52 protein-coding genes, 2 tRNA genes and 1 pseudogene (2 of these 55 cut by a window edge) are annotated in these 56,280 nt (G+C 64.0%); 33 read left to right on the forward strand and 22 right to left on the reverse strand.

The features are described 5' to 3' along the window. The 7 genes from N7333_RS04845 to puuE all read right to left on the reverse strand — a co-directional run. Nucleotides 1–167, reverse strand: partial view of an NCS1 family nucleobase:cation symporter-1 gene (locus tag N7333_RS04845; RefSeq protein WP_273255408.1) — the 5' portion only. The gene continues 1,300 nt to the left of window position 1, outside the view; the window shows 167 of its 1,467 coding nt (coding positions 1–167); its start codon is at nt 165–167; the stop codon falls past the left edge of the window. Nucleotides 168–685: 518 nt separating this feature from the next. Beyond that, on the reverse strand, nt 686–1,546 hold the full coding sequence (locus tag N7333_RS04850; protein WP_003243308.1) for an outer membrane protein OmpK: 861 nt from the start codon (nt 1,544–1,546) through the stop codon (nt 686–688). Between the two features lie 77 nt (nt 1,547–1,623). Then, nucleotides 1,624–3,126: a nucleobase:cation symporter-2 family protein gene (locus N7333_RS04855; RefSeq protein ID WP_012018976.1), complete on the reverse strand. Its 1,503-nt coding sequence runs from the start codon at nt 3,124–3,126 to the stop codon at nt 1,624–1,626. Between the two features lie 300 nt (nt 3,127–3,426). After that, on the reverse strand, nt 3,427–4,719 hold the full coding sequence (locus N7333_RS04860; protein WP_003243312.1) for a urate hydroxylase PuuD: 1,293 nt from the start codon (nt 4,717–4,719) through the stop codon (nt 3,427–3,429). 47 nt (nt 4,720–4,766) lie between these two features. After that, nucleotides 4,767–5,270: an ureidoglycolate lyase gene (locus tag N7333_RS04865; protein ID WP_024307764.1), complete on the reverse strand. Its 504-nt coding sequence runs from the start codon at nt 5,268–5,270 to the stop codon at nt 4,767–4,769. Nucleotides 5,271–5,315: 45 nt separating this feature from the next. Continuing rightward, the gene (uraD, locus tag N7333_RS04870; protein ID WP_129482215.1) at nt 5,316–5,831 is read right to left on the reverse strand and encodes a 2-oxo-4-hydroxy-4-carboxy-5-ureidoimidazoline decarboxylase; all 516 of its coding nucleotides are present in this window, start codon (nt 5,829–5,831) and stop codon (nt 5,316–5,318) included. A gap of 11 nt (nt 5,832–5,842) precedes the next feature. Then, complete coding sequence (puuE, locus tag N7333_RS04875; protein ID WP_129482216.1) at nt 5,843–6,769, reverse strand: allantoinase PuuE; 927 nt, start codon at nt 6,767–6,769, stop codon at nt 5,843–5,845. Nucleotides 6,770–7,171: 402 nt separating this feature from the next. Here puuE and uraH point away from each other — a divergent pair, with 402 nt between their 5' ends. Continuing rightward, entirely contained in the window at nt 7,172–7,525 is a 354-nt protein-coding gene (gene uraH / locus N7333_RS04880; protein WP_003243320.1) for a hydroxyisourate hydrolase, read from the forward strand. Between the two features lie 304 nt (nt 7,526–7,829). Here uraH and N7333_RS04885 read toward each other — a convergent pair whose 3' ends face one another. Continuing rightward, nucleotides 7,830–9,170 carry an NCS2 family permease gene (locus tag N7333_RS04885; RefSeq protein WP_003243322.1) on the reverse strand — a complete coding sequence of 447 codons (1,341 nt, stop codon included), beginning with the start codon at nt 9,168–9,170 and terminating at the stop codon, nt 7,830–7,832. 582 nt (nt 9,171–9,752) lie between these two features. On the opposite strand from N7333_RS04885, the gene N7333_RS04890 reads away from it, so the two are divergent. Next, complete coding sequence (locus N7333_RS04890; protein WP_003243324.1) at nt 9,753–10,520, forward strand: GntR family transcriptional regulator; 768 nt, start codon at nt 9,753–9,755, stop codon at nt 10,518–10,520. A gap of 79 nt (nt 10,521–10,599) precedes the next feature. On the opposite strand, the gene N7333_RS04895 is transcribed toward N7333_RS04890, so the two are convergent. The 7 genes from N7333_RS04895 to N7333_RS04925 form a co-directional block, all read right to left on the reverse strand. Continuing rightward, nucleotides 10,600–11,019: a GNAT family acetyltransferase gene (locus tag N7333_RS04895; RefSeq protein ID WP_012018400.1), complete on the reverse strand. Its 420-nt coding sequence runs from the start codon at nt 11,017–11,019 to the stop codon at nt 10,600–10,602. 43 nt (nt 11,020–11,062) lie between these two features. Continuing rightward, a complete protein-coding gene (locus tag N7333_RS04900; protein ID WP_012018401.1) occupies nt 11,063–11,728 on the reverse strand; it encodes a response regulator transcription factor in 666 nt (221 codons plus the stop codon). A 23-nt stretch (nt 11,729–11,751) separates the two neighbouring features. Beyond that, the gene (locus N7333_RS04905; RefSeq protein ID WP_129482217.1) at nt 11,752–12,327 is read right to left on the reverse strand and encodes a PQQ-dependent catabolism-associated CXXCW motif protein; all 576 of its coding nucleotides are present in this window, start codon (nt 12,325–12,327) and stop codon (nt 11,752–11,754) included. A 128-nt stretch (nt 12,328–12,455) separates the two neighbouring features. Continuing rightward, complete coding sequence (locus tag N7333_RS04910; RefSeq protein WP_003243332.1) at nt 12,456–13,247, reverse strand: ABC transporter permease; 792 nt, start codon at nt 13,245–13,247, stop codon at nt 12,456–12,458. Continuing rightward, a complete protein-coding gene (locus N7333_RS04915; RefSeq protein ID WP_129482218.1) occupies nt 13,244–14,062 on the reverse strand; it encodes an ABC transporter ATP-binding protein in 819 nt (272 codons plus the stop codon). Before N7333_RS04915 ends, N7333_RS04910 begins: the two co-directional genes overlap by 4 nt. Further along, a complete protein-coding gene (locus tag N7333_RS04920) occupies nt 14,059–15,024 on the reverse strand; it encodes a YVTN family beta-propeller repeat protein (RefSeq protein WP_003243336.1) in 966 nt (321 codons plus the stop codon). The genes N7333_RS04915 and N7333_RS04920 overlap by 4 nt, the downstream gene beginning before the upstream one ends. A gap of 81 nt (nt 15,025–15,105) precedes the next feature. Then, entirely contained in the window at nt 15,106–16,281 is a 1,176-nt protein-coding gene (locus tag N7333_RS04925; RefSeq protein ID WP_279858556.1) for an ABC transporter substrate-binding protein, read from the reverse strand. A gap of 158 nt (nt 16,282–16,439) precedes the next feature. Here N7333_RS04925 and N7333_RS04930 point away from each other — a divergent pair, with 158 nt between their 5' ends. The 3 genes from N7333_RS04930 to N7333_RS04940 are packed head-to-tail and all read left to right on the forward strand — an operon-like array spanning nt 16,440 to nt 18,790. Beyond that, nucleotides 16,440–16,877, forward strand: a complete 438-nt coding sequence (locus tag N7333_RS04930) for a copper-binding protein (RefSeq protein WP_096826263.1) — start codon at nt 16,440–16,442, stop codon at nt 16,875–16,877. Then, on the forward strand, nt 16,878–18,143 hold the full coding sequence (locus tag N7333_RS04935) for a HAMP domain-containing sensor histidine kinase (RefSeq protein ID WP_129482220.1): 1,266 nt from the start codon (nt 16,878–16,880) through the stop codon (nt 18,141–18,143). Further along, nucleotides 18,140–18,790 carry a response regulator transcription factor gene (locus N7333_RS04940; protein WP_129482221.1) on the forward strand — a complete coding sequence of 217 codons (651 nt, stop codon included), beginning with the start codon at nt 18,140–18,142 and terminating at the stop codon, nt 18,788–18,790. Before N7333_RS04935 ends, N7333_RS04940 begins: the two co-directional genes overlap by 4 nt. Before the next feature lie 141 nt (nt 18,791–18,931). Here N7333_RS04940 and N7333_RS04945 read toward each other — a convergent pair whose 3' ends face one another. The 4 genes from N7333_RS04945 to exaA all read right to left on the reverse strand — a co-directional run bounded on the left by N7333_RS04945 (nt 18,932) and on the right by exaA (nt 23,569). After that, nucleotides 18,932–20,233 (reverse strand): sorbosone dehydrogenase family protein, encoded by a 1,302-nt coding sequence (locus N7333_RS04945; RefSeq protein WP_129482222.1) that lies wholly within the window; start codon nt 20,231–20,233, stop codon nt 18,932–18,934. Next, the gene (locus N7333_RS04950) at nt 20,230–20,658 is read right to left on the reverse strand and encodes a DUF2231 domain-containing protein (RefSeq protein ID WP_003243346.1); all 429 of its coding nucleotides are present in this window, start codon (nt 20,656–20,658) and stop codon (nt 20,230–20,232) included. The genes N7333_RS04945 and N7333_RS04950 overlap by 4 nt, the downstream gene beginning before the upstream one ends. 264 nt (nt 20,659–20,922) lie before the next feature. Next, complete coding sequence (locus tag N7333_RS04955; RefSeq protein ID WP_129482223.1) at nt 20,923–21,576, reverse strand: pentapeptide repeat-containing protein; 654 nt, start codon at nt 21,574–21,576, stop codon at nt 20,923–20,925. 181 nt (nt 21,577–21,757) lie between these two features. Then, the gene (gene exaA / locus N7333_RS04960) at nt 21,758–23,569 is read right to left on the reverse strand and encodes a quinoprotein ethanol dehydrogenase (RefSeq protein WP_252576786.1); all 1,812 of its coding nucleotides are present in this window, start codon (nt 23,567–23,569) and stop codon (nt 21,758–21,760) included. 340 nt (nt 23,570–23,909) lie between these two features. Here exaA and pedF point away from each other — a divergent pair, with 340 nt between their 5' ends. The 4 genes from pedF to N7333_RS04980 are packed head-to-tail and all read left to right on the forward strand — an operon-like array spanning nt 23,910 to nt 26,958. Next, on the forward strand, nt 23,910–24,329 hold the full coding sequence (gene pedF / locus N7333_RS04965; protein ID WP_003243351.1) for a cytochrome c-550 PedF: 420 nt from the start codon (nt 23,910–23,912) through the stop codon (nt 24,327–24,329). 3 nt (nt 24,330–24,332) lie between these two features. Further along, nucleotides 24,333–25,205 carry a transporter substrate-binding domain-containing protein gene (locus N7333_RS04970; protein ID WP_129482225.1) on the forward strand — a complete coding sequence of 291 codons (873 nt, stop codon included), beginning with the start codon at nt 24,333–24,335 and terminating at the stop codon, nt 25,203–25,205. Between the two features lie 21 nt (nt 25,206–25,226). After that, nucleotides 25,227–25,976 (forward strand): quinoprotein dehydrogenase-associated SoxYZ-like carrier, encoded by a 750-nt coding sequence (locus tag N7333_RS04975; protein ID WP_129482226.1) that lies wholly within the window; start codon nt 25,227–25,229, stop codon nt 25,974–25,976. A gap of 52 nt (nt 25,977–26,028) precedes the next feature. Next, nucleotides 26,029–26,958: a quinoprotein relay system zinc metallohydrolase 1 gene (locus N7333_RS04980; protein WP_129482227.1), complete on the forward strand. Its 930-nt coding sequence runs from the start codon at nt 26,029–26,031 to the stop codon at nt 26,956–26,958. Nucleotides 26,959–27,527: 569 nt separating this feature from the next. Here the strand turns inward: N7333_RS04980 and N7333_RS04985 are convergent. Beyond that, on the reverse strand, nt 27,528–27,914 hold the full coding sequence (locus N7333_RS04985) for a hypothetical protein (protein ID WP_129482228.1): 387 nt from the start codon (nt 27,912–27,914) through the stop codon (nt 27,528–27,530). Nucleotides 27,915–28,131: 217 nt separating this feature from the next. Between N7333_RS04985 and N7333_RS04990 the strand changes: the two genes are divergently transcribed. The 12 genes from N7333_RS04990 (at nt 28,132) to N7333_RS05045 (ending at nt 41,691) form a co-directional block, all read left to right on the forward strand. Next, on the forward strand, nt 28,132–29,907 hold the full coding sequence (locus N7333_RS04990) for a methanol/ethanol family PQQ-dependent dehydrogenase (protein WP_279858557.1): 1,776 nt from the start codon (nt 28,132–28,134) through the stop codon (nt 29,905–29,907). Between the two features lie 330 nt (nt 29,908–30,237). Further along, a complete protein-coding gene (locus tag N7333_RS04995) occupies nt 30,238–31,758 on the forward strand; it encodes an aldehyde dehydrogenase family protein (RefSeq protein ID WP_129482230.1) in 1,521 nt (506 codons plus the stop codon). Between the two features lie 326 nt (nt 31,759–32,084). Beyond that, complete coding sequence (gene pqqA, locus N7333_RS05000; RefSeq protein ID WP_003243383.1) at nt 32,085–32,156, forward strand: pyrroloquinoline quinone precursor peptide PqqA; 72 nt, start codon at nt 32,085–32,087, stop codon at nt 32,154–32,156. A gap of 47 nt (nt 32,157–32,203) precedes the next feature. Further along, nucleotides 32,204–33,118, forward strand: a complete 915-nt coding sequence (gene pqqB, locus N7333_RS05005) for a pyrroloquinoline quinone biosynthesis protein PqqB (protein WP_129482231.1) — start codon at nt 32,204–32,206, stop codon at nt 33,116–33,118. 87 nt (nt 33,119–33,205) lie between these two features. Further along, complete coding sequence (pqqC, locus tag N7333_RS05010) at nt 33,206–33,958, forward strand: pyrroloquinoline-quinone synthase PqqC (RefSeq protein WP_129482232.1); 753 nt, start codon at nt 33,206–33,208, stop codon at nt 33,956–33,958. A gap of 82 nt (nt 33,959–34,040) precedes the next feature. Next, nucleotides 34,041–34,319, forward strand: a complete 279-nt coding sequence (gene pqqD / locus N7333_RS05015; protein ID WP_107320898.1) for a pyrroloquinoline quinone biosynthesis peptide chaperone PqqD — start codon at nt 34,041–34,043, stop codon at nt 34,317–34,319. Next, a complete protein-coding gene (gene pqqE, locus N7333_RS05020) occupies nt 34,291–35,445 on the forward strand; it encodes a pyrroloquinoline quinone biosynthesis protein PqqE (protein ID WP_129482233.1) in 1,155 nt (384 codons plus the stop codon). The genes pqqD and pqqE overlap by 29 nt, the downstream gene beginning before the upstream one ends. Further along, nucleotides 35,433–37,316, forward strand: a complete 1,884-nt coding sequence (locus N7333_RS05025) for a S9 family peptidase (RefSeq protein WP_129482234.1) — start codon at nt 35,433–35,435, stop codon at nt 37,314–37,316. The genes pqqE and N7333_RS05025 overlap by 13 nt, the downstream gene beginning before the upstream one ends. A gap of 77 nt (nt 37,317–37,393) precedes the next feature. Then, nucleotides 37,394–38,557: an alcohol dehydrogenase-like regulatory protein ErcA gene (ercA, locus tag N7333_RS05030; protein WP_129482235.1), complete on the forward strand. Its 1,164-nt coding sequence runs from the start codon at nt 37,394–37,396 to the stop codon at nt 38,555–38,557. Next, the gene (locus N7333_RS05035) at nt 38,541–40,265 is read left to right on the forward strand and encodes a NahK/ErcS family hybrid sensor histidine kinase/response regulator (RefSeq protein ID WP_279858558.1); all 1,725 of its coding nucleotides are present in this window, start codon (nt 38,541–38,543) and stop codon (nt 40,263–40,265) included. The genes ercA and N7333_RS05035 overlap by 17 nt, the downstream gene beginning before the upstream one ends. 80 nt (nt 40,266–40,345) lie before the next feature. Next, a complete protein-coding gene (locus N7333_RS05040) occupies nt 40,346–40,753 on the forward strand; it encodes a PA2779 family protein (protein ID WP_012018428.1) in 408 nt (135 codons plus the stop codon). Next, entirely contained in the window at nt 40,738–41,691 is a 954-nt protein-coding gene (locus N7333_RS05045) for a PA2778 family cysteine peptidase (RefSeq protein ID WP_129482237.1), read from the forward strand. Before N7333_RS05040 ends, N7333_RS05045 begins: the two co-directional genes overlap by 16 nt. 53 nt (nt 41,692–41,744) lie before the next feature. Here N7333_RS05045 and N7333_RS05050 read toward each other — a convergent pair whose 3' ends face one another. Next, on the reverse strand, nt 41,745–43,028 hold the full coding sequence (locus N7333_RS05050; protein ID WP_129482238.1) for an FAD-binding oxidoreductase: 1,284 nt from the start codon (nt 43,026–43,028) through the stop codon (nt 41,745–41,747). A 184-nt stretch (nt 43,029–43,212) separates the two neighbouring features. On the opposite strand from N7333_RS05050, the gene N7333_RS05055 reads away from it, so the two are divergent. The 11 genes from N7333_RS05055 to N7333_RS05105 all read left to right on the forward strand — a co-directional run bounded on the left by N7333_RS05055 (nt 43,213) and on the right by N7333_RS05105 (nt 51,609). Further along, nucleotides 43,213–43,289: transfer RNA gene (locus N7333_RS05055), tRNA-Val, on the forward strand. A gap of 264 nt (nt 43,290–43,553) precedes the next feature. Then, entirely contained in the window at nt 43,554–45,476 is a 1,923-nt protein-coding gene (gene thrS, locus N7333_RS05060) for a threonine--tRNA ligase (protein WP_129482239.1), read from the forward strand. 17 nt (nt 45,477–45,493) lie between these two features. After that, a complete protein-coding gene (gene infC, locus N7333_RS05065) occupies nt 45,494–46,027 on the forward strand; it encodes a translation initiation factor IF-3 (protein WP_003243406.1) in 534 nt (177 codons plus the stop codon). Nucleotides 46,028–46,087: 60 nt separating this feature from the next. Then, on the forward strand, nt 46,088–46,282 hold the full coding sequence (rpmI, locus tag N7333_RS05070) for a 50S ribosomal protein L35 (RefSeq protein ID WP_003243407.1): 195 nt from the start codon (nt 46,088–46,090) through the stop codon (nt 46,280–46,282). A 29-nt stretch (nt 46,283–46,311) separates the two neighbouring features. Next, the gene (gene rplT / locus N7333_RS05075) at nt 46,312–46,668 is read left to right on the forward strand and encodes a 50S ribosomal protein L20 (RefSeq protein ID WP_003243409.1); all 357 of its coding nucleotides are present in this window, start codon (nt 46,312–46,314) and stop codon (nt 46,666–46,668) included. A gap of 96 nt (nt 46,669–46,764) precedes the next feature. Next, nucleotides 46,765–47,781 carry a phenylalanine--tRNA ligase subunit alpha gene (gene pheS, locus N7333_RS05080; RefSeq protein WP_003243410.1) on the forward strand — a complete coding sequence of 339 codons (1,017 nt, stop codon included), beginning with the start codon at nt 46,765–46,767 and terminating at the stop codon, nt 47,779–47,781. 44 nt (nt 47,782–47,825) lie between these two features. Continuing rightward, the gene (pheT, locus tag N7333_RS05085; RefSeq protein ID WP_129482240.1) at nt 47,826–50,204 is read left to right on the forward strand and encodes a phenylalanine--tRNA ligase subunit beta; all 2,379 of its coding nucleotides are present in this window, start codon (nt 47,826–47,828) and stop codon (nt 50,202–50,204) included. A gap of 3 nt (nt 50,205–50,207) precedes the next feature. Continuing rightward, entirely contained in the window at nt 50,208–50,510 is a 303-nt protein-coding gene (ihfA, locus tag N7333_RS05090) for an integration host factor subunit alpha (RefSeq protein WP_003243414.1), read from the forward strand. Further along, nucleotides 50,491–50,847 carry a MerR family transcriptional regulator gene (locus N7333_RS05095; protein ID WP_003243416.1) on the forward strand — a complete coding sequence of 119 codons (357 nt, stop codon included), beginning with the start codon at nt 50,491–50,493 and terminating at the stop codon, nt 50,845–50,847. The genes ihfA and N7333_RS05095 overlap by 20 nt, the downstream gene beginning before the upstream one ends. Nucleotides 50,848–50,922: 75 nt before the next feature. Beyond that, nucleotides 50,923–50,999 (forward strand) — tRNA-Pro (locus N7333_RS05100). A gap of 286 nt (nt 51,000–51,285) precedes the next feature. Further along, complete coding sequence (locus N7333_RS05105) at nt 51,286–51,609, forward strand: helix-hairpin-helix domain-containing protein (protein ID WP_279858559.1); 324 nt, start codon at nt 51,286–51,288, stop codon at nt 51,607–51,609. Nucleotides 51,610–51,656: 47 nt separating this feature from the next. Here N7333_RS05105 and N7333_RS05110 read toward each other — a convergent pair. Beyond that, nucleotides 51,657–52,987, reverse strand: a pseudogene (locus tag N7333_RS05110) (IS4 family transposase). A 217-nt stretch (nt 52,988–53,204) separates the two neighbouring features. Between N7333_RS05110 and recC the strand changes: the two are divergent. Next, nucleotides 53,205–56,280, forward strand: partial view of an exodeoxyribonuclease V subunit gamma gene (recC, locus tag N7333_RS05115; RefSeq protein ID WP_129482281.1) — the 5' portion only. The gene runs 338 nt beyond the window's last position; the window shows 3,076 of its 3,414 coding nt (coding positions 1–3,076); the start codon lies at nt 53,205–53,207; its stop codon lies beyond the right edge, outside the window.

Here is a 56,280-nt window from a genome sequence, read left to right on the forward strand (position 1 = left end):
AGCGTCGCCGCCAGGGTGTAGCCGAACAGACTCTGAATGTCGTTCGACCAGACGTTGAAGATCTCGAACCAGCCCCAGGTACGTTTCTCGGGAGCCAGGGGGGCGAGATCCTCGTTGTGCAGCGAGGTATCGATGTGCTTGATGCGGAAATCTTCGGCGTTGGACATGGACAGCTCCCAGTTTTGTTCTTGCGCCGCGACGGCGTATGAGGAGGTTTGTCTGCAGGTTTCGTTCCGATTTTGTATTCGTGTCATGACTGAATCTGTGTATACAGCCATTTCAACAGTGTTTCGGTAGGAACCTGTTTGTCTTGTACACAGAAAATCCGTTGCTGAATATGGCTTTCTGACAAATTGCACACAAAAAATAGAAATATTGTGATCAAAAACTTGACCTTGCGGTCAGTTGCATGCTTGCAAGTCGTTGATGAAAAAGCCAGATAGGCGGCCCGATTCTGCACCGATGCGGTGCCCGGCCTGATTGCGGAGCGCCGGGTTGGTGCGGCGATTCAAGCCGGTTTGATAAAGGCGGTGCGCACGGCGCACCCTACGACCCGAGGTAGATGGCCGTGTGCACCGCCCATCTTTCGGTGCAAAGAAAAAGGGGGAAGGGCGCGAACGCCCATCCCCCTTTTTACCCGGCCGCCGTCCCTACCCGACGTCGGCCAAGTTCGTTGCGGCAGTGGTCAGAAGTGGTACTTGACCAGTGCCTGCACGGCCGTCTGGTCGAAGCGATCGCCCGAACCATCCACCGGTTTCACGCCGTACTTGGCGCGCCACATGTTGATCTCGGTGCCGACGTAGAGCTGGCGCTCTTTGCCGAACAGGGCCTTGCCGGCGTCCCACTTTACCTGGATCGAGGAGCCCACCGAGGTCTGGGTGCCGGCATCGCGCGACGGCGAACGCCAGTCGACGAAGCCGTCGACGACGAAATCCTGATCGCCCAGGCTGAAGGGGTACGCGGCGCTGACGGTCAGCTGGGTGGCGTAGCCGTTGCTGTCGGCGTCCTTGAAGAAGGTGTGGTTGTTGATCTTGACCCGGTACAGATTGGTCTTGAAGTAGTTGAAGCCGGGGATCTCCCAGTCCAGGCCGACGCCGTACAGGTAGTTCTCCGGGCCGGGACCGCCTTCGCCTTTCTCGTAGGTGAAGGCGGCATAGACGTCCTTGATCGGACCGGCAGCCAGCTTCTGCCCGGTCAGCCAGCTCAGGCTGATGCGCGGGGAGAATTCCATGTAGTAGAAGGAATTCTTGTCATGCTGGCGGAAGGTGCCGTTGTCGAAGCTGCCGCGCGACTGCACGTTGTCGGCGCGGATGTAGTCGAGGAAATAGAAGACGTCGCCCCAGACCCAGCCGCTGGCGTGTTCGAAGGTGAAGGTGGTCTGGGTGCGCTGCTCCTCGCCATTGAAGTTCATGCGCTGGAAGTTCTCGCCATACAGGTAGGACAGGCTGTTGTCCTGCCAGTACAGCAGGTCGCCGGCGAGGGCCTGCTGGCCGGCGAGCAGGCCGGCAGAGAGCGCGAAGCAGTGAGGCAGATGCTTGAGTTTCATGGGTTTTCCTTATTGTTGGCGTGCAAGCGGACAACTCCCGGCGGCGCAGCACCGGGAGGGGTAAGGGTAAAAGGGGATCAGCCGGAGCGTGTGGTGGTGGCCAGGTCGCGGCTCAGGGTCTTCAGGCTGCTGTCGTCGATGTGATCGTCGTCCTCGCGGTTCTGCAGCACGGTGTGCAGGTGCGCTTCGGGATCGTAGTCGTCTTCCTCCACTTCGTGAGCTTCATCGGGCAGGAAGATGTTCAGCAGAATGGCACTGAAGGCGCCGATGGTGATGGGCGAGCCGAAGATGTTCTTCAGCACGTCGGGCATGTGCGACAGCACGTCCGGCACGCCGGCCACGCCCAGGCCCATGCCCAGCGAGATGGCCACGATCAGCACGTTGCGACGGTGCAGGCCGGCTTCGCTGAGGATCTTGATACCGGCCACGGCGACGGTGCCGAACATGATCAGGGTGGCGCCGCCCAGTACCGGCTTGGGCATCAGTTGCAGCACCGCGCCGACTGCCGGGAACAGGCCGAGCAGCACCAGGATGCCGGCGATGTAGAAGGCCACGTGACGGCTGGCCACGCCGGTGAGCTGGATCACCCCGTTGTTCTGGCTGAAGGTGGTCATCGGCAGGCTGTTGAACATGGCGGCGACCGCCGAGTTGCAGCCGTCGGCCAGCACCCCGGACTTGATCCGGCGCATGTACAGCGGTCCCTTGACCGGCTGTTTGGAGATGATCGAGTTGGCGGTCAGGTCGCCGGCGGTTTCCAGCGGGGTGATCAGGAAGATCACGGCGATGGGCACGAAGGCGATCCAGTCGAAGCCGAAACCGTACTTGAATGGCTGCGGCACGCTGATCAGCGGCACCTCGGCCATGTTGGCGAAGTCCACCCGACCGGTGAACCAGGCCACCGCGAAGCCCAGGGCCAGCCCGATGATCACCGCTGACAGGCGCAACACCTGCGAGGAGGCGCGGTTGAGCAGGACGATGGTGCCCAGTACCAGGCCGCCGAGCGCCAGGTGGTGCAGGGCGCCGAGATCCGCTGCGCCGTAGCCGCCGGCCAGATCGGTCATGCCCACCTTGATCAGCGACAGGCCCATCAGGCAGATGATGGTGCCGGTGACCACCGGGGTGATCACCTTGCGCAGCTTGTTGATGAACTGGCTGAAGACGATCTCGACGAAGGCGGCGCAGAAGCAGATGCCGAACAGCGTGGCGAGTATCTCCTCCTCGCTGGCACCGCGCCCCTTGACGATGAAGCCGGCGCTCAGGATCACGCTGAGAAAGCCGAAGCTGGTGCCCTGCAGGCACAGCAGGCCGGAGCCGATCGGGCCGATGCGCTTGGCCTGAACGAAGGTGCCGAGGCCGGAGACGAACAGCGCCATGCTCACCAGATACGGCACGTGGGCGCCGAGGCCCAGCGCGCTGCCGACGATCAGGGTGGGGGTGATGATGCCGACGAAGCTGGCCAGCACATGCTGCAGCGCCGCGAAGATGGCTGGGGCGAACGCTGGCGTGTCGTCCAGCTGGTAGATCAGGTCGCTATTGCCGGAGGGCGCAGCGGGGGCTTGGGTGTTGCTGTCTGTGGTCATGTCATAGCCTGCCAGTTGTTTTTATACGGTCATGGGCTTGCACGAGGCTTCACGGCACCTCTGAACTGATCGACCTGCAAAGCTGTCTGGTCGGTCAGAATATTTCGACTATAACAATTTGTGGACAGGGTTAAAAACAATTTATTTTTGGATTGTGCACAAAAAATGAACCGCCGGTCAGCTTTCGCTGCCGGCGGTTCATGGGGGGAGGTGTTGCAGGCGGCGCCTCGGTAGGAGGAGGCCGGGAGGGCGGGGATAAAAAGATGCCGCGCCCATTCGCGGGCGCGGCATGTGTGGCAATCAGTTGATCTGGGCGCCCTTGGCGATCCAGCTGCCGATCAGGTCGCGTTCGTCCTGGGTCATCTGGGTGATGTTGCCCAGCGGCATGATCTGCGTGGCCACGGTCTGCGCATGGATCTTCGCCGCCTGCGCCTTCATCTGCTCAGGGGTGTCGAGCATGAAACCGGCCGGTGCGGTGCTGAACATCGGGCTGGTGGGGCTGGCCGAGTGGCAAACGGTGCAGCGCTCGTGGATCACGCTCTCGACCTTGGCGAAGTCGACGCCCGAGCCGGCTGCCGGTGCTTCGCTCGGCGCTGCCTGCTCGGCGGTCGCCGGAGCCTCACCGACTTCCTCGACCTTGGCCAGGGTAGCGCTGGCCGGCTGTTCAACGGCGGCCACCGGCGCGGCGGTCGGCGAGCGGTGGATCGGCGCGGTGACGTAGGCCAGGCAGATCATGCCCAGTGCTGCGGCCGGCAGGGTCCAGACGTACTTGCTGCTGTCGTGGCGGGTGTTGAAGTAGTGGCGCACCAGCACGGCCAGGATCGCGATACCGGCCAGGATCAGCCAGTTGTACTGGCTGCCGTAGGTGCTCGGGAAGTGGTTGCTGATCATGATGAACAGCACCGGCAGGGTGAAGTAGTTGTTGTGGCGCGAGCGCAGCAGGCCCTTGGCCGGCAGTACCGGGTCGGGTTCGCGGTTCTCTTCGATGGCCTTAACCAGCGCACGCTGGGCCGGCATGATAGTGAAGAACACGTTGCCGACCATGATGGTGCCGATGATCGCGCCGACATGGATGTACGCCGCGCGGCCGCTGAAGATCTGGCTGAAGCCATAGGCGGCGGCGATGATCAGCACGAACAGCACGGCGCCGAGCAGGGCGGGGCGCTTGCCCAGGGGCGAGTCGCAGAGGAAGTGGTAGATCACATAGCTGATCGCCATGGAGCCGAGGCCGATGGCGATGCCCATCGCCGGGGACAGCTCGACGCCCGGCTTGACCAGGTACAGGCTGGGGTTGAGGTAGTACACCACCAGCAGCAGGGCGACGCCCGACAGCCAGGTAGCATAGGCCTCCCATTTGAACCAGTGCAGGTTCTCCGGCATTTTCGGCGGAGCCAGCTTGTACTTTTCCAGGTGGTAGATACCGCCGCCGTGAATCGCCCAGAGGTCGCCCGACAGGCCCTCGCGTGGGTTGCTCCGGTTGAGGTTGTTCTCCAGCCAGACGAAATAGAAGGATGCGCCGATCCAGGCGATACCGGTGATCATATGGATCCAGCGGATGCCCAGGTTTAGCCATTCGGTGAAATGTGCTTCCACGATCTGTACCTCTTTCCCGGGGGAGGCACGCCAGCCCCGGGCTTCTCTTATTGGTGGGGGTTGAGGAGAAGGAGTTCGTCCTCATTGAAGAAATGCTCATCGCAGTTGTTGCCGGAACCACTGCGATCAACCACCAGGAAGTCATCCCGCTTTTCGATCGTCAGCACCGGGTGGTGCCAGACGCCGCGATGGTAATTGACGCCCTGCCTGCCATTGCTGAGGAAGGCACGGACGGACCCTGATACAGGTACATCGCCAAGTGGCGCGACCACGATCAGAAAGGGGTTGCCGAGCAGCGGGATAAAGGCCTGGCTGCCCAGCGGATGGCGTTCCAGCATGCGGATGGTCAGCGGCATCTCCAGGGCTTCGGCGCTGAAGATGCTGATGATGGCCTTGTCCTCCGGCTGCGCGGTCTCCACGGTGGCCAGCTTGTGATAGCGGCGGGTGGAGCCGTTGTTGATCATGAAGAAGTCGCTGCCGTCGGTTTCGATCACGTCACCGAAGGGGGCGAAGGCTTCTTTGCTCAGGGGCTCGATGGTCAGGCTACGCATGGCTGTTCTACTTGTTCGATTCGGTTTGTTGGGCTGCGCCAGCCGTTACAGCTGCTGCAGACGGAAGAGGGCGATCTTGTTGATCTCGGCCAGGGCGGTGGCGAACTCCTGCTCCGGCGTGTTGTGAATGCGCTCCTCGAAGGCGGCCAGAATCTGGTGGCGGTTGCTGCCCTTGACGGCCTTGATGAAGGGGAAGCCGAACTTGGTCTTATAGGCGTCGTTGAGTTCGGTGAAACGGGCGAACTCCTCGGCGGTGCATTCGTGGATGCCGGCGCCGGACTGTTCGGCGGTGCTCGAAGCGGTCAGCTCGCCACGCACTGCAGCCTTACCGGCCAGGTCCGGGTGCGCGTTGATCAGCGCCAGCTGCGCCTCATGACTGGCGGACAGGAGGATGTCGGCCATGCGCTGCTGCAGGCCGTCGATCTCGTCTACCGACGCGTCCATGCCGAGGTCGTAAGCCTTCTCGGCCACCCAGGGCGAGTGCTCGTAGATGTCGGCGAAGGCTGCGACGAACTCCTCGCGGCTCAGCTTGGAAGGGGTCAGGGTCTGGAAACGGCTCATGGACGGCTCTCTCATTCGGTCGCGCGGAAGGGGTGGGTGGCGTGCCAGTGCCTGGCGATGTCGACGCGGCGGGCGCACCAGACCTTGTCATGGCTTTTCACGTAGTCGATGAAGCGCGCCAGCGAGGCCAGACGCGCCGGGCGGCCGAGCAGGCGGCAGTGCATGCCGATCGACAGCATCTTCGGCGCGCCGGCCTGGCCTTCGGCGTAGAGCACGTCGAAGGCATCCTTGAGGTACTCGAAGAAATCGTCGCCCTTGTTGAAGCCCTGCACCTGGGTGAAGCGCATGTCGTTGGTGTCCAGGGTGTAGGGGATTACCAGGTGCGGCTTCTCCGCGGTGCTGGCCGGGTCCCAGTAGGGCAGGTCGTCGTCGTAGGTGTCGGAGTCGTAGAGGAAGCCGCCTTCCTCGCGCACGATGCGCCGGGTGTTCGGCCCCAGGCGGCCGGTATACCAGCCCACTGGGCGCTCGCCGGTCAGCTCGGTGAGGATGCGGATGGCCTCGAGCATGTGCTCGCGCTCGGTGGTTTCGTCGACATTCTGATAGTCGATCCAGCGGTAACCGTGGCTGCAGATCTCGTGGCCGGCGGCGACCATCTGGCGAATCACCTCGGGGTGACGCTGGGCGGCCATGGCCACGGCGAAGATGGTCAGGGGAATGTCGTGCTTCTTGAACAGCTCGAGCAGGCGCCAGACACCGGCGCGGCTGCCGTATTCGTACAGCGACTCCATGCACAGGTTGCGCTGGCCCTGTAGCGGCTGGGCGGCGACCATCTCGGAGAGGAAGGCCTCGGACTCCTTGTCGCCGTGGAGGATGTTGCGCTCGCCGCCTTCCTCGTAGTTGAGCACGAAGGACAGGGCGATGCGGGCATCGCCCGGCCAGTGCGGATGGGGCGGGTTGGCGCCGTAGCCGATCAAATCGCGTGGGTAATCAGCATTCACTGCAGTCTTCCTATCTGGATCGTGGCGGTCACTGCGCGCCTGGCAATGGATGGCTGCGCGACCGGGATGGCTAATTGTATACAAAGTTAGTTGCAGTTTGTAAATCGACTTTTCATCATTTTCTTCGTTGCACGGCGTGCAGGGAAAATTGCCTGAGTGGTCAGCAACGAGTGCTGATCGCTGCGTAGCTGCTGGCTCGCGATCGAATAAGCAGTGAACCGCTTTGGTGCGTAGACGGCATCCTGATCGAATTTATTGTGTACAATTTTAGAGCAAACTGTTTTATATTAACTCTGCGTGCTATCCTGCCATTGCGTCGGAGCATTGCGACGAGCCGATTTCAACAGAGTAGAGGAGGTGTGGTGTTCGTAGGGCGCAGGTCGCCACGAGCATCCGAGACCCATGGGACGTTTGACTACGCATGTACTGGACGCCGCACACGGCTGCCCAGGGAGTGACATCAAGGTCGAGCTGTATCGCGTCGAAGGCGCGCAGCTGGAGCTGATCAACAGCGTGACCACCAACCACGACGGCCGTTGCGATGCGCCGGTGCTGCAGGGCGATGACTACCGCACGGGCGTGTATCAGCTGCACTTCCATGCCGGCGACTACTACCGTGCCCGTGGCGTGAAACTGCCCGAGCCGGCCTTCCTCGATGTGGTGGTACTGCGCTTCGGCATCGATGCCGGCCAGGAGCACTACCACGTGCCGCTCCTGATTTCCCCTTACAGCTACTCCACCTACCGCGGTAGCTGACTGACTGGCGGGCCAACAGCCTGCCAGACGAATGCTTGTCACCCTCAGACTCGTTCGAGTCCTTACGCCCGCTCACACTGCGGGCTTTTTTTCGTCTGCGTGTAGGGTGCGCCGTGCGCACCGGAACCCGCGTGGAGCCGTGCAGCGCCTTGAATCCGGTGCGCGTGGCGCACCCTGCGCGCGCCCCGTAGCCCGGATGAAGTCCGGGGTCGGCGATATGCTTGCGACGAGCGCGCCTTTCGTTGCGACCAAACGAAAAGCCCCGGCACAAGGCCGGGGCTTCGATCAGCACGGGGTGTTGCCCTCAGAGGAAGGCGAACTTGGCGATGAAGATCACGCACAGCACATACAGGCTCAGCGATACCTTGTCGCGCTGACCGGTCAGCAGCTTCAGCGTCGCGTAGGTAAGGAAGCCCAGGGCGATGCCGTTGGCGATGGAGAAGGTCAGCGGCATCATCACCACCGTGACGATGGCCGGAATGGTGTCGGTGTGATCCTTCCAGTCGATGTGCGCCATGCCGCTCATCATCAGCATCGCCACGTAGATCAGCGCACCGGCGGTGGCATAGGCAGGGATCATGCCGGCCAGCGGGGCGAAGAACATCGCGGCGAGGAACAGAATGCCGACGGTGACGGCGGTCAACCCGGTGCGGCCACCGGCGGCCACGCCCGAAGCGCTCTCGACGTAGCTGGTCACCGGCGGACAGCCGACCATGGCGCCCACCACGCTGGAGGTGGAGTCGGCTTTCAGCGCCTTGGACAGGTTGTGGATCTTGCCGTCCTCGTCCACCAGGTTGGCGCGGTGGGCAACGCCCATCAGGGTGCCGGCGGTGTCGAACATGTTCACGAAGAGGAAGGCCAGGATCACGCTGATCATCGCCACATTGAATGCGCCGGCGATATCCATGGCCAGGAAGGTCGGCGCCAGGCTCGGTGGCATCGACACCAGGCCGCCATATTCCACCAGGCCCAGGGCCCAACCCAGGGCAGTGACGCCGAGCATGCTGAAGAGGATGGCGCCGAACACGTTGCGGTGGCTGAGCACGGCGATCAACAGGAAGCACACGGCGGCGAGCAGCGCAGAAGGATTGCCGAACGAGCCCATGGTCAGCAGGGTAGCCGGGCTGTCGACGACGATGCCGGCGGTCTTCAGGCCGATCAGACCGAGGAACAGGCCGACCCCGGCGCCCATGGCGAAGCGCAGGCTCATCGGGATGCTGTTGAGCAGCCATTCGCGAATCTTCGACAGGCTCATGATCATGAACAGCACGCCGGAGATGAACACCGCGCCCAGTGCGATCTGCCAGCTGTAACCCATTTCACCGACGACGGTGTAGGTGAAGAAGGCGTTCAGGCCCATGCCCGGCGCCAGGCCCACCGGCCAGTTGGCATACAGGCCCATCAGGAAGCAGCCCAGGGCTGCGCCGATGCAGGTGGCGACGAAGGCGGCGCCATGGTCGATACCAGCGCCGGCCATGATGTTGGGGTTGACGAAGATGATGTAGGCCATGGTGACGAAGGTCGTCAGGCCCGCCAGCAGCTCGGTCTTTATGGTGGTGCGGTGCTCGGTCAGTTTGAAGAAGCGGTCGAGCAGGCCGCCCCTTGCCAGTTGATTCGCGTGTTGTTCTTGTTTGACGCTTTCCACAGCGGGTACTCCTCATCTCTCTTGTTGTGTACCGCCCAGAGCGTTGCGCAAGAACAATGCTCTCTGAGGCAGGCGGTGTTTCGGCGGTGCTTCCTGGCTAAGTTGTTGACCGAGCGGTCAAGAAGTCACTCAGGCGCGATTATGATGTTGTATACAAAAAATGCAATTAATGTTTTTAATGTTGCATTAATCGCACCAGTTGACGGGTCGGGCATGCGTGCGACCGGATTTGGCGACAATCCACCAGGCCTTGAAATTAAAAGTCTTTAAAAACAATTAGATAAGCTCATGGCTGGCAAGGAGTCTTTGGCTGCCTCGGCGGCCATCTGCCGGCCGTAGGACGCCCTTAGCTGCTAATGAACTGAGGCAGGGGTCTATATATAAAGAAAGGATTTGACGCGCTGCGCTCAGCCGAAGGCAGTCTGCGCCTTTGGGCAGCTATGACGTCAGGTGTAGTGGCTGATTGACCTGTGTACAATTGCTCGAATTTTTTTCTGATGTTTTTTCGCTCGGAGCTTGTCAGCTACCGGGTAGAACACAGTAGAGTCGCAGTGTCGCCGACTCTCATTGACGCGAGCCAGAATGAACGATCAATTGCAGCCACTGAAGAAGCAGCCGCGTGCGGGCAAAAGCAGCCGCAGCGGGACTCAGGACGATGTCGTATATGCCCACATTTTCGATGCCATTCTCGAGCAGCGCCTGGCGCCCGGCACCAAGCTGAGCGAAGAGGCGCTGGGCGAGATCTTCGGCGTCAGCCGCACCATCATTCGCCGCGCCCTGTCGCGCCTGGCCCACGAGGGTGTGGTACTGCTGCGCCCGAACCGCGGTGCGGTGGTGGCCAGTCCCAGTGTCGAAGAAGCCCGGCAGATCTTCTATGCGCGTCGCCTGGTCGAGCGGGCCATCACCGAGCTGGCCGTCGAGCATGCCACCGCCGAGCAGCTGGCCGAGCTTCGGCAGATGGTCAAGGACGAGCAGGACAGCTTCTCCCGCGGTGATCGTGGTGCCGGCATCCGTCTGTCCGGCGAGTTCCACCTGAAGCTGGCCGAGGCCGCGCGCAATGCGCCGCTGGTGAGTTTCCAGCGCAGCCTGGTGTCGCAGACCTCGCTGATCATCGCCCAGTATGAAAGCGGCAGCCGCTCGCATTGCTCCTACGACGAACACAATCAGTTGATCGACGCCATCGAGGCGCGCGATGCCGAGCGTGCGGTGCACCTGATGATGCACCACATGGATCACATCGACAGCAAGCTCAACCTGGACGAGGAAAGCGCCTCGGACGATCTGCACGCGGTGTTCTCGCACCTGCTGCAGACCAAGAAGAAGCCGGGCCGCAGCGCCGCCAATCGCTGATTGATCAGGTTGTAAAAAAGCCCCGAGGCGTAAGCGTCGGGGCTTTTTTCATTCCTGCGATTTGTGTCGGCCGCTGCCTTCAATCATCCGCAATCAGGCGCTTGCCCAGGCTTACCGAGGCGTCCACCTTGTAGCCGAGCCGCTCGTAGAAGGCCAGGGCCGCGGTGTTGCTGTCGCGTACCTGCAGGCTGAGCTTGGGGCAACCCATGGCCAGCAGCTGCTCTTCGATATGGGCCATCAACTGGCGCGCCAGGCCCCGCTGGCGCTGCTCCGGGCATACCGCCAGGTAGTTGACCCAGCCACGATGGCCTTCGTAACCGGCCATCGCCGAGGCCACCAGTTGGCCGTCGATTTCACCCACCAGAAACAGCTCGGGTTGCACCTTGAGCTTGCGCTGAATGTCCTTGTGCGGGTCGTTCCAGGGGCGGGTCAGGTCGCAGCGTTGCCAGAGCTCGACGACGGCAGCCTCATCGGCGGGCTGGAAGGGGCGGATAAGCATGCGGGCGACTCCGTGGCGCAAAGCCGCCGTTTTACCACGCGGCTCAGCGGCGCAGGTAGGCGGCGAAGTCGATATCGCCGGCCGAGAGAATGGCCTGTACGCGGTTGTGCACGTTGAGCTTGCGCAGGATGGCCGAGACGTGGGCCTTTACCGTGGTTTCGGCGATATCCAGGCTGTAGGCGATCTGCTTGTTGGACTCGCCCTTGGTCATGCGTTCGAGCACCAGCAGCTGCTTGCGCGTCAGCGCCTGCAGCAGCTCCGGCGGAATGCTGTGGGTGTCGTGGTGCGGGCGCGAGCTGCCGCTTTTCTGCGAGCGGATGATGTCGGGCGGCAGGTAGACGTTGCCGTCGAGTATCTGCGCGATGGCATCGGTCATCTGCGTCCGTGGCGAGGATTTGGTGATGAAGCCCACCGCCCCATAGGTGATGGCCTGCAGCACGATCTGCTTGTCCTGCTCGGCCGAGACGATCACCACCGGGATGGTCGGCGCTTCGTTGCGCAGGTTCATCAACCCGCCCAGGCCGTGCATGCCGGGCATGTTCAGGTCGAGCAGGATCAGGTCGAGATCGTCGTGCTGCTGGGTCAGCTCCAGGGCGCTGTCCAGGTCGGCGGTTTCCATGATCTCGCTGCCGGGGAAGCCGTCAGCGATGACGTTGTGGATGGCTTCGCGAAACAGCGGGTGGTCGTCGGCAATCAGAATCTTGTACATGGCCTTTCACCTCGTTGTTGTGATTATGGTGCGGCGTTGGGGGTGAGGAAAGCGCCAGGCAGTTCGGCTGGCTGAGCGGGCACCAACGGCAGGCCGGCCTGTTGCCAGGCGTCGATGCCGTCACGATACCAGTACAGCTGGCGATAACCCAGCGCATGGGCGCGGCGTGCGGCGTTCCAGCTCAGCCAGCAGTCGGAGCGGCAGTAGAAGACGAAGGGGTGGCGCAGGTCGCCGCCGCTGACCTGGTGCAGGTAATGAGCCAGGTAGCGTTGCCATGGCGCCGCGAGATTGCCGTTGCCGGTGTTGGCCAGCCACAGGCTGCCGGGCAGGTTGGCGTGGGGCTCGTCGTCGATGAATCGCTCGTTCAGCCAGGTGCGCCGGTAGACGTCGATCAGGCGTGTTTCCGGGCGCTCGGCCAGGAGCTGTTGCAGGGCGGGGGTGTCCAGGGTTTGCACGCCGTCCAGGCTGCTCGGCGTCGGGCTGCGGTATTGGCTGCTGCGATAGCCTTCGGCATCGAAAAGCTCTTCTGACTGCACGGCGCAGACCAGCAGCAGCGAGACGAACATCAGGCCTGCGCGCAGGGGCAGACGGTACTTCATGGCGAGGTCTCTACTTATTGTTGTAGCGGTATTACAGGCCATGGTCGCAGGCTTGGGAATTCTACGTTGGAGAGGAAAAGCAGTACCAAAGTAGTAGAAGTCGTAATGGCGAGCGGCCAGATGGCCGTTCAACCCGCCTTGCGCAGCGCCGCGTGCTGCGGGTTGAAGCTGACCACGGCGAGCACGGCGAAGAGCAGGGTCAGGCCGGCGCAGATCAGCAGCGCATCGAGGTGCAGGCGCAGGTACAGGGCGTTGCGCACCAGCTCCACCGCATGGGTGAAGGGGTTGAGCGCGCACAGCCAGTACAGCCATTCGCTGGACTCGCGCATCTTCCACAGCGGGTAGAGCGCGGACGAGAGGAAGAACAGCGGGAAGATGACGAAATTCATCACCCCGGCGAAGTTCTCCAACTGGCGGATGCCGTTGGACAGCAGCAGGCCCAGGGCACTGAGCAGCAGCGCCACCAGGAGCAGCGCCGGCAGCGCGGCGAGCAGGCCCCAGGCCGGCGGTTGCACGCCGTAAACCCAGGCGATGGCGAGGAAGGCATAGACCTGCAGCAGCGAGATCAGCGCGGTGGCCAGCAGCTTGGCGGCGAGCAGGAAGGCGCGTGGCAGCGGGCTGGTGAGCAGCACGCGCATGCTGCCCATCTCGCGGTCGTAGACCATCGACAGCGAGCCCTGCATGCCGTTGAACAGCAGGATCATGCAGGTCAGACCCGGCACGATATAGGTGTCGTAGGTGATGTAGGTGTCGTACGGCTCGATGATGGCGATGCCCAGTGCGGCGCGAAAGCCGGCAGCGAATACCAGCAGCCACAGCAGCGGCCGCACCAGAGCGCTGAGAAAGCGCGAGCGCTGCAGGACGAAGCGTAGCCATTCGCGCAGCACGATGCCGCGCAGGCAATACCAGTAGGCGCTCATGGGCGTGCCTCCCGCGTAGGGTGCGCCGCGCGCACCGAGACCGTATCGCTGCTGTCGTCGGCACGTTTCGGCCTGATCGCCTCGCGCACGTAGCCGCGGCCGAGGGCCTCGTCGCCGGTCAGGCGGGCGAAGCTGGTGGCCAGGTCGTCGCCGAAAGCGGCGGCCTTGCCGCGGGCCACGCGCTCGCCGCGATGCAGGATCAGCAGCTCGTCGCCAGGCTCGATCTCGTCCAGCAGATGGGTGGTCCACAGCACGCTCAGGCCCTGCTCGCGGCACAGGTTGCGTACATGCCGGCCCAGCGCCAGGCGACTGGCAGGGTCGAGCCCGGCGCTGGCCTCGTCGAGCAGCAGCAGGCGCGGCTGGTGCAGCAGGGCGCGGGCGATTTCCACGCGGCGGCGATGTCCGCCATTGAGCGTGCGTACCTTCTCGTGCCGGCGTTCACCGAGGTCCTGGCGCTCGAGTTCCTCGTCGATACGCGCCTGCGCCTCGCGACGCGGCATGCCATGCAGGGCGGCGTGGTAGGCGAGGTTCTGCTGCACCGAGAGGTCCAGATCCAGCGTGCTCTGCTGGAACACCACGCCGAGCTGGCGCAGCGCCTGGCGCGGCTCGCCGGCCAGGCTGTGGCCGAAGATGCGGATATCGCCCTGCTGCAGGTCATACAGGCGGGTGAGCAGGGCGATCAGGGTGGACTTGCCGGCGCCGTTGGGCCCGAGCAGGGCGGCGAAGCGCCCGGCGCTGAGCTCGAAGTCCAGACCGGTCAACGCCTGGCGCGCCCCGTAGGCGAAGCTGACGCCGCGTACCTCGAGGGCGTTCATGGCGTCACCACCACGCCCCAGGGGTAGCGGCCGACCTTGATCGACTTGGTCACCTTGAGCGCATCGACATCGATCACAGAGACATCGCCACTGACGCCGTTGGTGGTCAGCAGGCGCTTCTGATCCGGAGTGAAGGCCAGGTGCCAGACGCGCCGGCCCACCAGCAGGTAGTCGAGAATCTCGAAGGTCTTGGCGTTCACTACCGCCACATGGTTGGCCGGGCCGAGGGCGACGAAGGCGTACTTGCCGTCATCGCTGAGCTTGACCCCCACCGGCTGCACCTTGTCCGGGTGCACGCCCTTGATCTCGAAGCGCAGCACCTTGAGGATCTCGCGCGAGTCGACGTCCATCACCGTGACCGTGCCGCCGATCTCGGCCGAGGCCCACAGGCGCTTGCCGTCCTTGTCGAACTCCACATGGCGAGGGCGCTGGTCGACCAGGGTGTTGTCCACCAGTTGCTGGGTGCTGGTGTCGATCCAGTGCAGCATGTTGGTGGTTTCGCTGGTATTGACCGCCCACTTGCCGTCCGGGCTCACCGCCATGCCTTCGGGCTCGACCCCCACCTCGATCTGCGCCAGCACCTCGTCGCTCTGGGTGTCGACCACGGTGACCAGGGCATCGTCCTCGTTGGAGATGTACAGCCAGCGGTCGTTGGGGTGCAGGGCGAATTGCTCGGGGTCGGCGCCGGAGGGCAACTCCTTGATGATCTTGCGCGTGGCCAGGTCCATCACCTGTACGCGGTCCGAGTCGCTGGCGCAGATGTACAAGAGCGTGTTGTCGGAGGACAGCAGCAGGCCGCGCGGGCGCATGCCGACGGCCAGGGTGTCGGTGACCTCCAGCGTGTCCAGGTCGATCACGCTGATGCTGTCGTCCTTCTCGTTGGACACATAGGCAGTGGCGGCCAGGGCCGAGTGGCAGGCCAGGCCGAAGGCGACGGCGCAGGCGAGACGGGTAAGGCGCATGGGGTTGATCCTCTTGTTATGGTCGTTTGCAGCCGTGTTATGGCCGGTGCGCACGGCGCACCCTACGGTCGGGGCGCACTATCAATTCACGCTGCCCGCCAGATCGCACTTCACCTCAGGCCGGTCGTAGCCGAGGCTGTCCATTTCGTTACTGGGATGCAGAAAACCGTCCTGCGGCGAGGTGCTGACCAGGGCGCGCGGGTGTGCCAGCGGGATCGGTTGGCGCAGCTCGCCGTTCCACGGGCGGAAGCTCAGCTTGCGCCCCTTGAAACCATCCAGCGGCAGTTGTTCGTTCAGCAGCAGGTGGCGGATGGCCTGCGAGTCGGCGGCGCGTAGCTTGGTCACGGCAGTGGCGATGCTGCGTACGGCCATCCAGGCGGCGAAGTCGCGGTCGTTCATCCAGCGCCCGGCCAGCTCCTCGAAGCGCTTCTGCAACTGCGCGGCGCCGAAGGTTTCCACCGTCTTGTGCCAGGCGGTCGGGGTCAGGCCCTGGGTGCCGGCCACCGGGCGCGGGTACCAGGTGTTATAGGGCAGGTACTCGCCGAAGTCGCCGCGTTCGTCGGCCACCAGCACCACGTCGTACTCGGCGCTCTGGGTGAACAGCGGCATCTCCGCCTGGGCGCTGCGGCGCTGGTCGTTGTCGAAGCTCCAGGGTTTTTCCGCGACGATCTTGTGGCCGAAGCGCTTGGCCGCGCGCTTGAGCGCCTCGGCGTAGGCGAGGTCGTCCTCGGTGTTGCCGGTCACCAGCAGCCAGCGCGTCCATTTGCGCACGGCGAGAAACTGCGCCAGGGCGTCGGTCAGCATGGCGCGGCTGGGCAGGGTGTGCAGCACGTTGCCCAGGCATTGTTCGCGGCGCAGGCTGTCGTCGGCGCTGCCGGCGTTGAGCAGCAGGCTGTCGGGCAGGCGCTGGCTGAGCTGGCGCAGGGTAGCGGCGGGGGCGTTGATCACGAACAGGCGAATGCCCTGGACATGCAGGGCATCGGCGGCAGCAAGCACGGCTTCGGCGTCGTCGCTCTCGGCACTCTCCAGGCTGTAGCTCTGCTTGAGAAAACGCCCGGTGCTGTTGCTGTCGGCAATCGCCAGCTCGGCGCCGCGGCGGCCGGCGTCCAGCGGCTCGGGGATGACATTGGACAGCAGCGGCCCGCGCGGCGGCAGGTGGGCCAGGTAGCCGATGCGCACCTGCAGCTCGCTGGCACAGGCGACGCCGGCGCAGAGCAGGGCGAGAACTAGCAGGGCGGACTGGCGAATCTGGCGCATGGAGCGGCTCCCGTTCGGATGGCCCCAGCATAGGAACAGCCCCCGCCTTGGGAAATATGCCCAAAGTACCAGCGGGGCCGTACCAAGGTAGTAGACCGCAACGGTCGTCCGCTCCCTAGCATAGTCACCAGGCCAATAAGAACAAAAGGTGAACCCCCATGCGCATCATCAAAGCCCTGACCTTGCCGCTGCTGCTGATCCTCAGCCTGCTCGGCGTCGACAGCCTGCATGCCGCCGGTGACCTGACTCGCCGTCCGGTCGCCTTGCCCGATCTGGTGCTGGGCAGCGAGGAAAGCGACTACGCCATGTCGCAGCGCGAGTACCAGCTGGAGACCGGCCAGGCCTACCAGCTCAAGATCATCTCCACCGGGCAGAAGGAGTACGCCTTCCAGGCCCCGGAATTCGCCACCGCCATCTACCTGCGCAAGGTCGAGGCCGGCGGCGTGGAGATCAAGGCAGTGACCCTGACCGAGCTGGAGTTCGAGGATGCCGGCGAGGCGGAAATCTTCTTCCTGCCGGTCAAGCCGGGCAAGTTCCGCTTCTACGCCAAGGGCCTGGAAGGCAAGGGCATGCTCGGTCATTTCGTGGTCAAGTAGATGACTGCCCTCGGCCGCATCAACCTCGGCGTCAGCCTGCTGTTCGCGCTGGTGACCCTGCTCGGGCTGGCGCTGCTGCTGCGCCAGGCCAGCGAGGATGTGCGCCGTGAACTGCTGGCCGCCGAGGCGGTGGTCGAATACCTGGGGGAGGTGGCTCGTACCCGACCCGCCAGCCTGCGCCCGGAGCTGACCGACAACCTGCGACATATCCGCGTCAGTTGGCTGCGGCCCGGTGAAGACATCCACGCGCAGCCCGGCACCGGCCTGCAGCGCTGGATCGCCCGACAGCTGCTGGACCCGAGCCTGCTGGCGGCCGATGTCTGGCCGCTGGGTGACGGTCGCGAACTGCGCATCGCCCTCGATCCCTATGACGAGATCGAGGAGATCCAGGATTCGCTGCTGCAACTGTTGCTGCTCAGCGCCTTCGCCCTGGCCCTGAGCCTGTTGACCATTCGCTTCGCCGTGCGCCGCGGCCTGCGTGTGCTCGACGAGCTGCTGGCCGGCCTGCGCCAGGTCGGCGCCGGCCACTTCGATACGCGCCTGCCCAACCACGGCCTGGCCGAGGCGCAGCGCCTGGCCGGGCATTTCAACGCCATGGCCACCACCTTGCAGCAGGTGCAGGCGGACAACGCCGAGCTGACCCAGGCACTGCTGGAGTTGCAGGAGCGCGAGCGTGCGCGTCTCGGCCAGACCCTGCATGACGACCTCGGCCAGTACCTCAGCGGCATTCGCGCCCAGGCCTGCCTGCTCAGGGTAATCGCCGACCGGCCGCAGCAGGTGCAGGACACCGCGCGCCTGCTCGACGACAACTGCGAACGCCTGCAGCAGGGCTTTCGCAGCCTGATCCGTGACCTCTACCCGGTGGTGCTGGAGCGCCTGGAACTGGGCCCGGCCCTGCAGCAACTGACCGCTGACTGGCAGCAGGCGCAAGGCATTCGCTGCCGTCTGCAACTGGGCGAGCGATTGCCGGAGCTGCCGCTGGCGAGCAAGGCGCACCTCTATCGTCTGGTGCAGGAGGCGCTGACCAACGTGGCCCGTCATGCCGACGCCAGTGAAGTGCGCATTCGCCTGCAACGCCGCGGCCAGGGCCTGCGCCTGCTGGTGCGCGATAACGGTCAGGGCACCGCATTACCGCTGCGCCCCGGAATCGGCCTGCGCTCGATGCGCGAACGCAGCCGCAGCCTCGGCGGCGAGCTGCGCCTGCACAGCCGCCCGCAAGTGGGCTGGGTGCTGTGCCTGAACATTCCCCTGGAGGCGAAGTCATGAAGATTCTGCTGGTAGATGACCACGCCGTGGTGCGCCAGGGCTACGCCAGCCTGCTGCGCGCCCTGTTGCCGGAGGTGCAGCTGCGCGAGGCTTGCGACGGCGAACAGGCCCTGCAGCGGGTGCAGGAAGAGATACCCAACCTGGTAATCATGGATATCGGCCTGCCCGGCATCAGCGGTCTGGAAGCCACCCGCCGCCTGCGCCAGCGCCTGCCACAACTGCGCGTGATGTTCTTCAGCATGCACGACGAACTGCCCCTGGTACGCCAGGCGCTGGACGCCGGCGCCATTGGCTACCTGACCAAGAACTCGTCACCGGAAGTGCTGGTGGAGGCGGTCAAACGCACCGCCGCCGGCCGCGCCTATATCGAACAGCCACTGGCCACCCAGCTGGCCTGCAACCCCGCAGGCAGCGACGGCCTCGACCCACGCCTGCGCGAGCTGACCCAGCGCGAGTTCGAGATATTCGTCATGCTTGCCCGCGGCCTGCCACCTAGGCAGATCGCCGAGAAGCTATGCATCAGCGCCAAGACCCTGTCCAACTACCAGACCCTGGTGAAGAGCAAACTGCAGATCGCCTCGCAGGCGGAGTTGGTGCACCTGGCGATCGATAGTGGGGTGGTAAGGGTGGGGTTGGAGAGTGCCTGATCTGACGGAGTGCTTGATCGTCCCGCGCTCTGCGTGGGAGCGCAGCCCTCGATGCTCCGTGTCGCCGCTGTGTTTTGTTCGCTCGCGAAGCAGAGCGTCGCAGGCTGGCTCCCACGCAGAGCGTAGGAGCCACATACAGGCTTACTCGCCGCCTTCGCGCACCACCCGCCAAACCGTATTCGCCAGATCATCCGCCACGATCAGCGCGCCACGCGGATCGACCGTCACGCCCACCGGGCGGCCGCGGGTCTTGCCGTCCTCATTGCGAAAGCCGGTGACGAAATCGATGGGTTTGCCTGCAGGGCGGCCGTTCTCGAAGGGCACGAAGATCACCTTGTAGCCCACCGGGTTCTTGCGGTTCCAGCTGCCGTGCTCGCCGATAAATACGCCGTCGGCATATTGCTCGCCCATTACGTCGCTGGAGAAGTCCAGGCCCAGGGCGGCGACATGCGCGCCCAGGGCGTAGTCCGGTTCGATGGCGGCGGCGACCTTGTCCGGGTCCTGCGGTTTCACCCGCGGGTCGACGTGCTGGCCGAAGTAGCTGTAGGGCCAGCCGTAGAAGCCGCCTTCCTGCACCGAGGTCAGGTAGTCGGGCACCAGGTCTTCGCCCATCTCGTCGCGCTCGTTGACCACTGCCCACAGAGTGCCGGTGCCGGGCTGAATGGCCAGCGCGGTGGGGTTGCGCAGGCCGGTGGCGTAGGGCTTGTAGGCACCGGTTTCGGCGTCCACCTGCCAGACCAGGGCGCGGTCGACTTCCGCCTCCATGCCGCGCTCGGTGATGTTGCTGTTGGAGCCGATGCCGACGTACAGGTAGCGGCCGTCTTCGCTGATGGTCAGCGCCTTGGTCCAGTGGTGATTGATCTCCGATGGCAGGTCGGCGACCTTGCTCGGCGGGCCGCTGGCTTCGGTCTGACCTTCCTCGTAGTCGAAGCGCACCAGTTCGTCCTGATTGGCCACGTAGAGATTGCCCTCGTGCAGGGCCAGCCCGTAGGGGGCGTTGAGGTCTTCGGCGAATACCGTCTGCAGCTCGTAGCTGCCGTCGCCATCGGCATCGCGCAGCAGGGTCAGGCGATTGCCGCTTTCCACCGAGGTGGTGCCGCGCGCCTTGATCACATCAGCGATCACGTCCTTGGGCTTGAGCTTGGGAGCATTGCCGCCGCGGCCCTCGGCTACCAGGATGTCGCCGTTGGGCAGCACCAGGGTCTGCCGAGGAATCTTCAGGTCGGTGGCGATGGCGGTGATGCGAAAGCCTTGCGGCACCGTCGGTTGCTCGTCGCCCCAGGGGGTCGGTTCGGCGATGGTCATGCTCGGCAGCACGCCGCGTTCCGGCTCGGGCAGCGGGGGCTGGGGGCCGTAGAACTGTCCGTTCTGCTGCTCGTTGTCGCCACAGGCGGCCAGGCCCAGCGCCAGCGGCAGGGCAAGCAGTGCGTTTGTGCCTTTCATCGTGCACCTCCATGGCGGGGTTGGGCGAGACCGACCCAGGTGGCGGCGCAGGCCAGCACGGCCACGATCACCGACAGAGCCAGGCCCCAGGGCATGACGGCCCAGGCGTCCTTGGCATGCTCCAGCGCATTGACGAACGCCAGCACCCAGGTCGTCAGCAACAGCAGGAAGTAGGCTTGCGGATGGCGCCCCGCGGAGGCGCCGCGAAACAGCCCGGCCAGGGCGAACAGCAGGGCCAGGCCGCCGAACACCAGGCCGCCGACAATCAGCCAGGAGGCGAAGTTGCTCCACTGGATCTGGTAGCTGCGAAAGTAGGCGATGTCGCTCAGCAGGGCGCCGAGAAACAGCGGCACCTGTCCGGCGAGCAGGGTGGCATGCAAGGGGTTCGGGGTGTCTCGATAGGTGCTCTGAACTGCGGTGGTCACGGCAGATCCCTCTTGGGTCGGTGATCGGCGACAGTACGCCGCCCTCGATCTGACTGTTCCTAATCAGGGATCGCCCGTGCGGGGCATGGTTCAGACTGTTTTGCGCCACGGCGGGTGGTGGCAAGGTCAGGCGCGCCGAATGCAGCGCGGGCTTCGCGTGGGGCGGGGCGAGCCGCCAGGGTAGTGATGGCGACTAGCCGTGCCCGCTATTGGTGGGCTGAAGCCCACCCTACGCGCTGTGGTGTGCCAGGTGCTCGTGGAGAGTCAGTCCCAACCCTTGGGGCATTGCACACAGCCGGGCATGTTGGCGTCCTGAAAATTGCCGAAGCGGGTGCGGGCGCCGCTGAGGTTGGCGTTCTCCAGGTTGGAGCCGGCCAGCTTCACTTCCTGCAGGTTGGCATCCTCAAGATGTGCGCCCTTGAGGTCGGCCTTGCTCAGCCAGGTCATCTCCAGATTGGCCGCCTGCAGCTGCACGTTATGCAGCCTGGCCCCGGAGAGGCGGGCGAATTCCAGATTGGCGGCGCGCATGTCGGCGCCTTCGAACTCGGCGGCCTGGGCGAACAGGCCCCAGCCGCTGATGGCCACCAGGCTGGCGCCGGACAGATCGGCCAGGCGCAGGTTGCTCTGTTGCAGGCTGGCGCGGGTGAGGTTGGCGCCGCGCAGCTTGGCCTTCTCCAGATTGGCCAGATCGAGGTTGGTGTGGCGCAGGTCCGCGCCGGACAGATCGGCCCCGGACAGGTCCATGCGGCGCATGTCGAGGTTGCGCAGGTCGGCGCCACGCAGGTTGGCGTTGGGGCATTGGCTGTCGGGTTCGATGCGGCAACCGTCGATCTGCGGCACGCCGTCGTTCTCGGCGCCGATGGCATGGCTGCCGAGTACCAGCAGCACGACCGGGATAAGCAGGGGCAGGTAGTTCATGACGAGTCCTCGGGTTGATTGCCTGATGCGCTGCGCGGCCTAAGCGGAATGCCGCTCAGCCGCTTCTGCGGCAATGGGTAGGGTGCGCCGTGCGCACCAATAGAGCCGCGCAGACGGCGAGAAGGGAACGCGAAAAGCTGGTGCGCATGGCGCACCCTACGGTGCGCCATACGTTGAGCCTTCAGCGCTTGGCGCTGGCCTTGTCCCAGCTCGGCAGCTTGAACACCCAGAAGGAACCGCCCTGGGCCACCGGTTTGGTCAGGTCGGCCATGTCGCCGCCCCACAGCGGCACGGCGCCGCCGTAGCCGGCGGTCACGCCGATGTACTGCTCACCGTCCTGTTCCCAGGTAATGGGCGGAGAGATGATTCCGGTGCCGACCTGGAACTTCCACAGCTCCTTGCCGTTCTTGGCGTCGAAGGCCTTGAAGTAGCCGTCGCCGGTGCCGGTGAACACCAGATTGCCCTTGGTGGCCAGCACGCCGGCCCACAGCGGCAGACGCTCCTTGTGTTCCCAGGCGACCTTGCCGGTGGTGGGGTTCATGGCGCGCAGGATGCCGACGTGGTCGTCGTACAGGCGCTTGATGCGAAAGCCCATGCCCAAGTAGGCAGAGCCTTTCTTGTAATGCGCCTCTTCGGCCCAGTAGTCCTCCTTCCAGTGGTTGGCCGGTACGTAGAACAGGCCGGTGTCCTGGCTGTAGGCCATGGGGTTCCAGTTCTTGCCACCGAGGAAGGGCGGGGAGACCTCGACCACCTGGCCCTTGGTTTCGCCGGCCTTGGGTTTCGGCGGGCGCTGGCCTTCGTTCTCGACCGGGCGACCGGTTTCCAGATCGATATGGCTGGCCCAGGTGATCTTGTCGACGAAGGGGAAGGCGTTCTTCAGCTTGCCGTTGGCGCGGTCGACCACGTAGAAGAAGCCGTTGCGGTCAGCGTGGGCGGTGGCCTTGGTGACCTTGCCGTCCTTGTCCTTGTAGTCGAACAGCACCAGCTCGTTGTTGCCGGAGAAGTCCCAGGCATCGTTCGGGGTGTGCTGGTAGAACCACTTCACTTCGCCGGTGGTCGGGTCGACGCCAACCTGGCCGGAGGTGTACAGGCTGTCGTAGTCCTTGGGATCGCCGCCGTCGCTGGTGCGCGCCCAGCCATTCCAAGGGGCCGGGTTGCCGGCGCCGATGATGATGGTGTTGGTTTCGGCATCGAAACTGGCGCTCTGCCACGGCGCGCCGCCGCCCTGGCTCCAGGCTTCCTTTTTGCCGGTGGGGTGGTTGGGATCGTCCGGCCAACTCGGCGCTTTGACGTCGCCGGTCGGGGTGCTGTCCTTGCCGTTCAGGCGGCCCATGTGGCCCTCGACGAAGGGGCGCATCCAGACTTCCTCACCGCTATCCGGGGCGCGGGCGAACAGCTTGCCGACCACGCCGAACTCGTCACCGGAGCTGCCGTGGATCAGCAGCACCTTGCCGCTTTTCTGATCCTTCACGATGGTCGGCGCGCCGGTCATGGTGTAGCCGGCGGAGTGATCGCCGAATTTCTTGTTCCAGACCACCTTGCCGGTGTCCTTGTTCAGCGCCACGATGCGGGCGTCGAGGGTGCCGAAGTAGATCTTGTCGCCATAGATGGCGGCGCCGCGGTTGACCACGTCGCAGCACGGGCGGATGTCGTCGGGCAGGCGATGGCTGTAGGTCCACAGGCGCTTGCCGGTCTTGGCGTCGAGAGCGAACACGCGCGAGTAGGAGCCGGTCACGTAGACCACACCGTCGTGGATGATGGCCTGCGACTCCTGGCCACGCTGCTTCTCGTCGCCGAAGGAGTAGCTCCAGGCCGGGGCCAGCTTGAACACGTTGTCGGCGTTGACCTGAGCCAGCGGGCTCCAGCGCTGGGCGTTGGTACCCATGCCGTACTGCAGCACGTTGCTGGTGGTGGTGTGGTCGTTGGCAATGTCTTCCCAGGTGACCGGCTTGGCGAACGCGGCCTGGCTCAGCGCCAGGCCGCCGGCCAGCATCAGGGCGAGCGCCAGGGGGCGCGGGGTGCTGGGTAGGTTTCTTGTTGTCATGGTTGTGCTTCCCGTTGAAGAAAGTGATCGTCGCAGTGGCAAGCCGATGGTGGTACCCGGCCACCTTCGCGCCTACGGAAAAACTCCCGCCTTTGCCGGGAGGATTTCCCGGTCGGCCCATGACTTGGCCTTGCTGCCAAGGCATCACTCAAACCCCCACCCAAGCCCTACTACCAAGGGACTAGAACGCGACCACCAAAGCAGCATTCGGCACCTTGCGCGGCCTTTCTAAGATGGCCCCACAAGCTCCGTATGAGCTGTCTTGCGTGCATTCGATGAGGTCCTAGCCATGAACAAGAAACTCAACTCCACCCTGGCCCTGGTGCTGCTGGCCGCATCCACCCAGCTCTGGGCCCATGGCGACGTGGTGCCGCAGGCCGTCAACACCGATGGGCTGGAGCCGCTGGGCGAGGAATGGCTGGAAGAGAACCCCTACCGCGACAACCCGCGCGCCGTCGAGATCGGCGCCTCGGCCTACAACCAGAACTGCGCGGCCTGCCATGGCCTGGAAGCCAAATCCGGCGGCATCGCTCCGGATCTGCGTTTGCTGGAACTGGGCGCCAGTGGCGACGAATGGTTCAAGGAGCGGGTGATCAACGGCGCGGTGCGCGATGGCCGCGTGTATATGCCGAAGATGGCCGACTTCCTCAGCCAGGAAGCCCTGTGGGCGGTGCGCACCTACCTGGAGAGTGTGCACGTAGAGGAGTAATTCATGCGCCGGCTGATCCTCTTGTGTGGCCTGCTGCTGTTTCTGGGCACGGCGCAGGCGCAGGTGCGCGACTTCGACCGTATTGTCGAGTCGGGCACCTTGCGCGTGGCGTTGTACCAGAACTTCCCGCCCTACAGCTACGAGCAGGACGGCCAGCCCCGTGGTGTCGATTACGAGTTGGCCAAGGCACTGGCCGAAGGGCTCGGTCTCCAGCTGGAATTGATGTGGGCGCCGCCGGGGGAAAAGCTCGACGACGACCTGCGCGACTATATCTGGCGTGGCCGCGTCACGGCGCAGGGCGAGCTGGCCGATCTGATGCTGCGCGTGCCCTACGACCGCGAGTTCTCTTACAAACGCAACGAGCTGGGCGAGCTGATCAACGAACTGGTGGTGATGTTCGGCCCCTATCAGCGCGAGCGCTGGCAACTGGCCCATGACCGTCGCCGGCTGGCCGAGGTGCCGAGCATCGCTGCACTGCGCCAGCACCCGGTGGGCGTCGAGGTCGAGAGCGTGCCGTCTTTCTACCTCAGCTCGGTACAGGGCGGCATGCTCAGTCGGGAAACACGTCACTACCCGACGCCACAACTGGCCTTCGCTGCCATGCAGGCCGGCGAGGTGGACGCGGTGATGGCGCTACGTGGCGAGGTGGACTGGCTGCTGCACGAGGCGGGTGATGCGCAGCTGGCGCTGGCGGAGAACGCCTACCCGGACATGGGGCGGCAGATCTGGGAAATCGGCATGGCGGTGCACGAAAGCAATCGGCAACTGGCCTACGCGGTCGAGGAACAGCTGGAAAACCTTATTCTCGATGGCTCGCTCGAGCGCCTCTATGCGCGCTACGGGCTGCGCTTTGAGAAGCCTGAACAATACCAATAAGGCGTGAGCCGGAGGTGGGCGATGGATTGGCGGACCCTGGTGTTGCTGGCCCTGTTCGCCTGGGCCTGGGAGGCGCGGGCGCAAGGTACCGACCCGGTCACCTCGGTGATGTGGGACTACTACCACCAGCGCCTGCTGAACGGTGAGGCCTTCGTCTTCGACGACAGCATTCGCCTGGATGTGCCACCGTTCGCCGAGGATGCGCGCCAGGTGCCGATCCAGATCGACGCCAGGGCCTACAGTGGCCGGGTCAAGCGCATCCTGGCCTGGGCCGAGCTCAACCCCATCCCGCAGATCTTCGATTTTGCTCCCGGTGCGCAGCTCGAACCGAGCCTGGCCATTCGCATCCGCGTCGAGCAGGCCACACCGATCCGCGCCGCAGTGCTGACCGACGATGGCCTCTGGCACGTCGGCTCGGCACGTGTCGAGGCGGCGGGTGGTGGCTGCACCGCGCCCAGCGTGGTGCGTGCCGAGGCCGGCTGGGAGGAGCGCCTCGGGCAGGTGCTGAGCAAGCGCTTCGTGCGTGGCGAGCACAGCCGGTTGCGCCTGCAGGTGTCGCACCCCATGGACAATGGTCTGGTCGGCGGCATCCCCGAGTTCTACATCGAGCAGGCCGAACTGCGCGGCGAGGGCGGCCAGGTGCTGGGGCGCATCGAACTGTTCCCGGCGGTCAGCGAGAACCCCACGCTGAGCTTCGACCTGCGCGGCGAACAGCCTGCCGAGCTGTGGCTGCGCGACAACAATGGCAACGAATTCCAGGCCGCGTTCTGAACACGTTCAGTAGGGTGCGCCGCGCGCACCAACCCATTCAGGGAGGGCTTCCATGCGCTGGATGTTATTGCTGATCTGCCTGCTCGCCGGTCTGGCCCAGGCGCTCGACTACCAGCTGCAACCCCGGCAGCTCGCCGAGGGCGTCTGGCTGGTGGAGGGCAGCATCGACAACTTTGCGACCGACAATGGCGGCAATATCGTCAACGTTGGTTTTATCGAAACCGCCGACGGCGTGGTGGTGATCGACAGCGGCCCGTCGCGCCGCTATGGCGAGGCATTGCGCCAAAGCATCGAGAAGAGCACCGGCAAAGCGGTGGTGCGCGTACTGCTGACCCACCATCACCCGGACCATGCGCTGGGCAACCAGGCCTTCGCTGGCGTGCCCATCGCGGCGCTGGCGGAGACCACAAGGTTGTTGGCAGAGCAGGGCGATGCCATGGCGGAGAACATGTACCGTCTGGTGGGCGACTGGATGCGCGGCACCGAAGTGGTGTTGCCCAGCGAGGAGGTGCAGGAGGGCACGCTGGAAATCGGCGGCCGGCGCCTGCAACTGCTGGCGCTGCGCGGCCACACTGGCGCCGACCTGGCGATTCTCGACGAGCGCACGGGCGTGTTGTTTGCCGGCGATATCCTGTTCTACCAGCGCGCGCTGACCACACCGAACAGCCCCGGGCTGGATGTGTGGCAGGCCGATCTGGATCGGCTCGAAGCCTTGCCGTGGAGGCAGATCGTGCCCGGCCACGGTCCGGTGACCACCGACGCGGCGCCGTTCGTGCAGATGCGTGATTACCTGGACTGGCTCGATGGCTTGCTGCGTCAGGGAGCGGAGCAGGGCGCGGAAATGAACGAGCTGATCCGCGCGCCGATCCCCGAGCGCTTCGCCCAGGTCAACCTGTCGCGCTATGAGCTGATCCGCAGCGTCAGCCACCTCTACCCGCGCTACGAGCGCAGCGCCATGGGGCGGGTGGATCGCCAGGATTAGAGACCTGCGGCGTCCTCGGTGCGCACGGCGAGCGTGGTCAGTAGGGTGCGCCGCGCGCACCGAATATGAGGCGATGGACTGGCCTGATGCATCAGCCACCTTCACCGCGCTGCAAAGCAATGCCATGGCGCGGGTGCATCGCCAGTATCGGAAACCAGCGGCGCCCTCGGTGCGCATGGCGCACCCTACGAGAGTGTTGCCACGGATGTAGGGTGCGCCGCGCGCACCGAATATGACGCGGTGGATTGGCCTGATGCATCTGCCACCTTCACCGCGCTACGAGCGCAACGCCATGGCGCGGGTGCATCGCCAGAATCGGAAACCAGCGGCGCCCTCGGTGCGCACGGCGCACCCTACGCGAGTGTGGTCAGTAGGGTGCGCCGCGCGCACCGAATATGACGCGGTGAATTGGCCTGATGCATCTGCCACCTTCACCGCGCTACGAGCGCAACGCCATGGCGCGGGTGAATCGCCAGGATCAGTAACCAGCGGCGCTCTCGGTGCGCATGGCGCACCCTACGCGAGCGTGGCCGCGGATTCGTGGGCACGCCGCGCGCACCATTGGGCGGTCAAAGCTCTTCGTCGTCACGAATCAGCACGTAATGGCGGCCGTGCTCGGTCTCTTCGTGGTCGTAGACGTAATACATCACCACGTCGCCCTGGCCGGACTGGACGGCCACGTAATCACCGCTGTCGGCCATGAAGAAGTCCCGGGTGGCGGGCTTGGCCAGGCATTCGATATGGGCGGTGACGAAGTGCGTGGGATCTTCCTCGCCGAAATAGTCCTCGCGCTGGTGCGCATCCCACTCGGTGGGCGGCTCGAAGGCGCCGGTGATCAGCACCTTGCCATCGCCCAGGTCCTGCTCTTCGGCATCCGGGTCCTGCTCGTCGGGGCGATAGATCGTGCAATCCAGTGCATCGGGATGGTTGAGAATTTCCTGGCGAGGATGGGGCACGGGCGTCTCCGATCAGAATGTGCAGGCGGCCAAGTGTCCGGCAAAGCTGGGGCCGCCGCAATCGTCATGATCGCAGGCTGTGGAGCAGGTATTGCTACCAAGGAACGAGGAAAATCGGCTGGGGGTGCAATTGTTGGGTGGCCTGTGCGAGCCAAGAATTTGCGGCAGACCGGGAAAAATTCCCGGCAATAACAATGAACCCGCAGAGGTAGCCGCAATGAAACACGCCGGTCTTCGCCAGCCTTTCCTCCTCACCGCACTCTGTGCCGCCATGCTGTTGCCGTCCGCCGCCGCGCTGGCGGTCACCGACGCCGAGATTCTCAAGGACGCCACCACCACCAACGAGATCGTCACCAACGGCCTCGGTCTGCAGGGCCAGCGCTACAGCCCGCTGAACATCCTCAACGATCAGAACGTCAAGGAGCTGCGCCCGGTCTGGACCATGTCCTTCGGCGGTGAGAAGCAGCGCGGCCAGCAGGCGCAGCCGCTGATCAAGGACGGCGTGATGTACGTCACCGCCTCCTATTCGCGGGTGTTCGCCGTCGATGCGCGCACCGGGCGTGAGCTGTGGCAGTACGAAGCCCGCTTGCCGGACGACATTCGCCCTTGCTGCGACGTGATCAACCGTGGTGTCGCCCTGTACGACGATCTGGTGATCTTCGGCACCCTGGATGCCAAGCTGGTGGCGCTGAACAAGGACAGCGGCAAGGTGGTGTGGAGCAAGCGCGTGGCCGATCACAAGGCCGGTTATTCGATCACCACAGCGCCGCTGGTGGTGGGTGGCAAGCTGATCACCGGCGTCTCCGGTGGCGAATTCGGCGTGGTCGGCAAGATCGAAGCCTATGACCCGAAGAATGGCGACCTGCTGTGGAGTCGTCCGACCGTCGAAGGCCACATGGGCTACGTCTACAAGGACGGCAAGGCCGTGGAGAACGGTATCAGCGGCGGCGAGGCCGGCAAGACCTGGCCGGGCGACCTGTGGAAGACCGGCGGCGCCGCGCCCTGGCTGGGCGGCTACTACGACGCCGACACCAACCTGCTGTTCTTCGGCACCGGCAACCCGGCGCCGTGGAATTCGCACCTGCGTCCTGGCGACAACCTCTACTCGTCCTCGCGTCTGGCGCTGAACCCGGACGATGGCAGCATCAAGTGGCACTTCCAGACCACGCCGCACGACGGCTGGGACTTCGACGGCGTCAACGAGCTGGTGTCCTTCGACTACCAGGAAGGCGGCAAGACCGTGAAGGCCGCGGCCACCGCCGACCGTAACGGCTTCTTCTACGTGCTCGACCGGACCAACGGCAAGTTCATCCGCGGTTTCCCCTTCGTCGACAAGATCACCTGGGCCAAGGGTCTGGACAAGAATGGCCGGCCAATCTACGACGACAGCAACCGTCCGGGTTCGCCGAGCGCGGCGGAGAAGGGCAGCAGCGTGTTCGCCGCGCCGGCCTTCCTCGGTGCGAAGAACTGGATGCCCATGGCCTACAGCCAGGACACCGGCCTGTTCTACGTGCCGTCCAACGAATGGGGCATGGATATCTGGAACGAGGACATCGCCTACAAGAAGGGCGCGGCCTACCTGGGCGCCGGCTTCACTATCAAGCCGCTCAACGAGGAATACATCGGCGTGCTGCGCGCCATCGATCCGAAGACCGGCAAGGAAGTGTGGCGCCACAAGAACTACGCGCCGCTGTGGGGCGGGGTGCTGACCACCAAGGGCAACCTGGTGTTCACCGGCAACCCGGAAGGCTACCTGCAGGCGTTCAACGCCAAGACCGGCGAGAAGGTCTGGGAATTCCAGACCGGCTCGGGCGTGATCGGCTCGCCGGTAACCTGGGAGATGGACGGCGAGCAGTACGTCTCGGTGCTGTCCGGCTGGGGCGGCGCGGTGCCGCTGTGGGGCGGCGAGGTGGCCAAGCGCGTCAAGCACCTGAACCAGGGCGGCATGCTGTGGACCTTCAAGCTGCCGAAGGAGCTGGTCGCCAAGCGCTGATCGGTTGATGTGTCAGACGATGGCCGGACTCTGTCCGGCCATCGTCGTTTCCGGCTCCTGTCGGCCCGCTCTGGGCTGCGTCGAAATGCCAGGGGCGAATTTTCGGCCTCGGGAACGCAAGGCGAAGCGAACGGGTCTAGCCTTTAGCCTTCGCAGCCCTGCCACCTTGCTGCCAAAGTCCCGTGCCAGACCGCTCGCCGCTCTACTACCAAATGACGAGACGATCTGTGCCATGGGCGCATACCGAGGTCGCAGGGCCCTTCCTAAGATCGAAGCATGACTCGCTTCCCCGATTGGCAGCGGGCTCCGACAACAAGAGAGGTCAGCATCATGATTTACGCGAAACCGGGTACTCCAGGCGCCGTCGTCACCCTCAAGCCGCGCTATGGCAACTACATCAATGGCGAATTCGTCGCTCCGCTCAGTGGCCAGTACTTCAGCAACACCAGCCCGGTCGACGCCTCGGTGATCGCCGAATTTCCCCGTTCCAATGCCGCCGACATCGACAAGGCGCTGGACGCCGCCCATGCCGCCGCCGATGCCTGGGGCCGCACCAGCGTGCAGGAGCGCTCGCACATCCTGCTGAAGATCGCCGACCGCATCGAAGCCAACCTCGAGCTGCTGGCCGTGGCCGAGACCTGGGACAACGGCAAGGCCGTGCGTGAAACCCTCAACGCCGACGTGCCGCTGGCCGCCGATCACTTCCGCTACTTCGCTGGCTGCATCCGCGCCCAGGAAGGCAGCACCGCCGAGATCAACGACGGCACCGTGGCCTATCACTTCCACGAGCCGCTGGGTGTGGTCGGTCAGATCATCCCGTGGAACTTCCCGCTGCTGATGGCCGCCTGGAAACTCGCCCCGGCCCTGGCCGCCGGCAACGCCATCGTGCTCAAGCCCGCCGAGCAGACCCCGCTGTCGATCACCCTGCTGGCCGAAATCATCGGCGACCTGCTGCCGCCGGGCGTGCTCAACATCGTCCAGGGCTTCGGCCGCGAGGCCGGAGAGGCGCTGGCCACCAGCAAGCGCATCGCCAAGATCGCCTTCACCGGCTCCACGCCGGTGGGCTCGCACATTCTCAAGTGCGCGGCCGAGAACATCATTCCGTCCACCGTCGAGCTGGGCGGCAAGTCGCCGAACATCTTCTTCGCCGACATCATGAACGCCGAGCCGGCCTTCATCGAGAAGGCTGCCGAAGGTCTGGTGCTGGGCTTCTTCAACCAGGGCGAGGTGTGCACCTGCCCGTCGCGCGCGCTGGTGCAGGAGTCGATCTACGACGCCTTCATGGCCGAGGTGATGAAGAAGGTCAAGCAGATCAAGCGCGGCAACCCGCTGGACACCGAGACCATGGTCGGCGCCCAGGCCTCGCAGCAGCAGTTCGACAAGATCCTCAGCTACCTCGAGATCGCCCAGCAGGAAGGCGCGCAGGTGCTGACCGGCGGCGCCGCCGAGCGGCTGGACGGCGACCTGGCCAGCGGTTACTACATCCAGCCGACCCTGCTCAAGGGCACCAACCAGATGCGCGTGTTCCAGGAGGAGATCTTCGGCCCGGTGATCGGCGTGACCACCTTCAAGGACGAGGCCGAGGCCCTGGCGATTGCCAACGACACCGAGTTCGGCCTCGGCGCCGGCGTGTGGAGCCGCGACATGAACGTCGCCTACCGTATGGGCCGTGCGATCAAGGCCGGCCGCGTATGGACCAACTGCTACCACCTGTACCCGGCGCATGCCGCGTTCGGTGGTTACAAGAAGTCCGGCGTCGGCCGCGAAACCCACAAGATGATGCTCGACCACTACCAGCAGACCAAGAACCTGCTGGTGAGCTATGACATCAATCCCCTGGGCTTTTTCTGAGTCCTGATCAATCCATGACGCGGCGCGCTCGCTCCGGCGCGCCGCCCTTGTACGGCGAAGGACCCTACCCGGGTGGATCTGCAGGCAGCCATCAGCCTGTACGGCAGCAGACCCTTATCGCGACGCGGCTTCGGCCGCGTTTTTTATTGGCACATGTTTCAGGGCCGGCGATCACAGGAACCTTCGCGGTGCGATCCATGCCTATTGATAGCGTCACCTACCAATGCCAGTGCCGATTCATCCCAAAGTACCATTTGGCCTCTTGCCTGGCGGGGGCTTAATGAGGGTGCCGGAATGCCCCGGCGCCATAAAAAGAGGACCGCACCATGTGGACTAAACCCGCCTACACCGACCTGCGTATTGGCTTCGAAGTGACCATGTACTTCGCCAACCGCTGATCGCTCCTGGCCCCGGCCCGTCCGGGGCATCCCCCTGGTAATCCGCCATGCATATCCAGATTCTCGGTTCCGCCGCCGGCGGCGGTTTCCCCCAGTGGAACTGCAACTGCCGCAACTGCCGCGGCGTGCGCGCCGGTACCCTGCGCGCGCAGCCGCGCACCCAGTCGTCCATCGCCCTTTCCGATGACGGCGGCGAGTGGATCCTGTGCAACGCCTCGCCGGACATCCGCGCGCAGCTCGAAGCCTTCCCGGCGCTGCAACCGGCGCGCAAGCTGCGTGACACGGCGATCGCCGGCATCGTCCTGCTCGACAGCCAGATCGACCACTGCACCGGCCTGCTGACCCTGCGCGAAGGCTGCCCGCATCAGGTCTGGTGCACCGAGATGGTCCATCAGGACCTGACCACCGGCTTTCCCCTGTTCAACATGCTCAGCCACTGGAACGGCGGCCTGCAGCACCGGCTGATCGAACTGGACGCCAAGCCCTTCGCCATACCGGCCTGCCCGGGGCTGCGCCTCACCGCCATCGCCCTGCGCAGCAGCGCGCCGCCGTATTCGCCGCATCGCGGCAATCCGCATCCGGGCGACAACATCGGCCTGTTCATCGAGGACCTGCGCACGGGCGGGAGCTTGTTCTACGCCCCCGGCCTGGGCCAGGTGGACGAGCAACTGCTGGGCTGGATGCGCCGCGCCGACTGCCTGCTGGTGGACGGCACCCTGTGGCGCGACGACGAGATGCGCGTGTGTGAGGTGGGCGACAAGCTCGGCAGCGAGATGGGCCACCTGCCGCAGAGCGGCCCGGGCGGCATGCTCGAGGTGCTGGAGGGGCTGCCGGCGGCGCGCAAGATCCTGATCCATATCAACAACACCAACCCGATTCTCGACCTGGATTCGCCCGAGCGTGCCGAGCTGGACGCGCGCGGCATCGAGGTCGCGTTCGATGGCATGAGCATCGTTTTGTAGGGTGTGCGGGGCCGCCCAGGCTGTGCGCACTTCAAAGAATGCTGGTGCGCACGGCGCACCCTACGGCAACGCGTATCGGAGATCCTGATGAGCCAAACTGCCATGAGCCCTGCCGAATTCGAGCAGGCGCTGCGCGCCAAGGGCGCGCTGTACCACATCCATCATCCGTTTCATCGCGCCATGTACGAAGGGCGCGCCACCCGCGAGCAGATCCAGGGCTGGGTGGCCAACCGTTTCTACTATCAGGTCAATATTCCGCTCAAGGATGCGGCGATCCTCGCCAACTGTCCGGACCGGGAAACGCGGCGCGAGTGGATTCAGCGCATCCTCGACCACGATGGGGAGCCAGGCGAAGAAGGCGGCATCGAGGCCTGGCTGCGCCTGGCCGAGGCGGTCGGCCTCGACCGCGAGCAGGTGCTGTCGCAGGAGTTGGTGCTGCCCGGTGTGCGCTTCGCCGTCGACGCCTACGTCAACTTCGCCCGCCGCGCCAGTTGGCAGGAGGCGGCCAGCAGCTCGCTGACCGAGCTGTTCGCGCCGACCATCCACCAGTCGCGCCTGGACGCCTGGCCGCAGCACTACCCGTGGATCGACGCGGCCGGTTACGACTACTTTCGCAATCGCCTGAGCCAGGCGCGCCGCGATGTCGAGCATGGCCTGCGCATCACCCTCGAGCACTACCGCACCCGTGAGGCGCAGGAACGCATGCTGAACATCCTGCAGTTCAAGCTCGACGTGCTGTGGAGCATGCTCGACGCCATGAGCATGGCCTACGAGCTGGAGCGCCCGCCGTATCACACGGTGACGGCCGAGCGCGTCTGGCATCGGGGGATCGCTTTATGATCAAGACAGCGGTGCACATGGCGCACCCTACGGCCGCATTCCACGTAGGGTGCGCCGCACGCACCACGACGGAGTCGCAACCATGACCTCGACCATCCTGCCCACTGTCCCCGCCATCCGCCGCGGCTTCCGCCTGCAGTTCGAGCCGGCCCAGGGCTGCCACGTGTTGCTCTATCCCGAGGGCATGATCAAACTCAACGACAGCGCCGGCGAGATTCTCCAGCAGGTCGATGGCAAGCGTTCGGTGGCCGAGATCATCGACAGCCTGCACCAGCGCTTCCCCGACGTGCCCGGCATCGACGAGGACATCCTGGCCTTTATCGAGGTAGCCCATGCCCAGTTCTGGATCGAGCTTCGCTAAGCCGGGCGTGCAGGTCGGCCCGCCGCTCTGGCTGCTGGCCGAGCTGACCTATCGCTGCCCGCTGCAGTGCCCGTACTGCTCCAATCCGCTCGACTTCGCCAAGCAAGGCGCCGAGCTCAGCACCGCCGAGTGGATCGAGGTGTTTCGCCAGGCCCGTGAGCTGGGCGCGGCGCAGCTGGGCTTTTCCGGCGGCGAGCCGCTGGTGCGTCAGGACCTGGCCGAGCTGATCGCGGCGGCGCGCGGCCTGGGCTACTACACCAACCTGATCACCTCCGGCATCGGCCTGACCGAAGCGAGGATTGCCGAATTCGCCGAGGCGGGGCTGGACCATATCCAGATCAGCTTTCAGGCCGCCGACGAGGAGGTGAACAACCTGCTGGCCGGCTCGCACAAGGCCTTCGCGCAGAAGCTGGCCATGGCCCGAGCGGTCAAGGCCCATGGCTACCCGATGGTGCTGAACTTCGTCACCCATAGGCACAATATCGACAATATCGAGCGCATCATCGAGCTGTGCCTGGAGCTGGAGGCGGACTTCGTCGAACTCGCCACCTGCCAGTTCTACGGCTGGGCCGAGCTCAATCGCGCCGGCCTGCTGCCAACCCGTGCGCAGCTGGAGCGCGCCGAGCGCATCACCAACCAGTGGCGCGACAAGCTGGCGGCGGAGAACCACCCCTGCAAGCTGATCTTCGTCACTCCCGACTACTACGAGGAACGGCCCAAGGCCTGCATGAACGGCTGGGGCAACCTGTTTCTCGACATCACTCCGGACGGCACGGCGTTGCCGTGCCATAGCGCGCGCCAGCTGCCGGTGCAGTTTCCCAATGTGCGCGAGCACAGCGTCGAACATATCTGGCGGCATTCCTTCGGCTTCAACCGCTTTCGTGGCGACGACTGGATGCCCGAGCCATGCCGCAGCTGCGATGAGAAGCACAAGGATTTCGGCGGCTGTCGCTGCCAGGCCTTCATGCTCACCGGCGATGCCAGCAACGCCGACCCGGTGTGCAGCAAGTCGGCGCACCATGAGGTGATTCTCGCCGCGCGCCGCCAGGCCGACGAGGCGCCGCTGGGACTGGGCGAGCTGCAATACCGCAACGAGAAGGCCTCGCGAATCATATGCAAGGCGTAGGGTGCGCCGTGCGCACCGATCCCGACAGCATCTGGGGCGCCGAGCAGGCGGCTGCGGCCAGCGCCGATTTTGCCGAGTTGCACGCTGCTCATGGTGGCGTGCTGTGGGTGGCGTTCGATCCACTGCAGGCCCGTTGCGGGCTGTTCTTCTGCTGCGATGGTGCGGTGTGTGAACTCACGCCGCCGGGGTTTTCCGTGCGCAGCCGCGTCTATGAGTACGGCGGTGGCGCCTGCTGCGCCACGGAGCAGGGCGTGGCCTTCGTCAATGAGCATGATCAGCAGATCTATCGCATTGATATCGGCCTGGACGGCGGTGCGCACGGCGCACCCTACCTGATCACTGATCAGCCTCACTGCCGTTATGGCGACCTGTCCTTCGTTTCCGCCTGGCAGGCGCTGCTGGCGGTGGAGGAGAGCCATGAGACGGGGGCGGTGGTGCACCGCCTGGTACGTATCGGCCTCACCGGCCATCGCCAGGTGTTGATCGAGGGCGCTGACTTTTATGCCGCACCGGTGGCCGACCCCAGCGGCCAGCGTCTGGCCTGGATCGAATGGGATCGTCCGTACCAGCCCTGGGTCGCCACGCGCCTGTGCCAGCGCGAGTCCGGTGAACGTACCCGCGTGCTGGCCGGGCAGGGCAGCGATCAGGCTCTGCAGCAGCCACGTTTCGATGCGCAGGGCCGGCTGTGGGTGTTGAGCGACAAAGCGGGCTGGTGGCAACCCTGGTGTGTCGATGTGCAAGCGCAACCTCAGGGCGCTCCCTGCGATCACGCCCCCGCGCCCTGGCAGCTGGGTGGCCGAACCTATCTGCCGCTGGAAAATGATGAGTTTCTGCTGACTCGTTTCGAGCAGGGGAGAGCAGTTCTCGTAGGGTGCGCCATGCGCACCAACCCTCTCGCCTCCATGGCCAATGGTGCGCACGGCGCACCCTACGAGCGGCGTTTGGCTGGAGATTTCACCCGCTTCCGCTCGCTGACCGCCGATGCCGAGCATTTCTATTGCATCGCCGCTGCGCCGGATCGTCTACCAACGGTGCTCGCCATTCGCCGCAGCGATTGCGCACCGCGAATACTAGCTGGCGGTGAGGCGCCCCTGAGCGAGGATCATCTGGCCCGGCCGCAGCCGTTTAGCTGCACAGTGGGCGAGGGTGAGCACTGCCATGGCTTTTTCTACTCGCCGGTTTCCACCAAGGAACGCCCGCCACTTGTGATTTTCCTGCATGGCGGTCCGACCTCGGCCTGCTACCCGGTGTTCGATCCGCGCATCGCCTTCTGGACGCTGCGCGGCTTCGCCGTGCTCGACCTCAACTACCGTGGCAGCAGTGGCTACGGCCGCGCCTATCGCCTGCGTCTGGCTGGCGGGTGGGGCGAGCTGGAGGTCGAGGACATTCGCGCCGCCATCGAGGCCCTGGGTGGGGAGGGCCGTATCGATTCGCAGCGTGTGTTCGTGCGCGGCGGCAGCGCTGGCGGTTTCAGCGCGTTGCGAGCGCTCGCCGAACTGCCGCAGCTGCGTGGCGGCGCCAGTCTCTATGGCGTCAGCGACCCGCTGGCGCTGCGCCGGGTCACCCACAAGTTCGAGGCGGATTATCTGGACTGGCTGATCGGCGACCCGCAGCAGGATGCCGAACGTTATCGCCGCCGCACGCCGCTATTGCAGGCCGACAGGATCAGGGTGCCGGTGATTTTCTTCCAGGGCGCGCTGGACGCCGTGGTGGTGCCCAGCCAGACCGAAACCATGGTCGAGGCGCTGCGCAGCCGAGAGTTGCCGGTGGAATATCACCTGTTCGCCGAAGAACGCCATGGTTTCCGTCAGGCCGCCAATCTGGCCGAGGCCTTGCGCGCTGAACACGCCTTCTACCGGCGGCTGATCTGAACGGAGGTCGCATTGCATAAACCGGGCGATGCAGTAGGCTGAGCGCAATTCCATAACAACAAGATCCGGGCCGTTGTATGAGCCATGATTTGAGTCAGCTGCGTAAATTCGTCTCTCCGGAGATCATCTTCGGCGCCGGCTCCCGGCATAACGTCGGCAACTACGCCAAGACCTTCGGCGCGCGCAAGGTGCTGATCGTCTCCGACCCCGGTGTGGTGGCAGCCGGCTGGGCTAGGGACGTGGAAGTCAGCCTGCAGGCCCAGAGCATCGACTATTGCCTGTATACCGGCGTCTCGCCCAACCCGCGGGTGGAAGAGGTGATGACCGGCGCCGAGCTGTACCGCAGCGAAGGTTGCAACGTCATCGTCGCGGTCGGTGGCGGCAGCCCGATGGACTGCGCCAAGGGCATCGGCATCGTCGTTGCCCACGGGCGCAATATCCTCGAGTTCGAGGGCGTGGACACCCTTCGCGTGCCCAGCCCGCCGCTGATCCTGATCCCCACCACTGCCGGCACCTCGGCCGATGTGTCGCAGTTCGTGATCATCTCCAACCAGCAGGAGCGGATGAAGTTCTCCATCGTCAGCAAGGCGGTGGTGCCGGACGTGTCGCTGATCGACCCGGAAACCACCCTGAGCATGGATCCCTTCCTGTCCGCCTGTACCGGCATCGACGCTCTGGTGCATGCCATCGAGGCGTTCGTCTCCACCGGTCACGGCCCGCTCACCGACCCGCATGCGCTGGAAGCCATGCGCCTGATCAACGGCAACCTGGTACAGATGATCGCCAACCCGGCGGACATCGCCCTGCGCGAGAAGATCATGCTCGGCAGCATGCAGGCCGGTCTGGCCTTCTCCAACGCGATTCTCGGCGCGGTGCATGCCATGAGCCACAGCCTCGGCGGCTTCCTCGATCTGCCGCATGGCCTGTGCAATGCGGTACTGGTCGAGCACGTGGTGGCCTTCAACTACAGCGCCGCACCGGAGCGCTTCAAGGTCATCGCCGAAACCCTCGGCATCGACTGCCGCGGCCTCACGCATACGCAGATCCGCCAGCGTCTGGTCGAGCATCTGATCGCCTTCAAGCATGCCGTGGGCTTCCGTGAAACCCTCGGTTTGCACGGTGTCGGTAAGTCGGACATTCCGTTTTTGTCCAGCCATGCCATGGACGATCCGTGCATCCTCACCAACCCGCGCGAGTCGACCCAGCGCGACGTCGAGGTGGTCTATGGCGAGGCGCTCTGACGAAGCGCTGGCCGGGCTGCTGGGGCTCAGCAGCCAGTCGGCGCGCAAGAGTCATTACCCCGAGCTGCTGGCCCGCCTGGAAGAGCTGGAAACCGAGCGCAATCGCTACAAATGGCTGTTCGAGCACGCGGTGCACGGCATCATCCAGGCCAGCCTGCAGGATGGCGTGCTGGCAGCCAACCCGGCGATGGCGCGCATGCTCGGCTACGACGATCCGCAGCAGGTGCTGTGGTCGCTGGGCGATCTAGCGCGGCACCTGTTCGTCGGTGGTTTCGACGAGCTGGAAGTGATTCGCCAGCGCCTGAGCCAGGGCCAGGCCCTGCTCGGCTACGAAACGCGCCTGCGCCGGCGCGATGGCAGCACCATCGACGTGCTGATGAACCTGTTGCTCAAACCGGAGGGGGAAGGGGTCTTCGAAGGCTTCGTCGCCGATATTACCGAGCGCAAGCAGGCGCAGCAGCGCCTGCAGCAGCTCAATGACGAACTGGAGCGCCGCGTCGCCGCGCGCACCTTCGAGCTGCTCGAATCCAACCGCAACCTGCAGCGGCAGATCGAGGAACGCGAGCGCATCGAGCTGGCCCTGCGCGAGGCGCGCGACGCCGCCGAGGCAGCCAACAGCAGCAAGGACAAGTACCTGGCGGCGGCCAGCCACGACCTGCTGCAACCGCTGAATGCCGCGCGGCTGCTGATTTCCACCCTGCGCGAACGGCAGTTGCCCAGTGCCGAGCACAATCTGGTCGAGCGCAGCCACCTGGCGCTGGAGGGCGCCGAGGATCTGCTCGCCGACCTGCTGGACATTTCCAAGCTGGACCAGGCCGCGATCAAACCGGATGTCGACGTCTATCGTCTGCAGGAACTGCTGGCGCCCTTGGCGTCCGAGTTCGAGGGCGTCGCCGCGGCCGCTGGCCTGCGTCTGCGCGTGCGCATTGCCGACTGCGCAGTGCACACCGACTTTCGCCTGCTCACGCGCATCCTGCGCAATTTTCTCAGCAACGCCTGCCGTTACACCGAAAGCGGGAGCGTGCTGCTCGGCGCGCGGCCGCGTGGCGCCTTCGTAGAACTGCAGGTGTGGGACAGCGGTCGCGGCATAGCGGCCGATCAGCTGGACAAGATTTTCCTCGAGTTCAACCAGCTGGATGTCGGCCGCGCCACCGAACGCAAGGGCGTCGGTCTGGGGCTGGCCATCGTCGAGCGCATCGCGCGCATGCTCGGTTACCCGGTGCAGGTGCGTTCCGAGCCCGGGCGTGGCTCGGTGTTCAGCATTCGCGTGCCCCGTGCCGAGGCGCGTCCCCAGCGCCAGGCGCAGCCCGCATTGCAGCCGGTATTGGGAGACCCCTTGCCGGGGCGGCGTCTGCTGGTGATCGACAACGAGGCGGAAATTCTCCACAGCATGGCTGCGTTGCTCGGGCAGTGGGGCTGCGAGGTGATCACCGCGCTGGATCTGCCCGAGGCCCTGCAGCGTTTGCAGGGCAGGGCGCCGGACCTGATCCTGGCCGACTTCCACCTGGATCACGGCGTGCTCGGCTGTCAGGTGATCCAGCAGTTGCGCGACGCGTTTGCCAGTGCGATCCCTGCCCTGATCATCAGCGCCGACCGCAGCGATGCCTGTCGCCGCGACCTTCAGGCACTGGGGGTTCCGCTGCTGAACAAGCCGGTCAAACCGGGCAAGTTGCGTGCGGTGCTCAGCCAGCTTCTGCAGGAAACGTGAACGGCTGCGGACTATCGGGCTGAACCTGCGCGCTTGCGATGCTGTCTATTGGCTACCTCGTCCCTCAGGAGATAACCACAATGACAATCACCATGAACCCCGTTATGCGCCGCCTGGCGGCCATCACCGCACTGTTCCACCTGCTTCTGGTGGTGCAGATTCCCGCCGCCAATGCCGCGATGATCGGCACCCACGAGGTGATCGCCGAGCAGCAGCACCAGGTGGATCAGCAGCAACTGATGGCCATGCTCGATGACGAGCAGGTGAAGGAGAAGCTGGTGGCCATGGGCGTCGATCGCGAGCAGGTCGAATCGCGTATCGCCAGCCTGACCCCGGCCGAGCTGGCGCAGTTCAACCAGCAACTGGATCAGGCCCCGGCAGGTGCCGGTGTGGTCGGCATCATCGTGCTGTTTCTGGTGATCTTCATCATCACTGATATGCTGTGCGCCACCAACATCTTCAATTTCGTCAAATGCATAAATCGCTGATTCGCCTCTGCTGTATCGCTTCCATCGTTCTACTCGCAGCCTGCGCTCGGTCTCCGGTGTTGTCACCGGAGGCCGAGCGTCTGCCTGAACGGGTCGAGCTCACCGACGTTCCCTTCTTCCCCCAGGACGCCTATCAGTGTGGCCCGGCGGCCTTGGCCACCATGCTCAACCAGCGCGGTCTGATGACCACTCCGGGTGTGCTCAAGGACAAGGTCTATCTCCCCAGCCGTGAAGGCAGTCTGCAGGTGGAGATGGTCGCCACCGCTCGCAGCCACGAGATGCTGGTCTATCCGCTGCAGCCGCGTCTGGAGGCGCTGCTGGCCGAAGTGGCCGCTGGCAACCCGGTGCTGGTGCTGCAGAACCTGGCATTCGACTGGTACCCGCAGTGGCATTTCGCGGTGGTGGTCGGCTACGACCGTCGCGAGCGCACGCTGATCCTGCGCTCCGGTACCACGCGTCGACTGGTGGACAGCTTCGCCAGCTTCGACAAGACGTGGGCACGGGGTGGCCGCTGGGCCGTGTTGACCTTGCCGCCGGAGCGCCTGCCGGCGCAGGCGGACATGCATGCATGGATGAAGGCCGCCAACGACCTCGAGCAAACCGGCAATGCCCAGCCGGCGCGGCGCGCCTATCGCCGGGCCAGCGAGGCCTGGCCGGAGCAGGCGCTGCCCTGGTTCGCCCTGAGCAACAGTCGCTACGCCGACGGTGACCGCAAGGGCGCCGAGCAGGCGCTGCGCGAGAGCCTCAAGCGCGAGGCGGATTTCGCGGCCGGCTGGTTCAACCTGTCCCAGGTGTTGGGCGAGCAGGGTTGTGCGCGCGAGGCGCAGCAGGCCCAGGCCTGTGCTCAGCGTCTGGCGCCGGAGGATTCGCGGTTCTCCGTGCCGCCGAAAGTCAGCGGTTCTGCCGAGCAGTGTCAGGCCTTGCCGGCCTGTCCGTGATGCACAAACGATAACGGCGCCCTCGGGCGCCGTTATCGTTCATGGGCTGTTGCTCAAACGCCCAGCTTGTCGCGCAGCGTGTAGTACCAGGCGCCGATGGCGCTGAACGGCACCTGGAACATCCGCCCGCCGGGGAATGGGTAGTGCGGCAGCCCGGCGAAGGCGTCGAAACGCTCGGCCTGACCGCGCAGCGCCTCGGCCAGCACCTTGCCGGCCAGGTGTGTGTAGGTGACGCCGTGACCGCTGCAACCCTGCGAGTAGTAGATGTTGTCGCCGATACGGCCGACCTGCGGCAGGCGCGACAGTGTGAGCAGGAAGTTGCCGGTCCAGGCGAAGTCGATCTTCACATCCTTGAGCTGCGGGAAGGTCTTGAGCATCTTCGGACGGATGATCGCCTCGATATTGGCCGGGTCGCGCGCGCCGTAGACCACGCCGCCGCCGAAGATCAGGCGCTTGTCGCCGGACAGGCGATAGTAGTCGAGCAGGTAGTTGCAGTCCTCGACGCAGTAGTCCTGCGGCAGCAGGCTGGCGGCCAGCTCATCGGACAGCGGCTCGGTGGTGATCACCTGAGTGCCGCACGGCATCGACTTGGCCGACAGCTCGGGCATCAGGTTGCCCAGATAGGCGTTGCCGGCGACCACCACGAACTTGGCCTTGATGCGCCCTTCGGGCGTGTGCACCACGGGATTCGCACCGCGCTCGATGCGGATGGCGGGGGATTGTTCGTAGATCACGCCGCCGAGCGACTCCACCGCTGCCGCCTCGCCCAGCGCCAGGTTCAGCGGATGGATGTGGCCGCCGCTCATGTCCAGCATGCCGCCGACGTAGTTGTCGGTGGCCACGACCTCACGGATGCGCTTGCTGTCCAGCAGCTCCAGCTGGGTATGGCCGTAGCGCTCCCATAGCTTCTTTTGCGCTTCCAGGTGGCCCATCTGCTTGCCGGTGAGCGCGGCGAACACGCCGCCGTCCTTCAGGTCGCACTGGATGTCGTACTTGGCGATACGCTCGCGGATGATGCGCCCGCCCTCGAAGGCCATCTGCCCGAGCAGTTGCGCCTGCTTGGGGCCGACGCTGCGCTCGATCACGTCGATGTCGCGGCTGTAGCTGTTGACGATCTGCCCGCCGTTGCGGCCCGAGGCGCCGAAGCCGACCTTGGCGGCTTCGACGATGCTGACCTTGAAACCGTTTTCCAGTAGGAACAATGCAGTCGACAGCCCGGTATAGCCGGCACCGACGATGCACACATCGGTTTCCACCTCGCCCTGCAGGGCAGGGCGTTGCGGGGCTGGGTTGGCTGAAGCGGCGTAGTAGGATTGTGGATATGCCGTGTGCGCCATTTTGAACCTCTGTTCTTTATTTTTTACGAATAAGGCGATGCTACCTGAGTTGAAAATGGCCGGCTAGTGCCCGTGCAAAATATTCAACGTTCCTGCTTTGAATAAAAAATTGGCCTATTTCAGTGAGTTAGCGAAAAAACCTGTTGACGGCCAAAAAGATCTGCGTAGAATGCGCACCCATCGAAGGCACATAGCTCAGTTGGTTAGAGCACCACCTTGACATGGTGGGGGTCGTTGGTTCGAGTCCAATTGTGCCTACCAAATCGATAAGAAAGGGGTCGCCAAGCGACCCCTTTTTTGTTTTCCGAATTTGCGATGGCTTACGCCCTGTTTGTTGTTGCGGCTGCTTGTCAGGGTTCAGGCTTTCTGAAAGCATCCGCACTCTTTACTTCCAGTGACTCTGGTTCGGTCTGGTTGGCCTTCGGGCTCCTGCCATCGTTAGGTGGGTATACCGCTGAATCGCTTCCTGGCTCATCCCAACCCACGTGACCTTTGGTAGGGGTCACCACTAGGAGAGGAGGCGCCATGCCCACCATTACTCTTCCCGACGGCAGTCAGCGTTCGTTCGATCATCCGGTATCCGTACTGGAGGTCGCTCAATCCATTGGTGCAGGTCTGGCCAAGGCCACCCTGGCCGGCAAGGTAAACGGCAAGCAGGTCGATGCCTGCGACGTTATCGATACCGACGCCACCTTGCAGATCATCACGCCGAAGGACGAAGAGGGGCTGGAAATCATCCGCCACTCCTGTGCTCACCTGGTTGGGCATGCGGTCAAGCAGCTGTACCCGAACGCCAAGATGGTGATCGGCCCGGTCATCGATGAAGGCTTCTATTACGACATCGCCATCGATCGTCCCTTCACGCCGGATGACATGGCGGCCATCGAGAAGCGCATGGCCGAGCTGATCGACAAGGACTACGACGTCATCAAGAAGATGACGCCGCGTGCCGAGGTCATCGAGCTGTTCAAGTCGCGTGGCGAGGAGTACAAGCTGCGTCTGATCGACGACATGCCGGACGAAAAGGCCATGGGCCTGTACTTTCATGAAGAGTACGTCGACATGTGCCGCGGCCCGCACGTGCCCAATACCCGCTTCCTCAAGGCCTTCAAGCTGACCCGCATTTCCGGGGCCTACTGGCGCGGCGACTCGAAGAACGAGCAGCTGCAGCGCATCTATGGTACTGCCTGGGCGGACAAGAAGCAGCTGGCTGCCTATATCCAGCGCATCGAAGAGGCCGAGAAGCGCGATCACCGTCGCATCGGCAAGCAGCTCGACCTGTTCCATCTGCAGGAAGAAGCGCCGGGCATGGTGTTCTGGCATCCCAATGGCTGGACCGTCTACCAGGTGCTGGAGCAATACATGCGCCAGGTGCAGCGTGAGAATGGCTACGTGGAAGTGCGCACGCCGCAGGTGGTCGATCGCATTCTCTGGGAGCGTTCCGGCCACTGGTCCAACTATGCCGAGAACATGTTCACCACGGCCTCGGAGAATCGCGATTACGCGGTCAAGCCGATGAACTGCCCGTGCCACGTGCAGATCTTCAACCAGGGTCTGAAGTCCTACCGCGACCTGCCGCTGCGTCTGGCCGAGTTCGGTGCGTGCCACCGCAACGAGCCGTCCGGTGCGCTGCACGGCATCATGCGCGTGCGCGGCTTCGTCCAGGACGATGCGCACATCTTCTGCACCGAAGATCAGGTGAAGAAGGAGGCGGCCGATTTCATCAAGCTGACTCTGCAGGTCTATGCCGACTTCGGTTTCACTGATATCGCCATGAAGCTTTCGACTCGTCCGGCCAAGCGCGTGGGTTCCGAAGAGCTGTGGGATCGCGCCGAGGGTGCGTTGGCCGATGCGCTGAACGAGTCCGGTCTGGCCTGGGAATATCAGCCGGGCGAGGGCGCCTTCTACGGTCCGAAGATCGAATTCACCCTGCGTGACTGCCTGGGTCGCAACTGGCAGTGCGGTACGCTGCAGTACGATCCGAACCTGCCGGAGCGTCTGGACGCCAGCTATATCGCCGAAGACAACAACCGCAAGCGCCCGGTCATGCTGCACCGCGCGATTCTCGGTTCGTTCGAGCGTTTCATCGGCATGCTGATCGAGCACTACGCCGGTTCCTTCCCGGCCTGGCTCGCGCCGACCCAGGCGGTGATCATGAATATCACCGACAAGCAGGCCGATTTTGCCCGCGAAGCGGAGAAAACTCTCAATCAAAGCGGTTTTCGTGCCAAGGTTGACTTGAGAAACGAAAAGATCGGCTTTAAAATCCGCGAGCATACCTTGCTCAAGGTTCCCTATCTCTTGGTTATTGGAGATCGGGAAGTCGAGACACGATCCGTTGCTGTGCGCACCCGCGAAGGCGTAGACCTAGGGTCAATGCCTCTCGAGCAGTTCGCCGCGCAGTTGCAGCAAGCGGTTTCCCGGCGTGGTCGCCAAGATTTGGAGTAAGAACTATTAAGCGTGATATGAGACAGGACAAGCGGGCCGCCCCCAAGGCGCCGATCAACGAGAACATCACTGCACGTGAGGTTCGTCTGATTGGCGCGGACGGCCAGCAGATTGGTGTGGTTTCCATCGATGAAGCGTTGAACGCTGCCGAGGAAGCCAAGCTGGATCTGGTGGAGATTTCCGCAGACGCGGTGCCACCGGTTTGCCGCATCATGGACTACGGCAAGCACCTGTTCGAGAAGAAAAAGCAGGCTGCTATTGCCAAGAAGAACCAGCACCAGCAGCAGATCAAAGAGATCAAGTTTCGTCCAGGGACGGAAGAAGGGGATTACCAGGTAAAACTACGCAACCTGGTACGTTTCCTTGAAGATGGGGACAAGGCCAAGGTATCGCTTCGATTCCGCGGCCGTGAGATGGCCCACCAGGAGCTGGGTATGGAGCTGCTTAAGCGGGTCGAAGCCGACCTCGCCGAACTCGGCACCGTAGAACAGCATCCTAAGCTGGAAGGACGCCAGCTGATGATGGTCATCGCTCCCAAGAAGCGTAAATAACCTCCCGGGCACTGGCAGGCCTGATGGTTATCAGTTGTTAATGAATGCGGAGTACTAAACATGCCAAAAATGAAAACCAAGAGCGGCGCTGCAAAGCGCTTCCTGAAGACTGCTTCGGGTTACAAGCACAAGCACGCTTTCAAGAGCCACATCCTGACCAAGATGTCCACCAAGCGTAAGCGCCAGCTGCGTGGCAGCTCGCTGATCGGTCCGTCGGACGTCGCAAAAGTCGAGCGCATGCTGCGCGTTCGTTAATCGGTCAAGATATCTAGAGGTAATTACTCATGGCTCGTGTTAAGCGTGGCGTTATCGCTCGTGCTCGTCACAAAAAAATCCTGAAGCTCGCCAAGGGCTACTACGGTGCACGTTCGCGCGTGTTCCGCGTTGCCAAGCAAGCGGTAATCAAGGCTGGCCAATACGCCTACCGTGACCGCCGTCAGCGCAAGCGTCAGTTCCGCGCACTGTGGATCGCTCGTATCAACGCTGGTGCTCGCGTCAACGGTCTGTCCTACAGCCGTCTGATCGCTGGCCTGAAGAAAGCGTCGATCGAAATCGACCGCAAGGTTCTGGCCGATCTGGCAGTGAACGAAAAAGCGGCGTTTGCTGCGATTGTCGAGAAAGCTAAGGCCGTTCTGGCTTAAGTCCCCCGACAATCACCGGGTTCGCCCGGTGGCAACGTCAAAGATAGGGGAAGAGCCTTAACAGCTCTTCCCCTATTTCGTATCTGGAGTCTGTAAATGGAAAATCTGGATGCATTGGTCTCCCAAGCGCTCGAGGCCGTGCAACAAAGTGAAGATGTCAACGCCCTGGAACAGCTCCGGGTTCAATACCTTGGCAAGAAAGGCGAGCTGACCGCCCTGATGCAGACTCTGGGCAAGCTGTCGGCCGAAGAGCGTCCGCAGGCCGGTGCTCTGATCAACACTGCCAAGAACCAGGTGCAAGATGCCCTCAACGCCCGCAAGTCCGTGCTTGAGCAGGCTCTGCTCGCCGAGAAGCTGGCATCCGAGCGTATCGACGTGACCCTGCCAGGCCGCGGTCAGACCTCCGGTGGTCTGCACCCGGTGACCCGCACGCTCGAGCGTGTCGAGCAGTTCTTCACCCATATCGGTTACAGCGTCGCCGAGGGCCCGGAAGTCGAAGACGACTACCACAACTTCGAAGCGCTCAACATCCCCGGTCACCACCCGGCGCGGGCGATGCACGATACCTTCTATTTCAATGCGAACATGCTGCTGCGCACCCACACCTCGCCGGTACAGGTGCGCACCATGGAATCGCAGCAGCCGCCGATCCGCATCGTCTGCCCCGGCCGCGTCTATCGCTGCGATTCCGATATCACCCACTCGCCGATGTTCCACCAGGTCGAAGGCCTGTTGGTCGACGAGGGCATCAGCTTCGCCGACCTCAAGGGCACCATCGAGGAATTCCTTCGCGTGTTCTTCGAGAAGCCGCTGGGCGTGCGTTTCCGTCCTTCCTTCTTCCCGTTCACCGAGCCGTCGGCCGAGGTCGACATGCAGTGCGTGATGTGCTCGGGCAAGGGCTGCCGCGTCTGCAAGCAGACCGGCTGGCTGGAAGTGATGGGCTGCGGCATGGTGCATCCGAACGTGCTGCGCATGAGCGGCATCGATCCGGAGAAATACTCCGGTTTCGCCTTCGGCATGGGCGTCGAGCGCCTGGCCATGCTGCGATATGGCGTCAATGACTTGCGCCTGTTCTTCGATAACGACCTGCGGTTCCTGGCGCAATTTCGCTAGCAGCTGCCCCTCGTGATCGAATTCGTTTAAGGAGAACAGACAACATGAAATTCAGTGAACAGTGGCTGCGCAGCTGGGTGAACCCGGACGTCTCGCGCGATGAGCTGGTGGCCCGCCTGTCGATGGTCGGCCTGGAAGTGGACGCCGTGATTCCGGTGGCTGGCGCTTTCAGCGGCGTGGTGGTCGGCGAGATCCTCAGCGCCGAGCAGCACCCGGATGCCGACAAGCTGCGCGTGTGTCAGGTGAGCAATGGTAGCGAGAGCTTCCAGGTCGTCTGCGGCGCGCCGAATGCACGTACCGGCATCAAGATCCCCTTCGCCATGATCGGCGCCGAGCTGCCGGGCGACTTCAAGATCAAGAAGGCCAAGCTGCGCGGTGTGGAGTCCCAGGGCATGCTGTGCTCGGCCTCCGAACTGCAGATCAGCGACGACAACAGCGGCCTGATGGAGCTGGCGGCGGACGCCCCGGTCGGTCAGGACATCCGCGCCTACCTGGGCCTGGACGATGCCAGCATCGAGATCGGTCTGACTCCCAACCGCGGCGACTGTCTGTCGCTGGCGGGTCTGGCTCGTGAAGTCGGTGCCATCTACGGTGCTCCAGTATCGGCGGTATCGGTTGCTCCGGTCGCAGCGATCCATGATGAAGTGCGCCCGGTGGAAGTGCTGGCGCCCAAGGCCTGCCCGCGCTACCTGGGCCGCGTCATCCGCAACGTCGACCTGTCCAGGCCGACTCCGTTGTGGATGGTCGAGCGCCTGCGCCGTTCCGACATTCGCAGCATCGACGCGGCCGTTGACGTCACCAACTACGTGATGCTCGAGTTGGGCCAGCCCATGCACGCCTTCGATCTCGCCGAGATCAACGGCGGCGTCCGCGTGCGCATGGCCGAAGAGGGCGAGAAGCTGGTGCTGCTCGACGGCCAGGAAGTCAGCCTGCGTGCCGACACCCTGGTGATCGCCGATCACAGCCGCGCCCTGGCGATTGCCGGCGTGATGGGCGGCGAGCACAGCGGCGTCAGTGACAAGACCCGCGATCTGTTCCTGGAAAGCGCCTTCTTCGACAACATTGCCGTGGCTGGTAAGGCGCGCTCCTATGGCCTGCACACCGACTCGTCGCACCGTTTCGAGCGTGGCGTCGATTCGCAGCTGGCGCGCAGCGCCATGGAGCGTGCCACCGCGCTGCTGTTGGAAATCGTTGGCGGCGAAGCTGGGCCGATCATTGAGGTCAGCAGCGAGGCCGATCTGCCGAACGTGGCGCCGATCACCCTGCGCGCCGAGCGCATCAGTCAGATGCTGAGCATGGACATGGACGGTGCCGAGGTCGAGCGTCTGCTCAGCGCGCTGGGTCTGGGCGTGATCGCCCAGGGCGCCGGCCAGTGGCAGGTCAGCGTGCCGAGCCACCGCTTCGATATCAGCCTGGAAGTTGACCTGATCGAAGAGCTGGGTCGCCTGTACGGTTACAACCGCTTGCCGGTACGCTATCCGCAGGCGCGTCTGGCACCGCAGGCCAAGGCCGAGGCACGTGCCGAACTGCCGGCCCTGCGTCGCCTGCTGGTGGCGCGCGGTTACCAGGAAGCAATCACCTACAGCTTCATCGATCCCAAGCTGTTCGAGCTGTTCAGTCCGGGCGTGGCGCCGCTGCAATTGGCCAACCCGATTTCCGCCGACATGGCGGCCATGCGTTCGTCGCTGTGGCCGGGCCTGGTCAAGGCGCTGCAGCACAACCTCAACCGTCAGCAGTCGCGCGTGCGCCTGTTCGAAAGTGGTCTGCGCTTCGTCGGTCAGCTAGAAAGCCTGCAGCAGGAGGCCATGTTGGCCGGCGTGATCAGTGGCAGTCGTCTGCCGGAAGGCTGGGCCAACAGCCGCGAGAGCGTTGACTTCTATGACCTGAAAGCCGATGTCGAAGCTCTGCTGGGTTATGCCGGCGCGGCCGATGCGTTCAGCTTCGTGCCGGGCGAGCATCCTGCTCTGCATCCGGGCCAGACCGCCCGTATCGAGCGGGAGGGGCGCCTGGTCGGCTTCATGGGCGCACTGCATCCGGAGCTGAGCAAGACTCTGGGTCTGGATCAGCCAGTGTTCGTCTTCGAGCTGGTGCTGGCCGAAGTTGCTGCTGGTCGTATGCCGGTGTTCAGCGAGCTGTCGCGCTTCCCCGAAGTGCGTCGCGATCTGGCACTGCTGGTGGATCGCGAGCAGCCGGCCGAGGCCGTATTGGCTGCCATTCGTGAAACGGCGGGCGAGTGGTTGACAGACCTCAAGCTATTTGACGTCTATCACGGTAAAGGTATTGATCCGCATAGAAAAAGCCTGGCTGTCGGCTTGACCTGGCAACATCCATCGCGCACTCTTAATGACGATGAGGTGAGTACTACTACGCAAAACATCCTCACCTGCCTCGAACAAAGGTTCAACGCCACGTTAAGGAAGTAGCGTATGGGGGCTCTGACGAAAGCTGAAATGGCGGAACGTCTGTATGAAGAGCTCGGCCTGAACAAAAGGGAAGCCAAGGAACTGGTGGAGCTGTTTTTTGAAGAGATCCGCCAGGCTCTTGAGCTGAACGAACAGGTCAAGCTTTCCGGGTTCGGTAACTTCGACTTGCGCGACAAGCGCCAGCGACCCGGCCGCAACCCGAAAACAGGAGAGGAGATTCCGATCACGGCTCGCCGTGTGGTCACCTTTCGTCCAGGGCAAAAATTGAAAGCCAGGGTCGAGGCCTATGCTGGAACCAAGTCATAACGACGAACTACCGGCAATTCCCGGCAAACGCTACTTCACCATCGGTGAGGTCAGTGAACTCTGCGCGGTCAAGCCTCACGTTCTACGTTACTGGGAACAGGAATTCCCACAGCTCAACCCGGTCAAGCGGCGGGGCAACCGCCGCTACTACCAGCGTCAGGACGTGCTGATGATTCGTCAGATTCGAGCGCTGCTTTACGATCAGGGGTTCACCATCGGCGGGGCGCGTCAGCGTCTTTCGGGTGATGAAGCCAAGGACGACACCACCCAGTATCGTCAACTGATCAAGCAGATGATCGTCGAGCTCGAGGACGTGCTGCACGTACTGAAGAAGTAAGGTGAAGAAAAAGTTGCCTTATTTCAAAAGCTTAATGTATAGTTCCTCCCGCTTTCGGTCACCCGGAAGCATCGTCGGGGCGTAGCGCAGCCCGGTAGCGCACTTGCATGGGGTGCAAGGGGTCGAGTGTTCGAATCACTCCGTCCCGACCAACAAATCCCTACATTAGAGCCTGGTCAGTGATGACCAGGCTTTTTTGTTTCAGGGGCTTTTGCGGGACTGTTTCATCCCGCCATCTCTCCTCCAAACTACTTGACGGGTTCAGGGCTGCGGCTTTCGCGAGCATTGAGTGTTCGTCGCGTAGAGTCCAGGCAAGCGACACCTTGGTGTTCTATTTTCGCGCTCGCCATTGAGTCGAATTTGACAGCAAGGAAATAGCGTCTAGGTTGACGATCGAGCCTAACGTGCTCGTCTCACTCACTTACAAGGAACGTTAAGATGATGAAAAGCTACCTTTCCTCTGTTCTGTTCGCGCTTCTCACCTCTCTCTCCCTTGCTGTCTCGGCAGCAGAACCTTCCAAGACTGAGCCTGCCAATGCAGCCTCTGCGCAGGTTGCTCAGGCGATAACCGTCAATCTGAATACCGCTGATGCCGAGACTCTCCAGCGTGAGTTAGCTGGCATCGGCGCAACCAAGGCTCAGGCAATCGTGGCTTATCGAGAAGCTCACGGTAACTTCGCTTCGGTTGACGAGTTACTCGAAGTCAAAGGTATCGGCGCGGCGACTCTGGAGAAAAATCGCGACAAGCTCATGGTCGATTGACGTCTTCGGTTATCACCATCAGGGCCGGTCGTTGACCGTAATGCTGTTCATTTAAGCGGAGCAGCCTTCCGATCTACTGGGTAGCGGGTCTTTGAAATCTTCACCGTCCTTGGTCTTGATGGCCTTGGACGGTGATCCAGAAACAGCCCGGCGATTCCGCCCTCAACTCCGACAATCGTCGCCCGGTTGCTGAAATCGGGTTGGCTGCCGCCATCACGATCAGTTGCACGGCGATGTATTGGGCCACTGGCTTAAAGCGGATGTCGCATGGCGAACGACCAAAGGCGACAGCTGCCTGGCTGGCCTCACGGCGGATGATGTTGTAGGTCAGCAACACCCCCCAGACCTCCTGGTAGACCAGCTCCTTGACCTTGCTACGCAGGGTCATCGCATTCTGTTGCAGAGAGCTTTTGATATCCCGGAAGCCCAGTTCGATCTCCCAGCGCTCCTGATACAGCTTGGCGATGGTCTTGGCGCTGTAAGTATCCGCAGGCAACGAGGTGAGCACTGCCTTGATCTTGTCCTTCACGGCGTAGCTGACTTCGCGCACCTCCCAGTGCGTTGGCAGGTCGGGGTTGCGCTTTCGTGCCTGGGCCGACACCTTCATGCGCAACAGGCGATCTCCCTTGCTGTAATGAGCGACCTCCTCGCTGACCAAGCCCTTGCGGGCCGGAATCAGCCAGTGCCGGTTTTCCCCTGCCGCAGCCAGGCCCAACAGCAAATCGGCGCTCCAGAAGCCCTTATCGAACAGCGTCACCGAGTGATCGGGAATCTGCTGCATAAACTCATCGGCCAAACGCATTTCACTGCGCCGATAGGGGCTCAGTTGGGCATCCAGAATCAAGTGCGAGCGCACGTTCATCAGGGCCACCAGTCGCAGCATGGGAAACGGCGTCTGGCGCTCGGTGGAGGTATTGCCGGAGCCGGAATGCTCCCTGAGTTCGGGGGTATCCGGGGTGCGCAGGAGCGCACCATCCACGGCGAGCACTTGCAGACCCTGCCAGGTATCGTCCTCATAGCGCTCGCAGCCCCAGTGGTTACCCGTCTGGCGAAACAGCCACTCAACCGGATCGGCACCCAGGCGCCTGCGCACCTCGGTGACACCGCTTCTGGCCAGCAGATCGTGAGAGGCCAGACCCTGGGCACAGATGTTCAGGCGCCGCGCCACCTCATGAACCGGCTCGTCGCGGAACAACGCCATGCCAAGCACCAGCCAGAGCACCTGATCGCTGGGCAGGCGACGCCGCCGAATGGTGGCTTGGGCGGAAAGATCCAGCGCGGACGCCACCCACTCGATCGGAATATTTTGGGTGAAGGTGCTCAGATCAGAGAAGTTGAACAGTTCACCTAGATCGAGCAACTGCTGTTGGAGAGACATAAAAAATCCGATACCAGAAACCTGGCATCGGATTTTCGGGGAAGCCCCGCAGGGACTCAAATGCTTAAGTGAACAGCATTACGGTCGTTGACCGGCCTTTTCGTTTTCGGGCGGGCTTTAGCAGTTCTAGGTGGGTTGGTGGGTATAGCCATCGATGACGCACCTTGTCGCCAAATGCTGGCAAACTTGCGCTTCGATTTTCGACAGGAGTCAGTCGATGTCCGCCAGCCCGGAGTTGTCCCCCGGCCTTATCGTCATCCACGGTAACCACCTCGAAGAGTTGCGTGCGCTGGCGGTGCAGTGGATGCGGCGCTATCCGCTGCGGCCGCTGGAAAACGAAGTGCTGCTGGTGCAGAGCAACGGCATCGCCCAGTGGCTCAAGCTGGCGCTGGCCGAGCGTGACGGCTGCGGCATCGCGGCGGCGCTGGACGTTGACCTGCCGGCGCGCTTTCTCTGGCAGGCGTATCGCAACGTGCTGGGCAGGGACGCGATTCCGCAAGAGTCGCCCCTGGACAAGGCGCCGCTGACCTGGCGCCTGATGCGGCTGCTGCCGGGCCTGCTGGCCGAGGAGGCCTTCGCTCCGCTGCGCCGCTTCCTCGCCGATGATCAGGACCTGCGCAAGCGCCACCAACTGGCCGAGCGTCTGGCCGATCTGTTCGACCAGTATCAGGTCTACCGCGCCGACTGGCTGGCCGACTGGGCCGCCGGGCAGGATCGCCTGCGCACCTCGCGCGGCGGCGAGCGGCCACTGGAGGGCGATTCGCGCTGGCAACCCGCGCTGTGGCGCGCCCTGCTGGCGGACGTTGGCGAGCAGCATCTGGCCGAAAGTCGCGCCGGCGTGCATCCACGCTTCGTCGCCCGTCTGGCCGAGCTGGACGCACCGCCAGCCGGACTGCCGCGGCGCATCACCGTTTTCGGAATCTCTTCGTTGCCGGCCCAGGTCCTGGAGGCGCTGGCGGCCATGGCGCGCTTCAGCCAAGTCATGTTGTACGTGCACAACCCCTGTCAGCACCACTGGGGCGATATCGTCGAGGACAAGGACCTGCTGCGCCACGAGTACCGTCGCCAGCAGCGCAAGGGCAGGCCAGGCGCGCAGATCGGTCTGTTCGAACAGGAGTACATGCACCAGCACGGGCAGCCGCTGCTGGCAGCCTGGGGCAAACAGGGGCGCGACTACATCAACCTGCTGGATCAGTACGACGAGCCGCAGCGTTACCGCGAGCAGTTCGACCGTATCGACCTGTTCAGCCCGGCCAGTGAGAACAGCCTGCTCGGCCAACTGCAGAACGACATCCTTGACCTGCGTCCGCTGGCGGAAACACGCAGCACCTGGCCTCCCGTCGATCCCGCCAAAGATTATTCGCTGCGCTTTCATATCGCCCACAGCGCTCAGCGCGAGGTGGAGGTGCTGCACGACCAGCTGCTCGCCAGTTTCAGCGAGGACGCCACGCTGCGCCCGCGCGACATCATCGTCATGGTGCCCGACGTCAACGCCTACGCACCGCATATCCAGGCCGTGTTCGGCCAGTTTGCCAGCGACGATCCGCGCTTCATTCCCTTCACCCTGGCCGACCAGGGGCTGCGCGGCAAGGAGCCGATGGTCATCGCACTGGAGCATTTGCTGCGCCTGCCGGACAGCCGCTTTAGCGTCAGCGAGATTCTCGATCTGCTGGATGTCGCCGCGCTGCGTCAGCGCTTCGCCATCACCGAGGAGCAGTTGCCCACCCTGCGCCGCTGGCTGGAAGGCGCCGGTGTGCGCTGGGGGCTGGACGCGAGCCAGCGGCAGGCGCTGGGCCTGGGCGAGAATCTGGAGCAGAACACCTGGCGCTTCGGCCTGCGGCGCATGCTGCTGGGCTACGCGGTGGGTACGGGCGACGCCTTTGCCGGCATCGAGCCGTACGACGAAATTGGCGGGCTCGATGCCGCGCTGATCGGCCCGGTGACGCGGCTGTTGGAAAGCCTCGACCGGCACCTGCAGCAGCTGCGCGAGCCGGCCACGCCGGTGCGGTGGGGCGAGCGTCTGCGCAGTTTGCTCGACGACTTCTTTCAGCCGCAGAGCGACCGTGAAGAGGTACTGACGACCCAGCTGCTCGATGCGCTGGATGCCTGGCTGGCGCTCTGCGAGGCCGCGACGCTGGGCGAAGCGCTGACCCTACCGGTGGTGCGCGAGGCCTGGCTGGACGGGCTCGACCAGGGGCGGCTGAGCCAGCGTTTTCTCGCTGGTGCGGTGAATTTCTGCACCCTGATGCCGATGCGCGCTATTCCGTTCCGTCAGGTCTGCCTGCTGGGCATGAACGATGGGGACTATCCGCGCAGCCAGGCCCCGCTGGATTTCGACCTGATGGCTGGCGACTACCGCCCCGGTGACCGCTCGCGCCGCGAGGATGACCGCTACCTGCTGCTGGAAGCCTTGTTGGCAGCGCGTGATCGCCTCTATATCAGCTGGGTGGGGCGCAGCATTCGCGACAACAGCGAGCGGCCGCCGTCCGTGCTGGTCGGCCAGCTGCGTGATCATCTTGCCAGTGCCTGGACGCTGGCCGGTGGCGGCGACCTGCTGCATGGCCTGACCACCGAGCACCCCTTGCAACCCTTCAGTCGCCGCTACTTCGATGGCGAGGGGCAGCTGTTCAGTTATGCCCACGAGTGGGCAGCCCTGCATGGCCAGGTCTCGACCCGCGAAAGTGCTGCGCCCTTGCCGGCCTGGGAGGAGGGAGTGCAGCTCACGCCCGAGCTGCTGCAGTCGTTCCTGCGCGATCCGGTGAAGTGCTTCTTCACTCGCCGCCTCAAGGTGTATCTCGACGAAGAAGAGCAGGCGCAGCTCGACAGCGAACCCTTCGCCCTCGACGGCCTGCAGCGCTACCAGTTGCAGGAAGCGCTGCTCAAGGCGGCAGTCGCAGGCGAGGGGGACAGCGACGATGCGCTGAGGTCGGCAGCCGATCGCCTGCAACGCAGCGGCGTGCTGCCGCTGGCCGGCTTTGGCGAGCAGTACCGCAACGCCCTGCTGGAGCCGCTGCCGGCGCAGGTGCAGCGCTACCAGGGGCTTTGCCTGTGCTGGCCGACCCTGCTGGAGTCACCGCAGCGCCTGGCTTTCGCGGCAAACGGTGTGCAGCTCGACGGCTGGCTTGCCGGGTTGCGGCAGAAGGCCGACGGCAGCCTGGCGCGTCTGGAACTGCTGCCGGGTGCGTTGCACAAGGACAAGAGCTGGAAGTGGCATCGCCTGCTGCGTCCCTATGTGCTGCACGTCATCGCCGCGGCCTGCGGCGTACCGCTGACCACGCTGCTGGTGGGGGAAG

The organism is Pseudomonas sp. GD04158 (assembly GCF_029834875.1).
Lineage (GTDB): Bacteria > Pseudomonadota > Gammaproteobacteria > Pseudomonadales > Pseudomonadaceae > Aquipseudomonas > Aquipseudomonas hydrolytica.

Bases quoted from the DNA above. Each gene is read 5' to 3' on its own strand.
- uraH (WP_003243320.1), top strand. From the start codon at position 7,172: ATGGGACGTTTGACTACGCATGTACTGGACGCCGCACACGGCTGCCCA.
- N7333_RS04890 (WP_003243324.1), top strand. From the start codon at position 9,753: ATGAACGATCAATTGCAGCCACTGAAGAAGCAGCCGCGTGCGGGCAAA.
- N7333_RS04935 (WP_129482220.1), top strand. From the start codon at position 16,878: ATGACTGCCCTCGGCCGCATCAACCTCGGCGTCAGCCTGCTGTTCGCG.
- ihfA (WP_003243414.1), top strand. From the start codon at position 50,208: ATGGGGGCTCTGACGAAAGCTGAAATGGCGGAACGTCTGTATGAAGAG.
- pqqD (WP_107320898.1), top strand. From the start codon at position 34,041: ATGACCTCGACCATCCTGCCCACTGTCCCCGCCATCCGCCGCGGCTTC.
- N7333_RS05045 (WP_129482237.1), top strand. From the start codon at position 40,738: ATGCATAAATCGCTGATTCGCCTCTGCTGTATCGCTTCCATCGTTCTA.
- N7333_RS04865 (WP_024307764.1), bottom strand. From the start codon at position 5,270: ATGCGTAGCCTGACCATCGAGCCCCTGAGCAAAGAAGCCTTCGCCCCC.
- pheT (WP_129482240.1), top strand. From the start codon at position 47,826: ATGAAATTCAGTGAACAGTGGCTGCGCAGCTGGGTGAACCCGGACGTC.
- N7333_RS04925 (WP_279858556.1), bottom strand. From the start codon at position 16,281: ATGCGCCAGATTCGCCAGTCCGCCCTGCTAGTTCTCGCCCTGCTCTGC.
- N7333_RS04970 (WP_129482225.1), top strand. From the start codon at position 24,333: ATGCGCCGGCTGATCCTCTTGTGTGGCCTGCTGCTGTTTCTGGGCACG.
- N7333_RS05040 (WP_012018428.1), top strand. From the start codon at position 40,346: ATGACAATCACCATGAACCCCGTTATGCGCCGCCTGGCGGCCATCACC.
- N7333_RS04995 (WP_129482230.1), top strand. From the start codon at position 30,238: ATGATTTACGCGAAACCGGGTACTCCAGGCGCCGTCGTCACCCTCAAG.
- N7333_RS04850 (WP_003243308.1), bottom strand. From the start codon at position 1,546: ATGAAACTCAAGCATCTGCCTCACTGCTTCGCGCTCTCTGCCGGCCTG.
- N7333_RS04955 (WP_129482223.1), bottom strand. From the start codon at position 21,576: ATGAACTACCTGCCCCTGCTTATCCCGGTCGTGCTGCTGGTACTCGGC.
- N7333_RS04980 (WP_129482227.1), top strand. From the start codon at position 26,029: ATGCGCTGGATGTTATTGCTGATCTGCCTGCTCGCCGGTCTGGCCCAG.
- ercA (WP_129482235.1), top strand. From the start codon at position 37,394: ATGAGCCATGATTTGAGTCAGCTGCGTAAATTCGTCTCTCCGGAGATC.
- N7333_RS04900 (WP_012018401.1), bottom strand. From the start codon at position 11,728: ATGTACAAGATTCTGATTGCCGACGACCACCCGCTGTTTCGCGAAGCC.
- rplT (WP_003243409.1), top strand. From the start codon at position 46,312: ATGGCTCGTGTTAAGCGTGGCGTTATCGCTCGTGCTCGTCACAAAAAA.
- N7333_RS04920 (WP_003243336.1), bottom strand. From the start codon at position 15,024: ATGCGCCTTACCCGTCTCGCCTGCGCCGTCGCCTTCGGCCTGGCCTGC.
- N7333_RS04945 (WP_129482222.1), bottom strand. From the start codon at position 20,233: ATGAAAGGCACAAACGCACTGCTTGCCCTGCCGCTGGCGCTGGGCCTG.
- pheS (WP_003243410.1), top strand. From the start codon at position 46,765: ATGGAAAATCTGGATGCATTGGTCTCCCAAGCGCTCGAGGCCGTGCAA.
- N7333_RS05035 (WP_279858558.1), top strand. From the start codon at position 38,541: ATGGCGAGGCGCTCTGACGAAGCGCTGGCCGGGCTGCTGGGGCTCAGC.
- N7333_RS04990 (WP_279858557.1), top strand. From the start codon at position 28,132: ATGAAACACGCCGGTCTTCGCCAGCCTTTCCTCCTCACCGCACTCTGT.
- N7333_RS04905 (WP_129482217.1), bottom strand. From the start codon at position 12,327: ATGAAGTACCGTCTGCCCCTGCGCGCAGGCCTGATGTTCGTCTCGCTG.
- rpmI (WP_003243407.1), top strand. From the start codon at position 46,088: ATGCCAAAAATGAAAACCAAGAGCGGCGCTGCAAAGCGCTTCCTGAAG.
- infC (WP_003243406.1), top strand. From the start codon at position 45,494: ATGAGACAGGACAAGCGGGCCGCCCCCAAGGCGCCGATCAACGAGAAC.
- uraD (WP_129482215.1), bottom strand. From the start codon at position 5,831: ATGAGCCGTTTCCAGACCCTGACCCCTTCCAAGCTGAGCCGCGAGGAG.
- N7333_RS04910 (WP_003243332.1), bottom strand. From the start codon at position 13,247: ATGAGCGCCTACTGGTATTGCCTGCGCGGCATCGTGCTGCGCGAATGG.
- pqqC (WP_129482232.1), top strand. From the start codon at position 33,206: ATGAGCCAAACTGCCATGAGCCCTGCCGAATTCGAGCAGGCGCTGCGC.
- N7333_RS04855 (WP_012018976.1), bottom strand. From the start codon at position 3,126: ATGACCACAGACAGCAACACCCAAGCCCCCGCTGCGCCCTCCGGCAAT.
- pqqE (WP_129482233.1), top strand. From the start codon at position 34,291: ATGCCCAGTTCTGGATCGAGCTTCGCTAAGCCGGGCGTGCAGGTCGGC.
- pqqB (WP_129482231.1), top strand. From the start codon at position 32,204: ATGCATATCCAGATTCTCGGTTCCGCCGCCGGCGGCGGTTTCCCCCAG.
- exaA (WP_252576786.1), bottom strand. From the start codon at position 23,569: ATGCTGGCCGGCGGCCTGGCGCTGAGCCAGGCCGCGTTCGCCAAGCCG.
- N7333_RS05105 (WP_279858559.1), top strand. From the start codon at position 51,286: ATGATGAAAAGCTACCTTTCCTCTGTTCTGTTCGCGCTTCTCACCTCT.
- thrS (WP_129482239.1), top strand. From the start codon at position 43,554: ATGCCCACCATTACTCTTCCCGACGGCAGTCAGCGTTCGTTCGATCAT.
- N7333_RS04975 (WP_129482226.1), top strand. From the start codon at position 25,227: ATGGATTGGCGGACCCTGGTGTTGCTGGCCCTGTTCGCCTGGGCCTGG.
- N7333_RS04895 (WP_012018400.1), bottom strand. From the start codon at position 11,019: ATGCTTATCCGCCCCTTCCAGCCCGCCGATGAGGCTGCCGTCGTCGAG.
- pedF (WP_003243351.1), top strand. From the start codon at position 23,910: ATGAACAAGAAACTCAACTCCACCCTGGCCCTGGTGCTGCTGGCCGCA.
- N7333_RS04930 (WP_096826263.1), top strand. From the start codon at position 16,440: ATGCGCATCATCAAAGCCCTGACCTTGCCGCTGCTGCTGATCCTCAGC.
- N7333_RS04915 (WP_129482218.1), bottom strand. From the start codon at position 14,062: ATGAACGCCCTCGAGGTACGCGGCGTCAGCTTCGCCTACGGGGCGCGC.
- N7333_RS04940 (WP_129482221.1), top strand. From the start codon at position 18,140: ATGAAGATTCTGCTGGTAGATGACCACGCCGTGGTGCGCCAGGGCTAC.
- N7333_RS05025 (WP_129482234.1), top strand. From the start codon at position 35,433: ATGCAAGGCGTAGGGTGCGCCGTGCGCACCGATCCCGACAGCATCTGG.
- N7333_RS05050 (WP_129482238.1), bottom strand. From the start codon at position 43,028: ATGGCGCACACGGCATATCCACAATCCTACTACGCCGCTTCAGCCAAC.
- N7333_RS05095 (WP_003243416.1), top strand. From the start codon at position 50,491: ATGCTGGAACCAAGTCATAACGACGAACTACCGGCAATTCCCGGCAAA.